The organism is Duganella lactea (assembly GCF_009857505.1).
Classification (GTDB): Bacteria; Pseudomonadota; Gammaproteobacteria; order Burkholderiales; family Burkholderiaceae_D; genus Rugamonas; species Rugamonas lactea.
The window spans coordinates 1-50,707 of sequence record NZ_WWCP01000041.1; the positions used below are offsets into that span (position 1 = coordinate 1).

At 62.4% G+C, this 50,707-nt stretch carries 44 protein-coding genes; 22 read left to right on the top strand and 22 right to left on the bottom strand.

Going from position 1 to position 50,707, the window contains the following annotated elements; genetic code table 11:
• Positions 1-130: 130 nt before the first annotated feature.
• The 4 genes from rfbD to rfbB are packed head-to-tail and all read right to left on the bottom strand — an operon-like array spanning position 131 to position 3,496.
• Positions 131-988, bottom strand: a complete 858-nt coding sequence (rfbD, locus tag GTP44_RS23175; protein ID WP_161021269.1) for a dTDP-4-dehydrorhamnose reductase — start codon at positions 986-988, stop codon at positions 131-133.
• A complete protein-coding gene (gene rfbC, locus GTP44_RS23180; protein ID WP_161021270.1) occupies positions 985-1,533 on the bottom strand; it encodes a dTDP-4-dehydrorhamnose 3,5-epimerase in 549 nt (182 codons plus the stop codon). The genes rfbD and rfbC overlap by 4 nt, the downstream gene beginning before the upstream one ends.
• A complete protein-coding gene (gene rfbA / locus GTP44_RS23185; RefSeq protein WP_202424197.1) occupies positions 1,530-2,429 on the bottom strand; it encodes a glucose-1-phosphate thymidylyltransferase RfbA in 900 nt (299 codons plus the stop codon). Before rfbA ends, rfbC begins: the two co-directional genes overlap by 4 nt.
• Positions 2,426-3,496, bottom strand: a complete 1,071-nt coding sequence (rfbB, locus tag GTP44_RS23190; protein ID WP_161021271.1) for a dTDP-glucose 4,6-dehydratase — start codon at positions 3,494-3,496, stop codon at positions 2,426-2,428. Before rfbB ends, rfbA begins: the two co-directional genes overlap by 4 nt.
• On the opposite strand from rfbB, the gene GTP44_RS23195 reads away from it, so the two are divergent.
• Positions 3,465-3,686 carry a hypothetical protein gene (locus GTP44_RS23195; protein WP_161021272.1) on the top strand — a complete coding sequence of 74 codons (222 nt, stop codon included), beginning with the start codon at positions 3,465-3,467 and terminating at the stop codon, positions 3,684-3,686. The genes rfbB and GTP44_RS23195 overlap by 32 nt on opposite strands.
• Here the strand turns inward: GTP44_RS23195 and cspE are convergent.
• Complete coding sequence (gene cspE, locus GTP44_RS23200) at positions 3,683-3,886, bottom strand: transcription antiterminator/RNA stability regulator CspE (protein ID WP_008446468.1); 204 nt, start codon at positions 3,884-3,886, stop codon at positions 3,683-3,685. The genes GTP44_RS23195 and cspE overlap by 4 nt on opposite strands.
• Positions 3,887-4,211: 325 nt before the next feature.
• Here cspE and clpS point away from each other — a divergent pair, with 325 nt between their 5' ends.
• From clpS to GTP44_RS23230, 6 genes are all read left to right on the top strand, one after another.
• Complete coding sequence (clpS, locus tag GTP44_RS23205; protein WP_008446470.1) at positions 4,212-4,514, top strand: ATP-dependent Clp protease adapter ClpS; 303 nt, start codon at positions 4,212-4,214, stop codon at positions 4,512-4,514.
• The gene (gene clpA / locus GTP44_RS23210) at positions 4,511-6,817 is read left to right on the top strand and encodes an ATP-dependent Clp protease ATP-binding subunit ClpA (protein WP_160991869.1); all 2,307 of its coding nucleotides are present in this window, start codon (positions 4,511-4,513) and stop codon (positions 6,815-6,817) included. The genes clpS and clpA overlap by 4 nt, the downstream gene beginning before the upstream one ends.
• 160 nt (positions 6,818-6,977) lie before the next feature.
• Positions 6,978-8,699, top strand: coding sequence for a hypothetical protein (locus GTP44_RS23215; RefSeq protein WP_161021273.1), 1,722 nt, complete (start codon positions 6,978-6,980; stop codon positions 8,697-8,699).
• A 9-nt stretch (positions 8,700-8,708) separates the two neighbouring features.
• Positions 8,709-9,647: a hypothetical protein gene (locus tag GTP44_RS23220; protein WP_161021274.1), complete on the top strand. Its 939-nt coding sequence runs from the start codon at positions 8,709-8,711 to the stop codon at positions 9,645-9,647.
• Positions 9,648-9,715: 68 nt separating this feature from the next.
• On the top strand, positions 9,716-13,033 hold the full coding sequence (locus tag GTP44_RS23225) for a S41 family peptidase (protein WP_202424198.1): 3,318 nt from the start codon (positions 9,716-9,718) through the stop codon (positions 13,031-13,033).
• Between the two features lie 119 nt (positions 13,034-13,152).
• Positions 13,153-15,582 (top strand): FtsX-like permease family protein, encoded by a 2,430-nt coding sequence (locus tag GTP44_RS23230; RefSeq protein ID WP_161021275.1) that lies wholly within the window; start codon positions 13,153-13,155, stop codon positions 15,580-15,582.
• Positions 15,583-15,616: 34 nt separating this feature from the next.
• On the opposite strand, the gene GTP44_RS23235 is transcribed toward GTP44_RS23230, so the two are convergent.
• The 4 genes from GTP44_RS23235 to prpR form a co-directional block, all read right to left on the bottom strand.
• Positions 15,617-16,312: a LytR/AlgR family response regulator transcription factor gene (locus GTP44_RS23235; protein WP_161021276.1), complete on the bottom strand. Its 696-nt coding sequence runs from the start codon at positions 16,310-16,312 to the stop codon at positions 15,617-15,619.
• The gene (locus GTP44_RS23240; RefSeq protein WP_161021277.1) at positions 16,312-17,346 is read right to left on the bottom strand and encodes a sensor histidine kinase; all 1,035 of its coding nucleotides are present in this window, start codon (positions 17,344-17,346) and stop codon (positions 16,312-16,314) included. The genes GTP44_RS23235 and GTP44_RS23240 overlap by 1 nt, the downstream gene beginning before the upstream one ends.
• A gap of 3 nt (positions 17,347-17,349) precedes the next feature.
• Positions 17,350-18,213 carry an alpha/beta fold hydrolase gene (locus GTP44_RS23245; protein WP_161021278.1) on the bottom strand — a complete coding sequence of 288 codons (864 nt, stop codon included), beginning with the start codon at positions 18,211-18,213 and terminating at the stop codon, positions 17,350-17,352.
• Between the two features lie 100 nt (positions 18,214-18,313).
• Complete coding sequence (prpR, locus tag GTP44_RS23250) at positions 18,314-19,918, bottom strand: propionate catabolism operon regulatory protein PrpR (RefSeq protein WP_161021279.1); 1,605 nt, start codon at positions 19,916-19,918, stop codon at positions 18,314-18,316.
• A 145-nt stretch (positions 19,919-20,063) separates the two neighbouring features.
• On the opposite strand from prpR, the gene prpB reads away from it, so the two are divergent.
• The 7 genes from prpB (at position 20,064) to GTP44_RS23285 (ending at position 29,827) form a co-directional block, all read left to right on the top strand.
• Positions 20,064-20,951 carry a methylisocitrate lyase gene (prpB, locus tag GTP44_RS23255; protein ID WP_161021280.1) on the top strand — a complete coding sequence of 296 codons (888 nt, stop codon included), beginning with the start codon at positions 20,064-20,066 and terminating at the stop codon, positions 20,949-20,951.
• Between the two features lie 21 nt (positions 20,952-20,972).
• A complete protein-coding gene (gene prpC / locus GTP44_RS23260) occupies positions 20,973-22,121 on the top strand; it encodes a bifunctional 2-methylcitrate synthase/citrate synthase (protein WP_160991878.1) in 1,149 nt (382 codons plus the stop codon).
• 2 nt (positions 22,122-22,123) lie between these two features.
• On the top strand, positions 22,124-24,721 hold the full coding sequence (gene acnD / locus GTP44_RS23265) for a Fe/S-dependent 2-methylisocitrate dehydratase AcnD (protein WP_161021281.1): 2,598 nt from the start codon (positions 22,124-22,126) through the stop codon (positions 24,719-24,721).
• Entirely contained in the window at positions 24,721-25,902 is a 1,182-nt protein-coding gene (prpF, locus tag GTP44_RS23270; RefSeq protein ID WP_161021295.1) for a 2-methylaconitate cis-trans isomerase PrpF, read from the top strand. The genes acnD and prpF overlap by 1 nt, the downstream gene beginning before the upstream one ends.
• 20 nt (positions 25,903-25,922) lie before the next feature.
• Positions 25,923-27,788: a propionate--CoA ligase gene (locus tag GTP44_RS23275; RefSeq protein WP_161021282.1), complete on the top strand. Its 1,866-nt coding sequence runs from the start codon at positions 25,923-25,925 to the stop codon at positions 27,786-27,788.
• A gap of 72 nt (positions 27,789-27,860) precedes the next feature.
• Positions 27,861-28,169, top strand: a complete 309-nt coding sequence (locus GTP44_RS23280; protein WP_160991881.1) for a DUF485 domain-containing protein — start codon at positions 27,861-27,863, stop codon at positions 28,167-28,169.
• Positions 28,166-29,827: a cation acetate symporter gene (locus GTP44_RS23285; RefSeq protein WP_161021283.1), complete on the top strand. Its 1,662-nt coding sequence runs from the start codon at positions 28,166-28,168 to the stop codon at positions 29,825-29,827. Before GTP44_RS23280 ends, GTP44_RS23285 begins: the two co-directional genes overlap by 4 nt.
• Positions 29,828-29,884: 57 nt before the next feature.
• Here the strand turns inward: GTP44_RS23285 and xth are convergent, their stop codons facing one another.
• Entirely contained in the window at positions 29,885-30,649 is a 765-nt protein-coding gene (xth, locus tag GTP44_RS23290) for an exodeoxyribonuclease III (protein WP_161021284.1), read from the bottom strand.
• 400 nt (positions 30,650-31,049) lie between these two features.
• Here xth and GTP44_RS23295 point away from each other — a divergent pair, with 400 nt between their 5' ends.
• Positions 31,050-31,457 carry a phiTE_015 family protein gene (locus GTP44_RS23295; RefSeq protein WP_160991884.1) on the top strand — a complete coding sequence of 136 codons (408 nt, stop codon included), beginning with the start codon at positions 31,050-31,052 and terminating at the stop codon, positions 31,455-31,457.
• 102 nt (positions 31,458-31,559) lie between these two features.
• Positions 31,560-32,000, top strand: a complete 441-nt coding sequence (locus GTP44_RS23300; protein ID WP_202412884.1) for a hypothetical protein — start codon at positions 31,560-31,562, stop codon at positions 31,998-32,000.
• Here the strand turns inward: GTP44_RS23300 and GTP44_RS23305 are convergent, their stop codons facing one another.
• A complete protein-coding gene (locus GTP44_RS23305) occupies positions 32,001-33,497 on the bottom strand; it encodes a leucyl aminopeptidase (RefSeq protein ID WP_161021285.1) in 1,497 nt (498 codons plus the stop codon).
• A 115-nt stretch (positions 33,498-33,612) separates the two neighbouring features.
• Here GTP44_RS23305 and lptF point away from each other — a divergent pair, with 115 nt between their 5' ends.
• From lptF to GTP44_RS23320, 3 genes are read left to right on the top strand one after another with little or no spacing between them, the layout of a single operon-like run.
• Positions 33,613-34,722 (top strand): LPS export ABC transporter permease LptF, encoded by a 1,110-nt coding sequence (gene lptF, locus GTP44_RS23310; protein ID WP_229256585.1) that lies wholly within the window; start codon positions 33,613-33,615, stop codon positions 34,720-34,722.
• The gene (gene lptG / locus GTP44_RS23315) at positions 34,719-35,888 is read left to right on the top strand and encodes an LPS export ABC transporter permease LptG (protein WP_161021286.1); all 1,170 of its coding nucleotides are present in this window, start codon (positions 34,719-34,721) and stop codon (positions 35,886-35,888) included. The genes lptF and lptG overlap by 4 nt, the downstream gene beginning before the upstream one ends.
• Before the next feature lie 28 nt (positions 35,889-35,916).
• Positions 35,917-36,288 (top strand): sirohydrochlorin chelatase, encoded by a 372-nt coding sequence (locus GTP44_RS23320; RefSeq protein WP_161021287.1) that lies wholly within the window; start codon positions 35,917-35,919, stop codon positions 36,286-36,288.
• Position 36,289: 1 nt separating this feature from the next.
• Here the strand turns inward: GTP44_RS23320 and GTP44_RS23325 are convergent, their stop codons facing one another.
• Genes GTP44_RS23325 through GTP44_RS23360 form a run of 8 tightly spaced genes read right to left on the bottom strand, consistent with a single transcriptional unit; the run spans position 36,290 to position 43,888 of the window.
• On the bottom strand, positions 36,290-37,057 hold the full coding sequence (locus GTP44_RS23325) for a glutaminyl-peptide cyclotransferase (protein WP_160991889.1): 768 nt from the start codon (positions 37,055-37,057) through the stop codon (positions 36,290-36,292).
• Positions 37,057-37,770, bottom strand: coding sequence for a hypothetical protein (locus tag GTP44_RS23330; RefSeq protein WP_160991890.1), 714 nt, complete (start codon positions 37,768-37,770; stop codon positions 37,057-37,059). The genes GTP44_RS23325 and GTP44_RS23330 overlap by 1 nt, the downstream gene beginning before the upstream one ends.
• A gap of 49 nt (positions 37,771-37,819) precedes the next feature.
• Positions 37,820-38,581, bottom strand: a complete 762-nt coding sequence (gene cobA / locus GTP44_RS23335) for a uroporphyrinogen-III C-methyltransferase (protein ID WP_160991891.1) — start codon at positions 38,579-38,581, stop codon at positions 37,820-37,822.
• A gap of 56 nt (positions 38,582-38,637) precedes the next feature.
• Positions 38,638-39,930 carry a sulfate adenylyltransferase subunit 1 gene (locus GTP44_RS23340; protein WP_160991892.1) on the bottom strand — a complete coding sequence of 431 codons (1,293 nt, stop codon included), beginning with the start codon at positions 39,928-39,930 and terminating at the stop codon, positions 38,638-38,640.
• Positions 39,930-40,859, bottom strand: a complete 930-nt coding sequence (cysD, locus tag GTP44_RS23345) for a sulfate adenylyltransferase subunit CysD (RefSeq protein WP_161021288.1) — start codon at positions 40,857-40,859, stop codon at positions 39,930-39,932. Before cysD ends, GTP44_RS23340 begins: the two co-directional genes overlap by 1 nt.
• A 10-nt stretch (positions 40,860-40,869) precedes the next feature.
• Positions 40,870-41,586, bottom strand: coding sequence for a phosphoadenylyl-sulfate reductase (locus GTP44_RS23350; protein WP_161021289.1), 717 nt, complete (start codon positions 41,584-41,586; stop codon positions 40,870-40,872).
• A 24-nt stretch (positions 41,587-41,610) separates the two neighbouring features.
• Entirely contained in the window at positions 41,611-42,195 is a 585-nt protein-coding gene (locus GTP44_RS23355) for a DUF934 domain-containing protein (RefSeq protein WP_202412885.1), read from the bottom strand.
• Positions 42,182-43,888 carry a nitrite/sulfite reductase gene (locus GTP44_RS23360; protein ID WP_161021290.1) on the bottom strand — a complete coding sequence of 569 codons (1,707 nt, stop codon included), beginning with the start codon at positions 43,886-43,888 and terminating at the stop codon, positions 42,182-42,184. Before GTP44_RS23360 ends, GTP44_RS23355 begins: the two co-directional genes overlap by 14 nt.
• Before the next feature lie 153 nt (positions 43,889-44,041).
• Here GTP44_RS23360 and GTP44_RS23365 point away from each other — a divergent pair, with 153 nt between their 5' ends.
• The 3 genes from GTP44_RS23365 to GTP44_RS23375 all read left to right on the top strand — a co-directional run bounded on the left by GTP44_RS23365 (position 44,042) and on the right by GTP44_RS23375 (position 46,884).
• The gene (locus tag GTP44_RS23365) at positions 44,042-44,983 is read left to right on the top strand and encodes a CysB family HTH-type transcriptional regulator (RefSeq protein ID WP_160991897.1); all 942 of its coding nucleotides are present in this window, start codon (positions 44,042-44,044) and stop codon (positions 44,981-44,983) included.
• Between the two features lie 14 nt (positions 44,984-44,997).
• On the top strand, positions 44,998-45,651 hold the full coding sequence (locus GTP44_RS23370) for a class I SAM-dependent methyltransferase (RefSeq protein WP_160991898.1): 654 nt from the start codon (positions 44,998-45,000) through the stop codon (positions 45,649-45,651).
• A 147-nt stretch (positions 45,652-45,798) separates the two neighbouring features.
• Positions 45,799-46,884 (top strand): porin, encoded by a 1,086-nt coding sequence (locus GTP44_RS23375; RefSeq protein ID WP_371867306.1) that lies wholly within the window; start codon positions 45,799-45,801, stop codon positions 46,882-46,884.
• Here GTP44_RS23375 and GTP44_RS23380 read toward each other — a convergent pair.
• The 3 genes from GTP44_RS23380 to GTP44_RS23390 form a co-directional block, all read right to left on the bottom strand.
• A complete protein-coding gene (locus GTP44_RS23380; RefSeq protein WP_161021291.1) occupies positions 46,881-48,035 on the bottom strand; it encodes a PAS domain-containing sensor histidine kinase in 1,155 nt (384 codons plus the stop codon). The genes GTP44_RS23375 and GTP44_RS23380 overlap by 4 nt on opposite strands.
• A 69-nt stretch (positions 48,036-48,104) precedes the next feature.
• Positions 48,105-48,875 (bottom strand): LytR/AlgR family response regulator transcription factor, encoded by a 771-nt coding sequence (locus GTP44_RS23385; RefSeq protein ID WP_160991900.1) that lies wholly within the window; start codon positions 48,873-48,875, stop codon positions 48,105-48,107.
• Between the two features lie 78 nt (positions 48,876-48,953).
• On the bottom strand, positions 48,954-50,264 hold the full coding sequence (locus tag GTP44_RS23390; RefSeq protein WP_161021292.1) for a sensor histidine kinase: 1,311 nt from the start codon (positions 50,262-50,264) through the stop codon (positions 48,954-48,956).
• Positions 50,265-50,707 lie beyond the last annotated feature (443 nt).

Genomic DNA, 50,707 nt, shown 5'->3' on the forward strand with positions numbered 1-50,707 from the left:
AAGCGGTGATCAGTGCTGTCGTTCACAAACTGACGCATCTGATTTACGGTGTCATCCGTACTGGCAAGCCTTTCGACCCCAAATACTTATCGAAAAAGCTTGCCATTCAAGACGGTATCTGACACCGTTTTTAGCGCATGCAGAGCTGCAGTGCTTCCTTCCAGTGGGGCAGGTGGCAGAAGCGCGTCATCAGGCGTTCCGATGACATCACCGAGTAGGTCGGACGTTTGGCCGGCGTCGGGTACTCGGCGCTGGTGATCGGCAGCACGTTGCAGCTCAGGCCGGCCTCTTCGACGATGGCCTGGGTGAACTCATGCCAGGTGGTCTGGCCCTGCGCGCTCAGGTGGTAGATGCCGCTGTTCTGCACCCACCACTCGCGCCCGCCGGCGTGCGCCTGCGACAGCACTTGCGCCGTGACGTCGGCGATGGTGCGGCTCCACGTCGGCGCGCCGTGCTGGTCGGCCACCACCTTCAGCTCGTCACGCTCTTTGGCCAGCCGCAGCATGGTCAGCAGGAAGTTCTTGCCGCGCGTGCCGTACACCCAGCTGGTGCGGAAGATCAGGTGCGGAATGCCGGCCGCGGCGATCGCCTGTTCGCCAGCCAGCTTGCTGGCGCCGTAGACGTTGACCGGGCCGAGCGGGTCGTCCTCCACGCGCGCCGATGGCTGCGTGCCGTCGAATACATAGTCGGTGGAGTAGTGCACCAGCGCCGCCCCCAGCGCCCGCGCTTCCTCGGCCATGACGCCCGGCGCCTCGGCGTTGATGCGGTGCGCCAGCGCCGGCTCGCTCTCGGCCTTGTCGACCGCCGTGTAGGCGGCCGGATTGACGATCAGCCGCGGCTTGACGCGGCGGATGACGTCGCGCACCTGGTCCAGGTCGGACAGGTCCATGACCTGGCGGTCGACCGCCACCACCTCGCCCACGCCCTGCAGGCTGCGCGCCAGCTCGTAGCCAACCTGGCCGGTGCTACCGGTCAGCAGCACCTTCATGCGAAGACCTCGGCGTCGGCCAGCAGCTGCGCGGTTTGATCTTTGCCCGACAGCAGCGGCGCCGCGTCCAGCGCCGGCCAGGTGATGCCGATGGCCGGGTCGTTCCACAGGATCGCGCGCTCGTGTTCCGGCGCCCAGTAGTCGGTGGTCTTGTACAGGAACTCGGCGGACTCGGAGGTGACCACGAAGCCGTGCGCGAAGCCGGGCGGTATCCACATCTGGCGCTTGTTCTCGGCCGACAGTTCAATGCCGTACCACTGGCCGAAGGTCGGCGAACTCTTGCGGATGTCGACGGCGACGTCGAACACGCTGCCGGCGGTGGCGCGCACCAGCTTGCCTTGCGCTTGCTGAATCTGATAGTGCAGGCCGCGCAGCACGCCTTTCAGCGAGCGCGAGTGGTTGTCTTGTACGAACTCGGCGTTCACGCCGGTCAGTTCGGCAAAGCGGCGGGCGTTGAAACTTTCGAAGAAAAAACCGCGGTCGTCGCCGAACACGCGCGGCTCCAGAACCATCAAGCCTTGCAGCGGGGTGTGAATCACGTTCATCGTTGGACTACCTTATCTTCCAGAATTTGCAGCAAATATTGCCCATAATTGTTTTTCTTCAGCGGCTCGGCCAGCGTGCGCAGCTGCGCGGCGTCGATGTAGCCCTTGCGGTAGGCGATCTCTTCCGGGCACGCCACTTTCAGACCCTGGCGCTTCTCGATGGTGGCGATGAACTGGCCCGCTTCCAGCAGCGACTCGTGGGTACCGGTGTCCAGCCAGGCCATGCCGCGGCCCATCACTTCCACGTTCAGCTCGCCCTTGTCCAGATAGACCTTGTTGACGTCGGTGATTTCCAGCTCGCCGCGCGCCGATGGCTTGATGTTGGCGGCGATGTCGCATACCTGGTTGTCGTAGAAGTACAGGCCGGTGACGGCATAGTTGGACTTCGGCTGTTTCGGCTTTTCTTCGATCGACACGGCGGTGCGCTGGTCGTTGAACTCGACCACGCCGTAGCGTTCCGGGTCCTGCACGTGGTAAGCGAACACGGTGGCGCCGTCGGTGCGCTCGGTGGCGCTGCGCAGCAGCGCGTCGAGGTCGTTGCCGTAGTAGATGTTGTCGCCCAGGATCAGCGCCGACGGCGCGTCACCGACGAATTCGCGGCCGATGATGAACGCCTGCGCCAGGCCGTCCGGCGACGGCTGCACCGCGTAGCTGATGCTGATGCCCCACTGGCTGCCGTCACCCAGCAGATCCTTGAAGCGCGGCGTGTCCTGCGGCGTGGAGATGATCAGCACTTCGCGGATGCCGGCCAGCATCAGCACGGTCAGCGGGTGGTAGATCATCGGTTTGTCGTAGATCGGCAGCAGTTGCTTGGAGACGCTCATTGTCACCGGATACAGCCGGGTGCCGGAGCCGCCGGCCAGGATAATGCCTTTGCGTTGGATGGTGCTGCTCATTGCTGGCCTTCACGGTTAAAGTAATTGGTTTCCACCCATTTAGCATAGCTCCCCGACTGCACATCGGCCACCCATTCCTGATGGTCCAGATACCACTGCACGGTCTTGGCGATGCCTGACTGGAAGGTCTCGGCCGGTTTCCAGCCCAGCTCACGTTCCAGCTTGCGCGCGTCGATGGCATAGCGGCGGTCGTGGCCCGGACGGTCTTTGACGAAGGTGATCTGGTCGCGGTAGCTGCCCTCGGCCTTGGGTTTCAGTTTGTCCAGCATGTCGCACAGCGTATGCACGACATCCAGATTGGCCATCTCGTTCCAGCCGCCGACGTTGTAGGTCTCGCCCAGGCGGCCCGCTTCCAGCACGCGGCGGATGGCGGCCGCGTGGTCGGTGACGTACAGCCAGTCGCGCACCTGCTGGCCGTCGCCGTAGATCGGCAGCGGCTTGCCGGCCTGCGCGTTGGCGATGATCAGCGGGATCAGCTTCTCGGGGAAGTGGTACGGACCGTAGTTGTTCGAGCAGTTGGTGGTCAGCACCGGCAGGCCGTAGGTGTGGAAATACGAGCGCACCAGGTGGTCCGAGGCGGCTTTCGATGCCGAATACGGGCTGTTCGGCGCGAACGCGGTGGTTTCGCTGAACGGTGGATCGTTCGGTCCGAGCGTGCCGTACACCTCGTCGGTCGAGACGTGCAGGAAGCGGAACGCGGCCTTTTCGTCTTCCGGCAGCGCCGACCAGTAGGCGCGCGCCGCTTCCAACAGGCTGAAAGTGCCGTTGATGTTGGTGTTGATGAATTCGCCCGGCCCGAGGATCGAACGGTCGACGTGGCTTTCGGCCGCGAAGTGCACCACGGCGCGTGGTTTGTGTTGCTGGAACAACGCCAGCACTTGCGCCTGATCACAAATATCGCCGCGCACAAAAGTGTGGCGCGCGTCCTGTTTCAGCGACGCCAGGTTGTTCAGATTGCCGGCATAGGTCAGCTTGTCATAGTTCAGCACAGGCTCGTCCGACTGCGCCAGCCAGTCCAGAACAAAATTAGAGCCTATGAAGCCCGCACCACCGGTCACAAAAATCATTTGTCATTCCCGCATCAAAGTTGAATTAGTTGTAAGTGTGATTTTACGTCAAAACAATCTTGTGCTGCGCAAAAAAAATCAGCCGTGTATCAGCGCCGGCGGCGCTGCGGATTTGCAACAGCCTGCCCGCGACAGGCGAAAAAAAACCTCGCGGCGCGAGGTTTTTTACATCGGACAGCCTGGCGATTAAGCCGACTGGATGTTGGAAGCTTGCTTGCCTTTAGGGCCTTGCGTGACTTCGAACTGAACTTTTTGACCTTCTTTCAGGGTCTTAAAACCGTTCATGTTGATTGCGGAGAAGTGAGCGAACAAATCTTCGCCGCCGTCATCTGGAGTGATGAAGCCAAAACCTTTGGAATCATTGAACCACTTAACAGTACCAGTTGCCATAAAAAGAACTTTCTAAATTAAAACAGATCACACGAGCCATAAAAGCAAGAAGCTTCTTGCCCCTCTCCTCACGCCCACTTCTTATCAACATGTACATCGCTGCACGAAGCCGATAAACGCATTGTTAGCGGACCAAATTTGAAAGTCAAGCAGATTTGTATGCATTTTGCTACTTTTGCGCCAATTGGTGAAAATGCAACTCTTGATTTTGCGGAATGGGGCGCCATCTGTGACAAGTTCAGAAAACGCGTAAGATGGAAAACAATTGGATATGTGCAGCGAAATGCACATTGCATCAACCCCGAAAGCATTAGAATATAAGCGTATGGCAACCAAGCATGACACCGAAACCCTCTTGGAGCGGCAAACGCTGAAGCCGCCACCGTTATACCAGGTGGCGTTGCTTAATGACGACTACACGCCGATGGAATTTGTGGTCGCGATTATTCAGGAGTATTTCAATAAAGACCGTGAAACCGCCACGCAGATAATGCTCAGTGTTCACCGCTACGGCAAAGGAGTGTGTGGAGTGTTTTCGAAAGATATCGCCTGTACCAAAGTGGAGTTTGTTTTAACGCATGCGCGCAAGGCGGGCCATCCCCTGCAGTGCGTGATGGAGGAAGTATGATTGCGCAGGAATTGGAAGTAAGTTTGCACATGGCGTTTGTCGAAGCCCGACAGGCGCGCCACGAGTTCATCACGGTGGAGCACTTGCTGCTGGCCTTGCTGGACAACCCTTCGGCCGCCGAAGTGTTGCGCGCATGCGCCGTCAACATTGAAGATCTGCGCAAAACGCTCACCAATTTTATTGGTGACAACACCCCGACCGTGCCCGGCACGGGCGAGGTCGATACCCAGCCGACGCTCGGTTTCCAGCGCGTGATCCAGCGTGCCATCATGCACGTGCAGTCGGCCTCCAACGGCAAGAAGGAAGTCACCGGCGCCAACGTGCTGGTGGCCATCTTTGGTGAAAAAGACTCGCACGCGGTGTACTACCTGCACCAGCAGGGCGTGACCCGCCTCGACGTGGTCAACTTCATCTCGCACGGCGTGCGCAAGGACCAGCAGTCCGACACCGCGAAAGCGTCGGAAGGCGTGGAGGAGGGCGCGCCGGCCGGCGAGGGCCAGAGCAAGGAAAGCCCGCTCGACCAGTTCACCCAGAACCTCAACAAGTCGGCCGCCGACGGCAAGATCGATCCGCTGATCGGCCGCGAAGAGGAAGTGGATCGCGTGATCCAGATCCTGTGCCGCCGTCGCAAGAACAATCCGCTGCTGGTGGGCGAGGCCGGGGTCGGCAAGACCGCCATCGCCGAAGGCCTGGCCTACCGCATCACCCAGGGCGACGTGCCGGAAATCCTGCAGAACGCCGTCGTGTATTCGCTCGACATGGGCGCGCTGCTGGCCGGCACCAAGTACCGCGGCGACTTCGAGCAACGTCTGAAATCGGTGCTCAAGCAGCTCAAGGACAACCCGAACGGCATCCTGTTCATCGACGAGATTCACACCATCATCGGCGCCGGCTCGGCCTCGGGCGGCACGCTGGACGCGTCCAACCTGCTGAAACCGGCCCTGGCCAACGGCCAGCTGAAGTGCGTCGGCGCGACCACCTACACCGAATTCCGTGGCGTGTTCGAGAAGGACCACGCGCTGAGCCGCCGCTTCCAGAAAGTGGACGTCAACGAGCCGACCGTCGAGCAGACGGTGCAGATTCTGCGCGGCCTGAAGTCGCGCTTCGAAGAGCACCACGGCGTCAAGTACTCGTCGTCGGCGCTGTCGACCGCGGCCGAACTGGCGGCGCGCTTCATCAACGACCGTCATTTGCCGGACAAGGCGATCGACGTCATCGACGAGGCGGGCGCGGCGCAACGCATCCTGCCGAAATCGAAGCAGAAGAAAACCATCGGCAAGACCGAGATCGAGGACATCATCTCGAAGATCGCGCGCATCCCGCCGCAGACCGTCAACCAGGACGACCGCAGCAAGCTGCAGACCATCGACCGCGACCTGCGCAACGTGGTGTTCGGCCAGGACCCGGCGATCGAAGCGCTGGCCTCGGCGATCAAGATGGCCCGTGCCGGCCTGGGCAAGACCGACAAGCCGATCGGCTCCTTCCTGTTCTCCGGTCCGACCGGGGTCGGCAAGACCGAGGTGGCGAAACAGCTGGCCTTCATCCTCGGCATCGAGCTGGTGCGCTTCGACATGTCGGAGTACATGGAGCGTCACGCCGTGTCGCGCCTGATCGGCGCGCCGCCGGGTTACGTCGGTTTCGACCAGGGCGGTTTGCTGACCGAGGCCATCACCAAGAAGCCGCACACGGTGCTGCTGCTCGATGAGATCGAAAAAGCCCATCCGGACATCTTCAACATCCTGTTGCAGGTGATGGACCACGGCACGCTGACCGACAACAACGGACGCAAGGCCGACTTCCGCAACGTGATCATCATCATGACCACCAACGCGGGCGCCGAGTCGCTGCAGAAGTCGTCGATCGGCTTCACCAACACCAAGCAGGCCGGCGACGAGATGGGCGACATCAAGCGCATGTTCACGCCGGAGTTCCGCAACCGTCTGGACGCGATCATCAGCTTCCGTCCGCTGGATGAGGAAATTATTCTGCGCGTGGTCGACAAGTTCCTGATGCAGCTGGAAGAGCAGCTGCACGAGAAGAAAGTCGAAGCGATCTTCACCGACAAGCTGCGCCAGTTCCTCGGCAAGAAAGGCTTCGACCCGTTGATGGGCGCGCGGCCGATGTCGCGCCTGATCCAGGACATGATCCGCAAGGCGCTGGCCGACGAGCTGCTGTTTGGCCGCCTGGTCAGCGGCGGCAAGGTCACCGTGGACATGGACGAGGCGGACGCCGTCAAGCTGGAGTTCCCGGAACCGCCGGACGCGGCGCCGGCGCCACCGCCGGAAACCGTCGAAGTCGACTAAGCCGCATCGTTCCGAAAAGCCCGCGCCAGCGGGCTTTTTTTCGCCCGCGTTGCCGGCCCGCCCGTCACTCGCCCTCTGATCTACATCAACACCGCCGCATCGCGCGCGGCGCAAGATGGCTGGCATTGGAGCGCCATCAATACCGGCGGCGGAGGATGCGATGATCGATTATTTCGGCCACATGGCCGTGCTGGACGCGCTGCACGCGCAGCTCAAGATGACCAGCTACAGCAATCCGGACGAGCAGAAAGCGCAGGCGCGCACGCTGGACGCGCTGGCGCAGGACGGCGATCTGGCCTGCCTCGGCGCGCTCACCGACCACCTGCTGGCTCACGCCACCAGCGACACCACCGAACTGGACATGCTGGAAACCGCCGCCGATCTGTGGCGCCAGGGCCGCGAGGTGTATGGCGACGTCAGCACCGCGCGCGCCGCGCTGGAGTCAGCGCTGACCAATCCCGGCGCGTCGGACGCGGTGACCAAATTCAACCAGGTCAATGTCCTGCTGGCCGGGTTGGAGCACCGCGCCACGCAGATCATCACCGCCGCCATGGCCTTGCCGGCGCAGATGTCGCCGCCACGCTACCTGAGCCGCCACCCGCGCCAGGAAGACCGTAAAACCCCCGACTGGAACTGGGGCGACCTGTTCATCGCGCGCCGCACCGACGCCTTCGCGCGCTGCATCGCCGCCGCCGGCAAGGACAGCGGCCAGCGCGCCTTCGCCTTCGGCGCGCTGGCCGGTTACGCCGGCAATGTCGCCGGCAGCGCCTGGCAGTCGCGCACGGTCGGCGGGCCGCGCCGCGCCCATCCGTACCGCGATCGCTTGGCCAAATATGCCGGCGGTGCCTGGCTGCGCGAAGATCGTGCGGGGCTGCCGCCGCTCAAGCAGTTGGCGCAGCAACTGCGCTGGGGCGCGCCCGGCCTGCCGCCGCAACTGCCGCTTGACATCGCAGAGTTGCTCAGCAACAGCCTCTCGGGCACTTATGATCCGGGCGTCACGCCGCCATTGCCGGACCTGCAGGCCGGCTACGGCAAGCTACTGCGCCATCTGGAACTGCTGGGCGCCTTCGACCTGCCGGACGTGCCAGCGCCGCTGAGCTTGGTGCTGGAAACCCGCAAGGCCGCCCATCCGGACGCTTTCCCGCCGCTCGATACGGGCGTCAAACCGTCTGGCGCCGCGCCGCCGGGCGGCGGCGCCTCGTCTGCAGCCGACAGCGAGGAAACCAAGAGCAAAACCTGCTGGCAAGGCTTGCTGATCGCGCTGATCGCCATCGGCATCGTACTGCTGTGCATTTTCACGCTGGGGGCTGTGTGCGGCAAGAGCGACCCGCCCAAGGACCCCAGCTTCCCCGAATCGCAACCCGGCACCAGCGGCCAGGCGCTGACGGCGTTCGCCGCCACCGACGAAGCGGTCCACATCTGCGACGTGCTGGAGCAATTGCAAAGCTATATGTGGCAAAGCTTCTCGGACGCGGCCGACTATCTGGCCGTGTTCGGCATCATTTACCCGAGCGCCTTGCAGCTGGCGCAGCCGGTGCACGCGCAATTCACCATCATGCCGCCGGCGTCGTCCTTCCCGCACCGCGCGCCGGCCCAGCCTGACGCCGGTTATGCAGTGCCGCCCGCCACGCTGATCGAGCAGAGCGCCGGCGGGCCGCCGCCGCACCCGGCCAAGAGCACGCCGGAGGCCTACGTCAGCGGCGCCGCGCGCCTCGCGCTCAATCTGTGGGGGCAGATCGCGCGCGGCGATGTCGACAGCGCCAATCTCGACATGGACGCCGACCGCGACGAAGGCGATCGCTGCTGGGACCTCGCCGCCGGCTCGATCAACGACGACCCGGTGCCCGAGGTGGCGCTGGCGTATCCGCAAACCGCCTTGTAAGGAGGCCGCATGGACCCCGACCATTCGAATGGCGACGAGCTCGACACCAGTCACCCGTGGCTGGTGATTCCATACTTCCACGGCGACGAAGGGCGCGCCGCGCAGCGGCCGCTGACCAAGCTGACGCCGCCCGTCACCAGCTGGTTGTGCCCGTCGATTCGCGTGCAGGGCGTCAACTACACCACGCCGGCCGGCACCTACCTGCCGGATGAGCCGCTGGCCATCACGGTCGAGGTCGACAATCGCGGCGTGCCCAATGTGCGGGCCAAAGTGCAGGTGTACTGGTCCGACCCGGCCACCGGCTTCGCCAGTCGCCAGATGATCTTCACGGCCAGCAAGCCGGTGCCGGGGCGTGCCGCCGCGCCGACGCGCTTGCCGCCGATGATCTGGACCCCCGAGCAGGCCAGCATCCCGGAGCATTTCTGCCTGCTGGTGCATGTCAGCTGCACGCCGCCGGAGCCCGATCCCGGTCCGCTGACGCCGGCGCCGCTGACCGATCGCCACTGGGCGCAGTACAACCTGACCTCGGCGATGCTGACGGCGGCCGGCAGCGGCAATTTCGTGTTCTGGGCCGGCAATCCGGCGCCGGAACAGGCGGCCTACCTGGTGGAGGTGCGCCCGCTCGGCGAGGATGCTTTGCGCAAGCTCGCGCGCGTGGTGCGCGCCGAACCGGTGCCGACCCGGCCGCGTCAGCTCAGCCTGTATCGCGCGGTCGACGCCGCGCGGCGCGAATCGCATGAGGCCAGCGTGGTGGTGGCACTGGAGCGTGGCCAGCGGCAGGCCCTGGTGCTCAGCGCGCACGACCTGCAACTGGCGCCGCAACAGTTCACCGCGGTCGAGGTGATGCAGACCCGTGTCGGCCAGGAGCGCGCTGGCGACGCCACCGGCAGCCTGGGCGTGGTGCTGTTTGGACACACGGCTGAAACCAGACGAAGACGCGGCCGATAATTTCTCCCGCCAGGCGCAAGCTGTGCCAGAATTGTCGATCCATTCGACAACTTTTCTGGCCCTGTCTCATGAACCTGTCTCGTCCGCTTGCCCTGATGCTGCTGTCCGCCGGCCTGCTGTCCTCCGCAGCCGCCGCCGATGCTTATTATCGCTACCCAGCCATCCGTGGCGACGCCGTCGTCTTCACCGCCGAGGGCGACTTGTGGAGGACCGCCGCCCACGGCGGCCAGGCCCAGCGCCTGACCACCCACCCGGCGGCCGAAACCAACGCCGCCATCTCGCGCGATGGCCAGTGGGTGGCCTTCTCCGCCTCCTACGAGGGCGCGCAGGAAGCCTATGTGATGCCACTGGCGGGCGGCCTGCCAAGGCGCGTCACGTTTGAGAACGGCGCCGTCTCGGTGCTGGGCTGGAGCGCGCAGGGCGAAGTGTTGATGAGCATGGCCGGTGGTACCGGACCGGGCCGCAGCTTTGTCATCGCCGCCGTCCAGCCGGACAGCCTGCAGCGCCGCATCTTCCCGCTGGCCGACGCCAATGACGCCGTGTTGGACGACGCCGGCAAGACGCTGTACTTCACCCGCAACGGCCTGGCGCTGACCAACGACAACGTCAAGCTGTATCGCGGCGGCGCCTACGCGCAGCTATGGCGCTATGACCTCGACGGCCAGGCCGAGGCGGTGCAACTGCTGGCCGCCGACACCGGCAACAACAAGCGCCCGATGTGGTGGCAGGGGCGGGTCTACTTCGTCAGCGATCGCGGTGGCTCGGACAATCTGTGGAGCATGGCGCCGGATGGCAGTGATCCGCGCCAGCTGACCAGTCACACCGCCTGGGACGTGCGCAACGCCAGCATGGGTGACGGCCGCATCGCCTACCAGCTGGGCGCCGACCTGCGCGTGCTGGACCTGGCCACCAGCAAGGACGACAAGCTGGCCATCAACCTGGTGTCCGACTTCGACCAGCAGCGCTCGCGCCAGATCCGCTCGCCGCTGGAGAGCCTGACCAGTGTGCAGATCGCCGGCAAAACCGAGCGCATCGTGCTGACCGCGCGTGGCCGCGTCAGCGTGGCCGGCACCGGCGCCCAGCGCCGTGTCGAGATCGCGATACCGGAAGGCGCGCGCGCCCGCGACGCCGTGTTCAGCCACGACGACAAAACCATCTACGCCATCGTCGACACCACCGGCGAAAACGAAATCTGGGCCTTCGCCGCCGACGGCTCCGGCAAGGGCGAGCAGTTGACCCGGGACGGCAGCAGCCACCGCTGGAAGCTGTACCCATCGCCGGACGGCCGCTGGCTCGGCCACACCGACAAGAAAGGCCGCTTCTGGCTGCTGGACCTGGCCAGCAAGACCAACCTCATCATCGACGACGCCGGCAAATCGGGGCTGGGCGAGTACGAGGAAATCCTGTGGTCGCCGGACGGCAAGAACCTGGCGCTGGTGCGCGCCGGCAGCACCGCGCAGCGCGACCAGATCGGCCTGTACAACATCGACAGCAAGCAGCTGAGTTTCGTCACCAGCGACCGCTACACGTCGCGCGCGCCGGTGTTCTCGCCGGACGGTAAATGGCTGTACTTCCTGTCCGCGCGCAACTTCAACCTGGCCAACGGCTCGCCGTGGGGCGACCGCAACATGGGCCCGGTGTTCGACAAGCGCACCGGCATCTACGCGCTGGCGCTGCAACCGTACAACCGCTTCCCGTTCAAGCCGGACGATGAACTGAGCAAGCCCGGCGACAAGCCGGCCGAAGGCGCGACCGAGCAGGCGGCCGAGAAGGCCGCCGAAAAAGCCGTCGCCAAGGCCGCCCCTAAATCCAAGGACAAAACGCTGCCGGCGATTATCTATCCGGGCCTGGCCGACCGCCTGTACGAAGTGCCGCTGGCGCCGGGCAATTACCGCGGTCTGCAGATCGACGACAAGCGCCTGTACTTCATCGACGCCGATGGTGCCGATGGCAAGGCCGCGCTGAAAACGCTGGCCATCGCCAGCAACGAGCCGAAGCCGGAGGTGTTCGCGGCCGGCGTGCGCGAGTTCGATCTGTCGGCCGACAAGAAGCGCGTCTACTACCGCACCCTGAGTGGCCCGGTGGGGGAGATGCTGGTGGTGGAAGCCGGCGCCAAGGCGCCGTCGGATGTCGGTAAGTCCAGGGTCAAGGTGGACGACTGGGCCTTCACCTCCAATCCGCGCCTGGAGTGGAAGCAGATGTTCAACGACGCCTGGCGCATGCACCGCGACTTCCTTTACGACGTGAAGATGCGCGGCGCCGACTGGCCGGCGGTGCGCGCCAAATACGCGCCGCTGGTGGACCGCGTGACCGACCGCGTGGAGCTGGACGACGTGCTGGGCATGATGATCAGCGAAGTCGGCGCGCTGCACTCGCAGATTCGTCCGGGCGACATCCGCCGCTCGGCGCCGGAAGGCACGCCGGCCGGCCTGGGTGCGCTGCTGTCGCGCACCGCCGAGGGCTATCGCGTCGATCATATCTATGCCAGCGAACCGGAACTGCCAGCGCAACGCGGCCCGCTGGCGCAAGCCGGTGTGGATGTCAAAGAGGGCGACATCATCACCGCCGTCAACGGCAAGCCGGTGCTGGAAGCGCGCGACATCGCCGACCTGCTGCTGAATCAAGCCGACAAACAGGTACTGCTACAGGTGAAGCGCAAGAACGACACGCGCTCGGTGATTGTGCTGCCGGTGAACATGGTCAGACAGTACGCGCTGCGCTACAGCGACTGGGAACAATCGCGCGCGCGCCAGGTGGAAGCGGTGTCCAAGGGGCGCATCGGCTACCTGCACCTGCGCGCCATGGGCGCCAGCGACATCGCCTCCTTCGCGCGCGACTTCTACGCCAACGTCAACCGCGAGGGCCTGATCATCGACGTCCGCCGCAACAACGGCGGCAATATCGACAGCTGGATCATCGAGAAGCTGCTGCGCAAGGCGTGGGCCTTCTGGGCGCCGCCGGGCGTGGCGCCGTCGCCGAACATGCAGAACACCTTCCGCGGCCATCTGGTGGTGCTGGTCGATGAATACACCTACTCCGATGGCGAAACCTTCGCCGCCGGCGTCAAGTCGCTGGGCCTTGGCCCGCTGGTCGGCAAGCGCACCGCCGGCGCCGGCGTCTGGCTGAGCGACAGCAACCGCCTGATCGACAACGGCATGGCGCGCGTGGCCGAGATGGGTCAGTTCAACACCGAGGACGGCCAGTGGCTGATCGAAGGCGTGGGCGTGACGCCGGACGTGGTGGTGGACAATCCGCCGCACGCCACCTATCAGGGCCAGGACCGTCAGCTGGAGGTGGCGCTGCAACTGCTCGATAAAAAGCTGAAGGCGCAGCCGGTCAAACCTTACAACCCGCAGGTGATCCCCGGCCTGAATGTCCGGAATTGAACAGTGCGATTGCTGCGCCAGCGTTCATTTCCGTACACCGCGCCCGCCGCCTATGCGTAAATCCGTGTGGCATGGAGTTTGCAGATTGAGATCATCATCTCAACCAGGACTGTAAACATATGGACTTACGCATCGGCTGGCGCACCCTGATCCAGCAACCGGCGTACACGCTGACGGTCGTCCTGATCCTCAGCATCGGCATGGCGGCAAGCTTGCTGCTGCTGGGCTTTGTGCGGTTTTCGACCAGCTATAACGCCCAGATCCCGAATGTGGACGAGCTGTACGTCGTCAACCAGTACTATAACGTTGCCGATACGCGCCCGAAGTACGAGGCCGCGCCACTGTTCCTGCGCGCAGTGGCGATCGACACGCCCGGCGTCAAGGACGCCACCAGCTACCTGCCGATGCGTCCCGTGGAGCGTCCGCTAACGGTGCGCGCGCAGCGCGGCCTGCAAACAGTAAGCGCTCTGGTGGTGTTGCCCGGCTTCGACAGCACGCTGGGCCTGCAGTCACGGCAAGGTGATCTGCGCCTGGCGCTGGCGCAACCTGACAGCTTTGTGTTGTCCGAGGCTGCCGCCGTGCGCTTGTTTGGCACCGCTGAAGCGCTGGGGCGCACACTGCAAGCTGAAGGGAAAATGGTCCGTGTTGGCGCCGTGGTGCGTGTGCCCGCGAATACGACGATTCCGTTCGAGGCATTGTTCGGCGTGAACTCGGTGCTGACCGATCCGTCGATCCGCAGCGAGATGTTGACCGGCGAGCAGGCGTGGATGGGCAAGCTGCTGATCCGTGTGCAACCCGGAGCCTCTCTGAGTGCCATTCGCGATGCCTTGCAGCGCGTGGTGGACCGCACGCCCAGTTTGCAAAATTATCCCCCCGAGACCAAAGCGCGCCTGGCTGGACGCAGCGCGTTTGATCTGGAACTGGCGCCGCTGCGCGACGCCTATCTGGATCATCGCGTGGAGGCCAGCCGCCTGGCGCCTGGTCAGCGAGCCAATCCTGCCGTGCTGGCGGGGCTGGTGCTGATCGCTGTGGCGATACTGGCGTTGGCCGGCATCAACTACGTCAATCTGGCAACTGTACGCGTACTGCGGCGGCAACGTGAGGTGGCGTTGCGCAAGGTGCTCGGCGCATCCGCTGGTCGCGTCGCCGGCTTGTTCATCGCCGAATCGATATTGGCGGCACTGGTGGCGACGGCGTTTGGTCTGCTGTTGGTGTGGCTGGCGCTGCCGGCCTTTTCACAGATGGTCAATCGCGAGCTGGAAGGAATGATCACGTTGTCCAATATCGCCGCCGCGCTGGCGTTAGGCTGTACCTTGGGCGTACTGACGTCGCTCTATCCGACCTGGATTGCGCTGCATGTGCTGCCGACGCAGATGCTGGCCGGACGTCCCGATACCGAGTCGCTCGGCAGCACGCGCTTCCGGCGCGTGCTCACGGTGCTGCAAACGGCAACCGCCATGTGCCTTACTGGCGTCACTATCGCGATCGCCTGGCAGACGGACTACATGATGCGCGCCGAGCCGGGTTTCGATCCAACGCCGCTGGTGGTGGTCGGGTTACCGGAGCCGGTGCGCCACAGTGACAAGGCGCGCGGCTTTATGGCGGCGTTGGCGGCGCAGCCGGGCGTGGAGGGCATCGCGGTATCCGAAGATCCGATCGGCAAGCTCGATATGGCATGGTCGCGCGAGTTGACGCGGCCTGGCGGCACTGCGGCGTTGATGGAGATGAAAGGGGTGAGCGCGAACTTCTTCCAACAATATCGCATCGAGCCATTGCTGGGGCGCCTGTTCGACGCCCGCCGCGATAAGGAAGACGATCTGGTTCCTGTTGTTCTCAATGCGATTGCGGCCCGTGAATTGGGATTCGCGTCGCCGCAGGCCGCGCTGGGCGAGACGGTCCTGTTTACCGGCTTTGACGGCAAGGTGGTGCGCAAGCGCGTCATCGGCATTGCGCCGGAGTTGCGCTTCCACTCGCTGCGCAGCGCACCGCGCGCGACCGCCTTCGAACTTTGGACCGCCGGCGTAACTCTCAGCGTGCGCGCTTCGGGTGACAAAGCGGTGGTGGAAGATGCGATACGACGCCTGTGGCCACGCTACTTCCCCGAGCAGGTATTGAATATGCAGCGGGCCGGCGTCATCCTTGCCGCTAACTATGAAGAGGACGCGCGCATGGTTCGGCTGCTGGTGGCCGCCAGCGTGGTGGCCCTGCTGATTGCCGCTTTCGGCACTTACACGCTGTCCGCCAACACAGTGCAGCGTCGTGCGCGCGAAATCCTCCTGCGCAAACTGCACGGCGCACGCCGTGCCGACATCGGGTTGGTGATCATTCGCGAAACCGGCACGTTGACCGTGTTTGCCACCGCACTGGCGCTACCGATCGCGCTGTTGCTGATCCGGCGCTACCTCAGCAACTTCATTGAACACGCACCAATCGGCTACTGGACGCTAAGCTTCGCACTGCTGATAACCTTGGCCGTCACTGCTTTCGCCACTATCCGGCATACTTGGTTGGCCATGCATATGTCGCCGGCCGACGCGCTGCGTGCTTAGGCTGCCGATTCAACACCACCCTCTCGCCAGCGCGTCACAGATTGGTGAGTGCTTTGAATTGAGATGCGCGGCGGCGTGAGACTTCGACTTGGAGGCTGTCGCGCAGCGTCAGGTCGAGACCACCGGATTCGTTGGCGCGCGCTTGTTCGATGAAGCTGAGGTTGACGATGTGACGGCGGCTGGCGCGGAAGAAGTGCTGGGGATCGAGTTTTTCTTCTAGCTGATTTAAGGATCGCAGCATCAGGGGCTGGTACTGGCCGAAGTGGACGCGTGCGTAATTGCCTTCGGACTCGAACAGGCGTATGTCCTGCAATGCGACGAACCAGCAGCGTTCCCCATCTTTGATGAACAGTTTTTTCGGCGCCACCAATGCTGCGGCATGCTGGCGCATGGCGCAACGCTGTAGCGCCGCCGCCATGCGCGCCGCCTGGATCGGCTTTTGCAGGTAGTCCAGCGCATTCACCTCGAACGCCTGCAAGGCATACTGGTCGAAGGCGGTGGTGAAGATCACCTCCGGTGCTTCGTCCAGCGCCGCCAGCATGTCGAAGCCCGAACCGCCCGGCATTTGCACATCGAGGAAAATCAAGTCTGGCTTGAGCGCGAGGATTTGTTGCACGCCGTCGGCCGCGTTGACCGCTTCGCCGATGATTTCCACCTCCGGATGCGCGGCCAGCAGACGACGCAACTCGGCGCGCGCGAGGCGCTCGTCATCGATCAATAATGCGCGCATTATGCTGCCTCCGGCAAGGTAAGCGTGGCGCGTACCCAGCCACTGTTTTCCGATAAATCCAATCGCGCATTCGCGCCCAGCGCCAACGCCAAGCGCTTGCGGGTGTTGACCAGACCGACCCTGGTGGAATTCGCAAACGGCACAATCGCACCGAGGTTGGCGATTTCAATATACACCGAGCCGTCGTCCAGGCGCTGCGCGCGGATGCGGATCTCGCTGCCGGTAGGACTGGTCTCGACGCCGTACTTGACCGCGTTCTCCACCAGCGTTTGCAGCGACATCGGCGGAATGCGCACCTGATCCAACCCCGGCCCGATCTCCACACAGACCTGCATGCGTTCTTCGAAGCGTATCTTCTCGATGGCGAGGTAGGCCCGCACCGCCTCGATCTCCGCCGACAGCGGCACCGTGTCGTGATGGCCCGATTGCAGCGCGTAGCGCATCACGCTGGCCAGTTGGTCGATCATCTGCGCGGCTGCATTCGGTTCCTCGTAAATCAGCGCACGCACGCTGTTCATGCTGTTGAAGAAGAAGTGCGGATTGACCTGTGCCTGCAAGGCGCGCAGCTCCGCGTCCTTGGCGGCGACTTCCAACCGTAGCGATTCCGCCTCCGCGTGATTGGCGCGGCGCAGCGACTGAACCGCCATGTAGATGATATTCCACACGAGGTAAATCGACCACCATGACATCAGCGCCGAAGGTATCCAGCTGTAACCTTGCACCATCTGCGATGGGGTGAAGATCAGGAAGCCGAGGAACTGCAAGCCGGTGTGGATCGCACCCAGTACCAGCACTCCGCACAGGATCATCTTCCAGCGAACGCGCCGGCCGTTATTCCTGTGGCGCTTGAGCAGCCGTCGCCACAGACTGGAAATGACGATGCCGCTGCCTGCGCCCCAGCACATCACCCAGAGCAGGCCGGGCATTCGCGTCACGCCCATGGCTACGGCGAACAGGGGGAGGAAACCCCAACCGGCCAGTTGGAAAATCCAGTACCAATTCAAGCGGGCGAGCAGCGGGCGGTCGTGAGTCATGGCTTAGTTCAGGAAGTGATCGATACGATCATACATCCAGGCCGGATCGTCGTACATGATGAAGTGGCGCGCGTTGTCGGCGATCTCGATCTTGACGCCTTTCAGTTGCGCATACTGGGAGGTGAACGTGGCGGTGATGGCGGACTTCGGCGCGTAGTCCTTGTAGGCGATCCAGGTGCCGAGGACCAGTGTTGGTGCCTTGATGCGGCTGATCTCCTGGCGCAGGTCGGTGGCGGTCATGTCGGCCATGGCGTCGATGACGGTGGCGCGGTCCGAGTGGCCGCCACGTACCAGTGCCTTATCGATGTCTTCCTGCCGCGTGATCATGGTGCGCATCATTTTCATTTGGGCGGACTTGAAGGTGGCCGGATCTTGCGCCTGCATGTTGCTGCGCATGCCGGCCGCCATGTCCTTCAACTGCGCCGGCGTCACGTTCGGCACTTGCGCCGCGCCGAGCGCCGGCAGCGTATCGACGATGACCAGTTTTCCAACTTGCTCGGGATGGTTAATCGCCAGTTTCATGCCGAGGAAGCCACCGAGGCTATGGCCGATGACGACCGGGCGAGCGAATTGATTGGCGACGATGTAGTCGCTCAGTTGCTGCTCGACGGCGGGCAGCAGCGGTTCAGCAATCGCAGGCTGGCCGGCGAAACCGGCCAGGGTCAGCACGTGGCATTGGTACTTGCCGTCGGTGCAGTAGTGGGCGACCGTACCATCCCAGACATCGCCGGCCGAGCCGAGGCCTGGAATCAGGATGATGGGTGCGCCCGTGCCGGTGACATCAACCTTGAAGGCCGGATGTCCGGCAGCGGCGGCGTGGCCCAGTGCGAGAGTAGTGGCGAGGGTGGCGATGATCTTGTTCAGCATGGCGTTCTCCTTGGTGAGTAAGTAAAGCCATGCTATCGGCGCGCCGCGCGGGCGGCGATGGTTTTGGGATGAGCGGTTTTGCCGCCGTGATGAACGGTAGTTAGCCCTCGGCCTTGAGTTTGCGCCACAGCGTGGTGCGGCTGATGCCAAGGTAGTCGGCGGCGGCGTCGCGGCGGCCGCCAAAGCGGGCCAGCACATCGCTGACACGCTCGGGGGCGGTGACGGGCTTCGGTTCGCTGCCGCCGGTCGCCAGTTCTGGCGCGACGCTGAGAACAAAAGCCGGCGTCAACGCTTGCAGCGGCTCGGCGGCGAGGAACAGCGCCAGGCGCTCGGTCAGGTTGCGCAGCTCGCGCACATTACCCGGCCAACCGTAGCGCTGCAACAGAGGCGCGCAGGCGGCCATTTCCGCGTGCAGATTGGGATGTGATCGCGCGCCCAGCGACGCCAGCGCGTTTTTCAGCGACCACTCGGCCAGTGACAGCACGTCCTCCGGCCGCGCGCGTAATGGCGGCAATGTCAGACGCAGCACCGCCAGGCGATAGAACAGATCGGCGCGGAAGCGGCCTTCGCGCACGCGCTGCTCCAGATCGCAATGGGTGGCGCTGATGATGCGGACATGGACCGGTATCGGCCGCGTACCGCCCACGCGTACTACCTCGCGTTCCTCCAGCACCCGCAGCAGGCGTGTTTGCAGCGTCAACGGCATCTCGCCGATTTCGTCGAGGAACAGCGTGCCGCGATTGGCCGCTTCAAACAGGCCGGCATGGCCGCCGCGCCGCGCGCCGGTGAACGCGCCTTCCTCGTGGCCGAACAGCTCCGATTCCAGCAGCGATTCCGCAATTGCACCGCAATTCACCGCGACGAACGGGCGGTTCTGTCCCAGCGTGCGTGGCGCCTCGCGGTGAATCGCTTGCGCCACCAGCTCCTTGCCGCAGCCGGTTTCACCTTGTATCAGCACGGTGGCGGCAGATTTCGCATACAGCACCACCGCTTGCCGCACCGCCTCCATTGCCGCCGAATCGCCGCGCAGGTCGTTGATGCCATGCTTGGCGAGCAGTGTATCGGTCACCACGGCGTTGCGTGCGCGATGGCGGTTCGATTCCAGTTGCGTGAGGCGCGCCATTTCCAGCGCATCGTCAAAGGCGTGGCGGATCGAGGTGGCGGAGTAGACGAAGACGCCGGTCAGTCCCGCTTCCTCGGCCAGGTCGGTAATCAGGCCGGCGCCCACAATCGCCTTGATGCCGGCCGCTTTCAAATCATTGATCTGCGCGCGCGCGTCTTCTTCGGTAACGTAGGTGCGTTGTTCGACATGGAAGCCGAAGGTGGCCGAGAACTCGGCCAGCTCCGCCAACGGCGCCTGATAGGTGACGATGCCGATGCGGTCCGACACGCGCCGCGCGCGCGCCAGCGCCTGCATCACATCCAGTCCGCTGAATTTGGCGATCACCACCGGCACCGACAGCCGGCCTTTCAGGTACGCGGCGTTGGAGCCGGCGGAGATGACCGCGTCGCAGCGCTCCGTCGCCAGCCGCTCGCGGATATGTTTCGCCGCCTCGTCGAAGCCGAGGTTAATCGGCTCGATGGTCGCCAGATCGTCGTATTCCAGCGTGATGTCGCGGAACAGGTCGGACAGGCGCGACACGGAAACCGTCCAGATAACCGGCTTGTCGGTGGCGTCGAAGGGCAGGGGCGTAGAGTGTCGCATGTTTCAATTATAGTTCAAATGCGTTTCCATGTTTCATTATGAAACATCGGCTTAATCGTAACTTGTTGATTTATATAGTTTGCTTGGGTGGCACGCCCTTTGCACTATAGGGCGCAACGTCAACGCAACATCGAAAGGTCATAACATGAGTCAATACTCCGCAGGCGCCGCGTTCCGCAAAGCCGTTCAGGAAGAATCCCCGTTGCAGGTGGTCGGCGCGATCAACGCGAACCACGCGCTGCTGGCCAAGCGCGCCGGCTTCAAGGCGATTTATCTGTCGGGCGGTGGCGTGGCCGCCGGTTCGCTCGGCCTGCCGGACCTGGGCATCTCCAGTCTGGATGATGTGCTGACCGACGTGCGCCGCATCACCGACGTGTGCGACCTGCCGCTGCTGGTCGATATCGACACCGGCTTCGGCGCCTCGGCCTTCAATGTCGCGCGCACGGTGAAGTCGATGATCAAGTTCGGCGCCGCCGCCGTGCACATTGAGGATCAGGTGGGCGCGAAGCGCTGCGGCCATCGTCCCGGCAAGGAGGTGGTCAGCCAGCAGGAAATGGCGGACCGCGTCCGCGCCGCGGTCGATGCGCGCACCGATGACCAGTTTGTCATCATGGCGCGTACCGACGCGCTGGCGGTGGAAGGGCTGGACCGCGCGATCGAGCGCGCGGTCGCTTGCGTGGAAGCGGGGGCGGACATGATTTTCGCCGAGGCGCTGACCGAGATCGACATGTACAAGCGCTTCGTCAACGCCGTCAAGGTGCCGGTGCTGGCGAATATCACCGAATTTGGTTCGACGCCGCTGTTCACCAAGGACGAGCTGCGCGACGCTGGCGTGGATATCGTGCTGTATCCGCTGTCCGCCTTCCGCGCCATGAACAAGGCGGCCGAGAATGTCTACGGCGCCATTCGCCGCGACGGTACGCAGAAGAACGTGCTCGATTTGATGCAGACCCGCGAAGAGCTCTATCAGAGCATCAACTATCACGATTTTGAACAGAAGCTGGACGCGCTGTTCGCCGCACAGAAGAAATAACGCAACACTGGAGATAACGAAATGACCGAAGCCACCACCTTCAAACCTAAAAAATCCGTCGCCCTGTCGGGTGTCGCCGCCGGTAACACCGCGCTATGCTCCGTCGGCAAAACCGGCAATGACCTGCACTACCGCGGCTACGACATCCTGGACGTAGCCACCACCTGCGAGTTCGAAGAAATCGCCTACCTGCTGGTGCACGGCAAACTGCCGGCCGAAGCGGAACTGCGCGGCTACAAAGCCAAACTGAAATCGCTGCGCGGCCTGCCGCAAGCGGTGAAGGCGGCACTGGAAGCGCTGCCTGCGTCGGCCCACCCGATGGATGTGATGCGCACTGGCGTCTCCGTGCTGGGTTGCGTGCTGCCGGAGAAAGACGATCACAACACGCCCGGCGCGCGCGACATCGCCGACCGCCTGATGGCATCCTTCGGCTCGATGCTGCTGTATTGGTATCACTACAGCCATAACGGCAAGCGTATCGAAGTTGAAACCGACGACGACTCGATCGGCGGCCACTTCCTGCACCTGCTGCACGGCGAGAAGCCGCGTGATTCCTGGGTACGCGCGATGCACACTTCGCTGATCCTGTACGCCGAGCACGAATTCAACGCCTCCACCTTCACCAGCCGCGTGATCTCCGGCACCGGTTCCGACATCCACTCCGCCATCACCGGCGCGATCGGCGCGCTGCGCGGCCCGAAACATGGCGGCGCCAACGAAGTCGCGTTCGAAATCCAGAAACGCTACGAGAACCCGGACGAAGCGGAAGCCGATATCCGCAACCGCGTCGCCAACAAGGAAGTGGTGATCGGCTTCGGTCACCCGGTGTACACCGTCTCCGATCCGCGCAACGTGGTCATTAAAGAAGTGGCGCGTCAACTGTCCGAGGAAGCCGGTTCGACCAAGATGTTCGACATCGCCGAGCGCCTGGAATCGGTGATGTGGGAGATTAAAAAAATGTTCCCCAACCTCGACTGGTTCTCGGCTGTGTCATACCACATGATGGGCGTGCCGACCGCGATGTTCACGCCGCTGTTCGTCATCTCGCGCACCTCCGGCTGGTCCGCGCACATCATCGAGCAGCGTATCGACAACAAGATCATTCGTCCAAGCGCCAATTACGTCGGCCCTGAGGACCTCAAATTCGTTCCGCTCAAGGACCGCAAATAATCATGAACACCGCATTCCGCAAAAACTTGCCTGGTACCCAGCTAGACTACTTCGACGCGCGTGAAGCGGTCGACGCGATCCAGCCAGGCGCCTGGGCCAAACTGCCTTACACTTCGCGCGTGCTGGCGGAGAACCTTGTGCGCCGCTGCGATCCGGCCACGCTCAATGCCTCGCTGTCGCAGCTGATCGAGCGTAAAAGCGATCTGGATTTCCCGTGGTTCCCTGCGCGCGTGGTGTGCCACGACATCCTCGGCCAGACCGCGCTGGTGGACCTGGCCGGCCTGCGCGACGCCATCGCGGAGCAGGGCGGCGATCCGTCGCTGGTCAACCCGGTGGTGCCGACGCAGCTGGTGGTGGACCACTCGCTGGCGGTGGAATGCGGCGGCTTCGATCCGGATGCCTTCGACAAGAACCGCGCCATTGAAGACCGCCGCAACGAAGACCGCTTCCACTTCATCGACTGGACCAAGAGGGCCTTCCTCAATGTGGACGTGATCCCGCCCGGTAACGGCATCCTGCACCAGATCAATCTGGAACGCATGTCGCCGGTGATCCAGGTGACGGACGGCGTGGCCTATCCGGACACACTGGTCGGCACCGATTCGCACACGCCGATGGTCGATGCGCTGGGCGTCATCGCCGTCGGCGTTGGCGGTCTGGAAGCGGAGACGGTGATGCTGGGCCGTGCCTCGTGGATGCGTCTTCCCGACATCGTCGGCGTGGCGCTGAGCGGCAAACCGCAGCCCGGCATCACCGCCACCGACATCGTGCTGGCGCTGACTGAATTCCTGCGCAAGGAAAAAGTGGTGTCGGCCTATCTGGAATTCTACGGCGAAGGCGCCACCGCGCTGACGCTGGGCGACCGCGCCACCATCTCCAACATGGCGCCGGAATTCGGCGCCACCGCCGCGATGTTCTCCATCGACGAGCAGACCATCAAGTACCTCAAGCTCACCGGCCGCGATGACGCGCTGGTGGCGCTGGTCGAACAATACGCCAGACATACCGGCCTGTGGGCCGACAGTCTGAAGACGGCGGAGTATGAGCGTGTGTTGGCGTTCGACCTGTCGACCGTGGTGCGCAATATCGCTGGCCCGTCCAACCCGCACAACCGCGTGCCGACCTCCGAACTGGCGGCGCGTGGCATTTCCGGCGTAGTGGAGAACGAGCCAGGCAAGATGCCGGATGGCGCCGTTATCATCGCCGCCATCACCAGCTGCACCAACACCAATAACCCGCGCAACATGATCGCCGCCGGTCTGCTGGCGCGCAATGCCAATAAGGCCGGCCTGCTGCGCAAGCCGTGGGTCAAGTCCTCGCTGGCGCCGGGATCGAAGGCGGTGACGTTGTACCTCGAAGAGGCCGGGCTGCTGTCGGAACTTGAGAAGCTGGGCTTCGGCGTGGTGGCCTACGCCTGCACCTCCTGCAACGGCATGTCCGGCGCGCTGGACCCGGTGATTCAGAAGGAAGTAGTGGAGCGCGATCTGTACGCGACCGCCGTCCTGTCGGGCAACCGTAACTTCGACGGCCGCATTCACCCATACGCCAAGCAGGCTTTCCTGGCGTCGCCGCCGCTGGTGGTGGCGTATGCCATCGCCGGCACCATCCGCTTCGATATCGAAAAAGATGTGCTGGGCCACGATGCCGACGGCAAGCCGGTGACGCTGAAAGACCTGTGGCCTGGCGACGAGGAAATTGACGCGATCATCGCGGCCAGCGTCAAGCCGGATCACTTCCGCAAAGTCTACATCCCGATGTTCGCGCGCAGCGAGGAGGTGGGCGAGCGCGCCGCGCCGCTGTACGACTGGCGTCCGCAATCGACTTATATTCGCCGGCCACCTTACTGGGAGGGCGCGCTGGCCGGTGAGCGCACGTTGAAGGGCATGCGCCCGCTGGCGGTCCTGGGCGATAACATCACCACCGACCACCTTTCGCCATCCAACGCCATCATGATGGATTCCGCCGCCGGCGAGTATCTGCACAAAATGGGACTGCCGGAACAGGACTTCAATTCCTACGCCACGCACCGGGGCGACCACCTGACCGCGCAACGCGCCACCTTCGCCAATCCGACGCTGAAAAACGAGATGGTGCGCGATGCGGAAGGCAAGGTCAAAGCCGGCTCGCTGGCGCGCGTTGAACCCGAGGGCAAGGTGATGCGCATGTGGGAGGCGATTGAAACCTATATGGATCGCAAGCAGCCATTGATCATCGTGGCCGGCGCCGATTACGGCCAAGGCTCATCGCGCGACTGGGCTGCCAAGGGTGTGCGACTGGCCGGTGTGGAGGTGATTGTGGCCGAGGGCTTCGAGCGTATTCACCGCACCAATCTGGTCGGCATGGGTGTGCTGCCGCTGGAGTTCCAGCCGGGCGTGAATCGTCTGACCCTGGGCCTGGATGGCAGCGAGACCTATGACGTGACCGGCGAGCGCAAACCGCGCGCCGTGCTGACGCTGGTGATCCATCGCCGCAATGGCGAGCGCATGGGGGTGCCGGTGATCTGCCGTCTCGACACGGCGGAAGAATTGTCGATCTACGAAGCCGGCGGCGTGCTGCAGCGCTTCGCCCAGGACTTCCTGGAATCCGCAAAGGCGGCATGATGAAGTATCAACCGCAAATCAAAATCCCTGCCACCTATATGCGTGGCGGCACCAGCAAGGGCGTATTCTTTCGCCTGCAGGATCTGCCGGAAGCGGCGCAGCAACCGGGCGCCGCCCGCGACCAGCTGCTGCTGCGCGTGATCGGCAGCCCCGACCCCTACAGCAAGCAGATCGACGGCATGGGCGGCGCCACCTCCAGCACCAGCAAGACGGTGATTCTGTCCAGAAGCGCGCGACCCGGCCACGATGTCGACTACCTGTTCGGCCAGGTCTCCATCGACCAGGCCTTCGTCGACTGGAGCGGCAACTGCGGCAACCTGTCGGCGGCGGTGGGCGCGTTCGCCATCAGCGGCGGACTGGTTGACCCGGCCCGCGTGCCGCGCGATGGCGTGGCGGTGGTGCGTGTATGGCAGGCCAACATCGGCAAGACCATCATCGCCCACATCCCGATGACCAACGGCGAAGTGCGGGAAACCGGCGACTTCGAGCTCGATGGCGTGACCTTTCCGGCCGCCGAAGTGCAGTTGGAATTCATGGACCCTGCGGCAGAAGAGGAGGGCGCGGGCGGCGCCATGTTCCCGACCGGCCAAGTGGTGGACGAATTGGAAGTCCCCGGCATCGGCACATTGAAGGCGACCATGATCAACGCTGGCATCCCGACCATCTTCATTAACGCCAATGCCGTTGGCTACAGCGGCACCGAACTGCAAGACGCCATCAACGGCGACGCCAGGGCATTGGCGATGTTCGAGACCATCCGCGCCCATGGCGCGCTGCGTATGGGCCTTATCAAATACCTGAGCGAGGCCGCCACGCGCCAGCACACGCCGAAAGTGGCCTTTGTTGCGCCGCCAGCCGGCTATGTCGCATCGAGCGGCAAGCAGGTGGCGGCGGGCGATATCGATCTGCTGGTGCGCGCGCTCTCGATGGGCAAGCTGCATCACGCCATGATGGGCACCGCCGCCGTGGCGATCGGCACCGCCGCCGCGATTCCCGGCACGCTGGTCAACCTGGCGGCGGGCGGAGGCGAACGCAATGCGGTGCGCTTCGGCCACCCATCCGGCACCCTGCGCGTCGGCGCCGAAGCGGTACAGCAAAACGGAGAATGGAGCGTGAAAAAAGCGGTAATGAGCCGCAGCGCGCGTGTGCTGATGGAAGGCTGGGTCCGAATCCCCGCTTGATGACCCGAATGGAGGAGACAATGAAGTATGCTGATTTTTATCAGCGCTCCGTCGTCACGCCCGAAGATTTTTGGCGTGACGAAGCTGCGCTCATCGATTGGAACACGCCGTTCTCGCAGGTGCTGGATTATTCGCGCCCGCCGTTCGCCCGCTGGTTCGTGGGCGGCAAGACCAACTTGTGCCACAACGCGGTGGACCGCTGGTGCGCCACGCAGGGCGACAAGCCCGCGCTGATCGCCATCTCAACCGAAACCAACACCGAGCGCAGTTACTCCTTCAGTGAGCTGCATGTGGAAGTGCAGCGCTGGGCGGCGATGATGCAAGCACTCGGCGTGCGCAAGGGCGATCGTGTGTTGATCTACATGCCGATGATCGCCGAGGCGGCGTTCGCGATGCTGGCCTGCGCGCGCATCGGCGCGGTACATTCGGTAGTGTTTGGCGGCTTTGCCGCCAACAGCCTGGCCAGCCGCATCGACGACGCCAAGCCGGCGCTGATTGTCTCCGCCGATGCCGGTTCGCGCAACGGCAAGCCGATTCCCTACAAACCGCTGCTGGACGAGGCCATCAGCCTGGCGTCCAGCAAACCGGCGCGGGTGCTGCTGGTGGACCGTGGCCTGGCGCCGATGCGGCGTGTGGAGGGCCGCGATGTCGACTACGCCGCGTTGAACGCCGCGCATCTGGCCGCGCAGGTTCCGGTGACGTGGCTGGAATCGAACGAGCCATCCTACATCCTCTACACTTCCGGCACCACCGGCAAGCCGAAAGGCGTGCAGCGCGATGTCGGCGGCTATGCGGTGGCGCTGGCGGCGTCGATGAAGCACAACTTCTGCGGCAAGGCCGGCGAGACATTCTTCGCCACCTCCGATATCGGCTGGGTGGTGGGCCACTCGTATATCGTCTACGGCCCGCTGATCGCCGGCATGGCGACCATCATGTACGAAGGGCTGCCGATTTGCCCCGACCCAGGCATCTGGTGGAGCATCGTCGAGAAGTACCGGGTCACGCGCATGTTTTCGGCGCCGACCGCGATCCGCGTGCTGCGCAAGCAGCAGCCGGAGTACATGCGCAAGCATGACAAGTCGTCGCTGAAGGCGCTGTATCTCGCCGGCGAGCCGCTGGACGAAACCACGTCGAGCTGGATCGCCTCCGAACTCGGTGTGCCGATCATCGACAACTACTGGCAGACCGAGACCGGCTGGCCTATCCTGTCTATCGCCAAAGGGATAGAGGATGCGCCGACAAAGCTGGGCAGCCCCGGCGTCGCCATGTACGGCTACAAGGTCAAGCTGATCAACGAGACCACCGGCGACGCATGCGCGGCCAACGAAAAAGGCGTGGTGATGATCGAAGGGCCGCTGCCGCCAGGCTGCATGCAGACCGTGTATGGCGACGACGCGCGCTTCGTCGATACCTACTGGACGCGTAACGGCGACAGCGTGCTGTACTCCACCTTTGATTGGGGCGTGCGTGACGCGGACGGTTACTACTTCATCCTTGGCCGCACCGACGATGTCATCAACGTCGCCGGGCATCGCCTCGGCACGCGCGAGATCGAGGAGTCGATCACCAGCCATCCAAATGTATCGGAGGTGGCGGTGGTGGGGGTGGAAGACAAGCTCAAAGGCCAGGTGGCGGTGGCCTTCGCGATTTTGAAGGACGCCAATGCCGGCACGCTGGAGCAGGACGTGATGGCGGTGGTGGATCGCCAGCTTGGCGCGGTGGCGCGGCCGGCGCGCGTGTACTTCGTGACGCAGCTTCCTAAAACGCGTTCGGGCAAACTGCTGCGCCGCTCGATTCAGGCGATCTGCGAAGGACGCAGCCCTGGCGATGTCACCACCATCGAAGATCCCGCTTCACTGCAGCAAATTCAGCGTGCGCTTTTGTAAGGCTTCGGTAAGGCTGCTCTTCTATTCTGTGTACAAGCTCGAATAGAAGAGCACTAATAACGGAGACACACAATGCATGACGATCTTGTTCAACAACTCAAGCGCGACCCCAATTATCATCGACTGGTCAAGTCCCGCTCCCGCTTTGGCTGGCTGCTTACCGCGGCAATGCTGGTCGTCTACTACGGCTACATCCTGCTGATCGCTTTCGACAAGGAATTCCTTGCTACCAAAACCGGTGATGGCGTCATGACCTGGGGCATGCCGATTGGCCTGTTCGTCATTGTGTTCACGGTGTTGATCACCGGCGTTTACGTCCGCCGCGCCAACAGCCAGTATGATGAACTGACCCAAGCCATCCACGACAAGGTGAAGCCATGAGCATCTTGAAGAAACTGATGGCACCAGCGCTGCTGGCCGTATGCGGCGTTGCGCTGGCCGCCGGTGGAGACCTGGGCCAGGCCGCCAAGCAGCCCACCAACTGGACCGCGATCACCATGTTCGGCGTGTTCGTGTTGTTCACGCTGTACATCACCAAATGGGCGGCCGCGAAAACGCGTTCCGCTGCCGATTTCTACACCGCCGGCGGCGGCATCACCGGCTTCCAGAACGGCCTGGCGATCGCCGGCGACTTCATGTCGGCGGCGTCGTTCCTCGGCATCTCCGCGTCGGTTTTCCTGAACGGCTATGATGGCCTGATCTACGCCATCGGCTTCCTGGTCGGCTGGCCGATCATCACCTTCCTGATGGCGGAGCGCCTGCGTAACCTGGGTCGCTTCACCTTCGCCGACGTCGCCGCATACCGCTTCAAGCAGGCGCCGATCCGCATCTTCTCCGCTTCCGGCACGCTGGTGGTGGTGGCTTTCTATTTGATCGCGCAGATGGTCGGCGCTGGGCAGTTAATCAAGCTGCTGTTTGGCCTTGAATACTGGATCGCCGTGGTGCTGGTCGGTACGCTGATGATGATCTACGTGCTGTTCGGCGGCATGACCGCCACCACCTGGGTGCAGATCATCAAAGCCGTGATGCTGCTGGGCGGCGCAAGCTTCATGGCGATCGCCGTGCTGGCGCAGTTCCATTTCAGCCCGGAAGCGCTGTTCGCCAAATCGGTCGAACTGCACGCCAACAAAGACGCCATCATGGGCCCCGGCACCTTCATCAAGGACCCGGTCTCCGCGATCTCCTTCGGCATGGCGCTGATGTTCGGCACCGCCGGCCTGCCGCACATCCTGATGCGCTTCTTCACCGTGCCAAGCGCGAAAGAGGCGCGCAAGTCGGTGTTCTGGGCCACCACCTGGATCGCCTACTTCTACGTGCTGACCTTCATCATCGGCTTCGGCGCCATCGTTTTGGTGGGCACCAATCCCGAGTTCAAGGACGCGGCGGGCAAGCTCCTGGGCGGTAACAACATGGCGGCGGTGCACCTGGCCAAAGCGGTTGGCGGCAATGTCTTCCTGGGCTTCATCTCGGCCGTGGCTTTCGCCACTATCCTGGCCGTGGTCGCTGGCCTGACGCTGTCCGGCGCATCGGCGGTATCGCACGATCTGTACGCCACCGTGATCGCCAAGGGCCAGGCCAGCAGCAAGAGCGAGCTGAAAGTGTCGAAGATCACCACCATCGCGCTGGGCATCATCGCCGTGGTGCTGGGTATCGCGTTCGAGAAGCAGAACATCGCCTTCATGGTGTCGCTGGCGTTTGCGATTGCCGCATCGGCCAACTTCCCGGTGCTGTTTATGTCCGTGCTGTGGAAGGACTGCACCACCCGCGGCGCCACCATCGGCGGCTTTATCGGCCTGACCATGGCGCTGGTGATGACGGTGCTGTCGAAGTCCGTATGGGTGGATGTGCTGGGCCACGCCGAAGCGCTGTTCCCTTACGCGTCGCCCGCGATCTTCTCGATGCCGGCCGGCTTCCTCGGCATCTGGATCTTCTCGCTGCTCGACCGCAGTCCACGTGCGCGCATCGACCGCGCCGGCTATGAGGCGCAGCAGATGCGTTCGGAAACCGGTATCGGCGCGGCTGGCGCATCGGCGCACTGATATCACGCCACTGGTTGTAGAGACGATGCCCGGTTCGCCGGGCATCGTCGTTTGGTATCAGGCGAAAGTGGCCACCACCGGCGTGTGATCGGACGGCTGTTCCCATTTGCGCGGCACGCGGTCGATGATGCAGCCGGTGCAGCGCTGTTTGAGCGCGTCCGACAGCAGCAAGTGGTCGATGCGCAGGCCCTTGTTCAGGCGGAAGCCAAGGCCGCGATAGTCCCACCAGCTGAACGATTTATCCGCCTGCTCGAACATGCGGAAGGCGTCGGTCAGGCCGAGGTCCAGCAGGCGTTTGAGCTGCGCGCGCTCCTCCGGCGACACATGCACCATGCCTTCCCATGCCGCCGGGTCGTGCACGTCGCGGTCTTCCGGCGCGATGTTGTAGTCGCCCACCACCGCCAATTGGGGATATTTCGCCACCTCTTCCTGAATCCAGTCGTGGAAGGCGTTCAGCCACGCCATCTTGTACAGGAATTTCTCCGCGCCGACCGCCTGGCCGTTCGGCACATAGGCGCACACCACGCGCACGCCGTCGATGGTGCCGGCGATGATGCGTTGCTGCGGGTCTTCAAATTTTGGGTTGTTCTTGACGACGTCGTGGATCGGCAGCCTGGAAATGATCGCCACGCCGTTATAGGTCTTCTGGCCCGTGTAGGTGACGTGATAGCCGGCCGCTTCCAGCTCGGCCAGCGGGAATTTGTCGTCTGTTAATTTTGTTTCCTGTATGGCTAGCACATCCGTAGGGTTTTCTTCCAACCACTTCATAACGTGCGGCAGTCTTACGTTCAAAGAGTTAACATTCCAAGTGGCTATTTTCATATCGGCGTTTCCTGCATGGGGTTCGAGTGGCTTGCATCTTACAACATTTGGATTTAACACATTATTTGCTATTTTATAAAGCCGGCTGAAAAAACATGAAAAACTCTTCCTTCGGAAGGGGCGTAGCGCCTAAAATGTTGCCGAATGTGTGAAATAAAAAAATAATTGCCAATTCTGTCTCCTTGTTGTCAAAATAGAACTGAGAGTCGAGACAAAGTAAGTAAATTGGAAATATACTGGTAATAAAATGAGTAGAAAACTTGTGTTTTCGTTTCGCAACATAAACAGTAAAATTCGCGTGTCTATTTGCGTTGTGGTGGCGCAATAAATGATACTATATGGAAATAATCTGTGGTTTTTATAGTGAATTGCGCGTAGCGCATTTACAAAGGAATAGAAAATGCGATCTGCATTTGAAGCATGGGCACAGCGCGACGGTCATATCGTCCGCCGCCGTGAAGACAAGCCAGACGAGTATCTGGTCTTTGAAACGCAACGCCGCTGGGTAATCTGGCAAGCGGCGCTGGAGCATGGCAAACCGCCGGGCGGCCGCAAGACCGCCGCGCAAAAGGAGGCCGCCGCCGCTGAGAAGCGCGCGGCGGAAGCCGTGCAACGTCCACCGGCGATCAACGCCGACGAGGCGGCCGTGCGCAATCAGGTGCTGAACGAAGTGCTGGATGCTTTCTCGTCGCTGGGCGGTGAGCGCGGCATGGACGACATCCTGAAAGTGGTGCAGGGCCTGAAACGCAAGCAGGACCAGGCTATCGAGCCGGTGGCGGCGAAAGCGCCGGCCCGTCAGAACGCCTGAGGTACAAGGCGTAAAGTGCAAGGCTTTACGCCGCTTGATTAAGCATATAAAACCGGCAGCGGGCTGGTACACTCGTCTGTATCTTTATTCCAGAGACAGACCATGTATCTCCGCCCCGCTGCAGCGGTTGCGCTGCTTGCCTCGCTGGCAGGCTGCGCGTCCCTGACTGAATCCACCGATCAAAACGTGTTGGTGCAGACCGTGCTCGATCACCGCGAGATCGCGGGTGTGGGCTGCGTGCTGTATAACGACATGGGCAAATGGTTTGTCACCACGCCGGCACGCATCACGCTGCGCAAAAGCGCGGGCCCGCTGCGCATCGATTGCGAGAAGTCCGGCAAGGCCTGGGCTTACGAAAAGGTGGAGTCCAGGGCGGACGCCAATATTTGGGGAAATCTGGTGTTGACCGCCGGTGTCGGCGTCTATGTGGACCGCAATACCGGCGCCGGCTATGACTATCCGGACGTGCTGACGGTGGTCATGCGTCCGGCCCAGCCAAAGGAAGATGGGCCACCGCCGGCTGCCGGGGTGACCCTGTTCTGATTAGTTGGCGCGGTTAATCAGGAAGTTCGACAGCAGCGGCACCGGACGGCCGGTGGCGCCTTTGGCACCGCCCGATTTCCACGCGGTGCCGGCGATGTCCAGATGCGCCCAGGTGTACTTGCGGGTGAAGTTTTCCAGGAACGCGGCGGCGGTGCACGAGGCGCCGCCCGGGGTGCCGATATTGGCCAGGTCGGCGAAGTTGGACTTCAGTTGCTCGTTGTACTCCTCGCCGATCGGCAGGCGCCATGCGGTGTCGCTGGCGGCTTTGCCGGCGGCCATGATCTCGTCGGCCAGTTTGTTGTGGGCGTCGTCGTCGCGGGTGAACAGGCCGCTCTTGTGGTGGCCCAGGGCGACGATGCAGGCGCCGGTCAGCGTGGCGATGTCGATCACTGCGGCCGGGTTGAAACGCTCGGCGTAGGTCAGCGCGTCGCACAGCACCAGGCGGCCTTCGGCGTCGGTGTTGAGGATTTCGATGGTCAGGCCGTTCATCGAGGTGACGATGTCGCCCGGCTTGGTGGCGCGGCCGGAAGGCATGTTCTCGCACGAGGCGATCACGCCGATCACGTTCAGCTTCAGATTCATTTCACCGATGGCGCGGAAGGTGCCCAGCACCGAGGCGGCGCCGCCCATGTCGTACTTCATCTCATCCATGCCAGGACCTGGCTTCAGCGAAATGCCGCCGGTGTCGAAGGTGATGCCTTTACCGACCAGCACCACCGGCGCGTCTTTGGCTTTGCCGCCTATGTGCTTGATGATGATGAATTTCGGCGGCTGCTCGCTGCCGTTGGTGACCGACAGGAAGCTGTTCATCTTCAGCGCTTCCAGTTGTTTGCGGTCCAGCACTTCGACGTCGAACTTGTAGTCCTTGCCCAGTTTTTTGGCCACGTTGGCCAGGTGGGTCGGGGTGCAGACGTTGGCCGAGGTGTTGCCCAGTTCCTTGGTCAGGTCCATGCCGTTGGCGATGGCCACGGCTTGCGCCAGCGCCAGTTTGGTGGCGGCGGTATTTGGCACCGCCAGCGCGACTTTCTTGACACCGGCGGGTGCCGGATCTTTCTTGCTCTTTTGGCCATCGGTGCGGAATGCCGACTCGTGGGCGCTCTGCACCACGCAGCGGATCGCCCAATTGACGTCACGCTCTTTCACTTCGGTCATCGGCAATGCGATAATAGCGTCGCTCGCGCCCAGGGTGGAGAACACTTTCAGCGCCGCAGCCACGCCGCCGGCAAAGCTTTTCTCGCTGACGGCATCGTCGCTGCCCAGGCCAACCAGCAGCACGCGCTCGGCGCCGGCGCCTTTGACGCCGCGCAGCAGCAGCGTGGTGCCGGCCTTGCCGGTGATGTCGCCGGACTTGAGCGCGGCCGTGATTTCACCGGCGCCGTCCAGCGCCTTGGCAGCCTGCGACAGCTTTTTGTTTTCGAAGACCGCGACGGCGACGACGCCGGCTTTGGCCGTTGCGATGGTGTTTTTTGTGTCGAATGCTTTTATGCTAAAGTCCATTTGATTCTCCGTGTCGTGTACGTACTTAAAACTTGTGGTCCCGTATAGTGTCTATATGAGCCAAACTAGCGAATTATAATCTTCAATGATCTTTCAACGCGCCCTACGACGTGAAATGGCCAATACGGCCGGCGCCTCTTTCACGGTGCTGTTCAGTATCTGCGTGACCTGGACCCTGATCGCGGTCCTCGGCAAAGCCGCCGGCGGCAAGGTGGCGTCCAGCGACGTTATCGCGCTCATCATCTTCGCGACGCTGAATTATCTGCCAACTATCCTGATCCTCACCAGCTTTATTTCTGTGCTGATGGTGGTCACCCGGACCTATCGCGATTCCGAGATGGTGGTGTGGTTCGCCTCCGGCCTGTCGCTGACCAGATGGATCGTGCCGGTGCTGACTTTCGGCCTGCCGTTGGTGCTCATCACCGGTTTGCTGAGTTTCGTCGCCACGCCATGGGCCAAGCAGAAAAGCGCCGAATATGTCGAACGCTTCGAAAAACGCGAGGACTTGCAGAAGGTCTCGCCGGGCCAGTTCAAGGAATCGGCATCGGCCAACCGCATCTTCTTTGTCGAGGGCGTGGCCGGCAAGACGGCGGTGGTGCAGAATGTGTTCGTCAATACCGTCGATGAACGCGGCACCGCCCTCATCGTCGCGCGCGAAGGCGTGATCAACAACGGGCCAAAGGGCGAGCGTTATCTGGTGCTGAAGAACGGTCGTCGCTACCAGGGCACGCCGGGCCAGGCGGATTTTCAGACCATGGAGTTCGAAAGCTACAGCATGCGCGTCACCAGTCAGACGCAGGATCTGGAGGGCGACAAGGACACCGATTCCATCCCCACCATGCAGCTGTTCAAGGACAGCAGCTATGGCGCCCGCGCGGAGCTGTTGTGGCGCCTGTCATCGCCGCTCACCTGCCTGGTGCTGCTGTTGCTGGCGATTCCGCTGGGCTTCGTCAATCCGCGCGCCGGCAGTTCGGCCAACTTGATCATCGCGCTGCTGATCTTCTTCAGCTATAACAACTTCGTCAAGTTGCTGGAGACCAGTGTGCGGCAAGGGGGCATGGCGTTCGGCGTGGCCTGGTGGCCGCTGCATCTGGCCGCCGCGCTGATCGTGTTTGCGCTGTTTGCCTGGCGCCTGTACCTGAACCACCCGTACCATCCGCTGGCGCTGCTGGCCGCGTATAAACGTTCGCGCCATGGCGCGGGCAAGAAAGTTGTCTCGTCATGAAAATACTGCAACGCTATTTCGCGGTCTCGATACTGCAAGCTGTCGCCTTTGTGCTGGTGGCGTTCCTGGCGCTGCAAGCCTTCATGGACCTGACCGGCGAACTGCCGAAGGTGAGCCAGAGTGGCGCCGGCGTGCAGTTCGCGTTCCTGTACGTGCTGCTGCAGTTGCCCGGCCACGTGTATGAGGTGATGCCGCTGGCGGCGCTGATCGGCACCATTTACACCATGGCGCAGTTTGCGGCGACATCGGAGTTCACCATCATGCGCGCGTCGAGCATGTCGACCGGGATGGTGGCGGGCATGCTGGCCAGGATCGGTGTGGTGCTGGTGATTATCACCTTCCTGGTCGGCGAACTGGTGGTGCCGCGCACCGCGCCGCTGGCGGAAAAATTCAAGCTGACGTCGCGCGGCACGACCATCTCCACCGAATTTCGCTCCGGCCTGTGGACCAAGGATATCGTCAAGTCCGAGGGCATGACCGGCACCGTGATCGGCTCGCGCTTCTTCAACGTGAAGGAGGTCCTGCCGGACAGCACGCTGAAGGATGTGAAGCTGTACGAATTCGATAACAGCTTCCGCCTGCGGTCCATCACGCAGGCCAAGAGCGCGACCTTCCAGGGGCAGAACAAATGGCTGCTGCGGGATGTGACGGAAAATATCTTCAGCAATCCGGAGCTGCTCAAGCCGGGTAGTCAGGCTAACCTGGCCAACAACTACGCGCTGGAGTCCAGCATGATCGAAACCCGCATCAGCGCCACCAAGGATCTGCTGTCGGAGATTACGCCGCGCATTCTGTCGGTATCGCGTTCCGACCCGGAGCGCATGTCGGCGGTGGAGTTGGCGGTGTACACGCGCCACCTGATCGAGAACAAGCAGGAGACGGAGCGCTTCAAGATCGCGTTCTGGAAAAAGCTGTTCGATCCGCTGGCGATCTTCGTGCTGATGGCGCTGGCGCTGCCGTTCGGCTATCTGCACACGCGCAGCGGTGGTGTCAGCCTGAAGATCTTCCTCGGCATTATGCTGGGTGTCAGTTTCCTGTTGGTGAATACGCTGTTCTCGCATCTGGGGCTGCTGAGCACCTGGCCGGCGATGTTGACAGCGATCGCGCCGAGTCTTTTATTTATGGTGCTGGCAATAGGCGCCTTGTGGTGGGTGGAGCGACATTAGAGATGAGTAATAGAGATGAGTAATAGAGATGACTAAGCGAGCACTGATTTTATTTGCGCACGGCGCACGATCCGCATCCTGGGCGGCGCCATTTGAGCGCTTGCGCGACCTGACGCAGGCGCGCCAGCCGGAGGTGCGCGTGCAGCTGGCCTTCCTGGAACTGATGACGCCACGCCTGCCGGAGGTGGTGTCGGCGCTGGTGGCCGACAGCATTGTCGACATCACCGTGGTGCCGGTCTTCCTGGGGCAGGGCGGTCATGTGCTGCGCGACCTGCCGCTGATGGTGGACGAACTGCGCGTCGCTTACCCGCAGGCCGCCATCAAGGTGGTGGAGGCGGCCGGCGAGAACGAGGCGGTGCTGAAGGCGCTGTCCGACTATTGCGTGGCCGCGCTGGCGTAAGCTATTTTCGCGGAACGATTTTGACTTCGTAGATTTTCGGCCAGAGTTTGCCTGTGACGAACAGGCGCTTTTTCTCGGCGTCGTAGGCGATGCCGTTCATGACGTTTTCGCCGTTCGGGCCCTTGCCGGCGTCCGGATAGAGCTTGCCGAAGTCGATCCAGCCGGTGATCTTGCCGGTGCGCTGGTCGATGCGGGCGATGGTGTTGGTGTGCCAGATATTGGCGAAGATTTCGCCTTCCACCACTTCCAGTTCATTGAGCTGGTCGACGGCGATGCCGTCGGCCGTCACCTTCACGCGGCGCACCTCAAGGAAGGTGGCTGGATCAAGGAAGCGCAGCGTGGCGCTGCCGTCGCTGAGAACCAGCTCCTTGCCGTTGCTGGCCAGGCCCCAGCCTTCGCCGGGATAGGCGAACTGGCTTTTCATTTCAAAGGTCTTCAGGTCGAACACGAAGCCGGTCTGGCTTTGCCAGGTGATGCTGACCAGCGTATCGCCTGATGCCGTCATGCCTTCGCCGAAATACTGCGGCGGGATGTTCTGGCTTTGCAGCACCTTGCCGGTGGCCAGATCCACTTTGCGGATCGATGACTTGCCGTTCAGGCCCGTGCTCTCATACAGGAACCCATCGCGATACAGCAGGCCTTGCGTGAAGGCCTGCGGATCGTGTGGATAGCTGTGCACCACCTTGAAGTCGTAGGTCGGCACGGTGGCCGATGCGACCACCGGCAGCAAGGTGGCGAGGAGCAGGGCTTGAGCGTAAATCTTGTTCACTATGCAGTTACCGAATTTTGTAGTTCAACCATGGCGTCCAGCGTGGTGCCGGGCGTATCCAGCTCCGCTTGCACACAAGCGCGGGCCTCGGGCGCTTGCACCAGGTCGATGGCCTGCTGGCGCGCACGCTCCGCCGCAGCAGTATCGCCGCAGCCGTTCAGCAAGTCCAGTACCAATGCGACTTCGGTGGTGTAGTTGAATACATCGGCCAGCAGTTCCGCCATGCCTTCGGTGGTGAGCACATTGATATGGCTCTTCAGTTCATTCAGCTGTGCCGCGGCCTGCGCCAGATGCTGTTCGGGATGCGGCAGGAAGCGCCGCGCCAGCGCGTAGTCGCCGCAGGCCATCACCGACGGCAGCGCCTCGCGCGCATGCTGGCGCGCCTGCGCGTCCGGCAGGCGCTCGAACAAATGATAAGTGTTTTGCAAGTCGCCCAGCTTGTCGTTGATGATGCGGACATCGTGGAACGCGTCGGGCGCGGAGGGTAGTTGCGCGGCCAGGCGGTCGCGCTCTTCGACCAGCGCGCGGCGCGCCGGCACATATTCTTCCGCCAGCCTGGCCCACGCGGCCAGCACGTAGGACAGCCGCAGCGAAGCGGTTTCCGGATCTTTGCCGGTGGCGTCGAACAGCGCGATATATTCCTGCAGCGCGGGCTCAAACTCGCCGGCGGAGTGGGCGTTCCAGGCGCTTTCCAGTCGTTGAACAGTGTCCATTACATCCTCTTGTGATAGGAATGGACATTCTAATACCGAAAACCGGAAGTCAGGCGCGGAGTTGGGCGGCGATTGTGTTGCTAATCGCGGTATCGACATGCTGCTGGGGGCGCGGGCGCATCGCTTCACCGATCATTACCAGCACCGGGCCTTGCGGCGTGCCGAGGCCTTGCGTCAGGTCGGCGATGGTCATGCGGTGGATCCGCTGGTCGGCGCGGCTGACGTTTTCGATGACCACCACCGGCTTGTCCGGCGCGTGGCCGTGGGCCAGCAGGCGCTCGGCGGTGGCGATGGCTTCGCGGCCGCCCATGTACTGGACCAGCGTGTCGGTTTCCGGAATGGCGTCGTGGTCCGAGTGTTCGGGCGCGGTGGAGGAGGTGAAGAAGGCCACGCTGCGGGCGATGCCGCGCTTGGTCAGCGGTTGCCTGGTGGCCGCCGCCGCCGCCAGCGCGGTGGTGATGCCGGGGACGATTTCGACGTCGATGCCGGCCGCTTCGAGCGCGCGCAGCTCTTCGTCGGCGCGGCCGAACATCATCGGGTCGCCGCCCTTCAGGCGCACCACCAGTTGCGCCTTGTGCGCGTAGTCCACCAGCATTTCGTTGATGATTTGCTGGGCCAGCGAGCGCTGGCCGCTGCGTTTCCCGGCCAGGACTTTTTCCGCCTGCGGGCATAGTTGCAGCATCTCCGGCGTGACCAGCGCGTCGTAGAGTACGACGTCGGCTTGCGCCAACAGGCGCGCGCCGCGCAGGGTGATGAGGTCCTGCGCGCCGGGGCCGGCGCCGATCAAATACACTTTTCCGGGAGATGCCATGAGATGTTAGCTTTGATGCCGTCATTCCGGCCTGCGCCGGAATGACGTTGGATGGGTTACAGGCGAATCATCCCGGCCGCGACGGTCTGGTGGGTGACTTCATCGATCAGGATGAAGGCGCCGGTGGCGCGGATGTCGCTGTAGGCGTCGGCGGCCAGCGGCTGCTGCACGGCCAGTTCGATGGTGGCGATGTCGTTCAGCTTCAGTCCTTCGGCACTGTGGCGCTGCTGGGTGTTGATGTCCAGCAGAGACTCGATCGCCTTCACCTTGGCCGAGGTCTGCCTGGTGCCGTGCTTGATCCAGTACTTGCGGCGCACGTCCAGCGGCTCGTCCGACATCCAGCAGACATCCGCCTTCAGCTGCTTCAGCTGCGTGGCTGGCTGCGCGGCGCTGGCCAGCAGATCACCGCGCGAGATGTCCAGATACTCGTCCAGCAGCAGCGTGATCGACTGCCCCACCACCGCCGACTGGTGCGAACCTTCCAGCGTAACGATGTCCTTGACCGTGGCCGCCTGGCCGGATGGCTGCACCACCAGCTTGTCGCCGACCGACACCTTGCCGGCCTCAATGCGGCCCATGTAGCCGCGGAAGTCGTTGGCTTCGTGGCCGTTGTGGCGCGCCACCAGCTGCACCGGGAAGCGGAACGGCGCGTTGTGCGATTCCTCGTACACCGACAGCGATTCCAGCAGCTCGATCAGCGTCGGGCCCTGATACCAGCCCAGTTTCTCGCTCTTTTCCACCACGTTGTCGCCGGTCAGGGCGGACAGCGGGATTGGCGTGATGTCCTTCAGGCCCAGCGTCTCGGCGAACTCGCCGTAGGCCTTGACGATGCGGTTATAGATATCCTGGTTGTAGTCCACCAGGTCCATCTTGTTGACCGCCACGATCACATGCTCGATCTGCAGCAGGTGGGCGATGGTCGAGTGGCGCTTGGTCTGGATCAGCAGATCGACGCCGCCATCCTCGCGCAGCTTCACTTTCGACACATCCACCAGAATGATGACCGCATCGGCGGTGGAGGCGCCGGTGACCATGTTGCGGGTGTACTGCTCGTGGCCCGGCGTGTCGGCGATGATGAACTTGCGCTTCGGCGTGGCGAAGTAGCGGTAAGCCACGTCGATGGTGATGCCTTGTTCACGTTCCGCTTCCAGGCCGTCGGTCAGCAGCGACAGGTCGACCGTGTCGCCCACGGTGCGTTTGTGCTTGGAGCGGGACATGGCGTCCAGCTGGTCGGCGAAGATGCCTTTGCTGTCGAACAGCAGACGGCCGATCAGGGTGGATTTGCCGTCGTCGACGGAGCCGGCGGTGATGAAGCGCAGCAGGCTTTGTTCGTTGGTGTTCTTGGTCATTAGAAGTATCCTGCTTTTTTACGTTTTTCCATCGACGCTTCGGACGTCTGGTCGTCCATGCGGGTGGCGCCGCGTTCCGTCACTTGCGTGACCGCCGTTTCGGCGATGATCTGCTCCACGGTGGCCGCGTCCGACGACACCGGGCAGGTGCAGGAGATATCGCCGACGGTACGGAAGCGCACCACTTGCTTTTGCACGGTCTCGCCTTCGCGCGGCGGCGTCAGATCGGTCAGCGGCACCAGCAGGCCATTGCGCGGAATGACTTCGCGCTCGTGGGCGAAGTAGATCGGCGGCAGTTCCAGTTTTTCGCGGGCGATGTACTGCCACACATCCAGCTCGGTCCAATTCGAGATCGGGAACACACGCATGTTCTCGCCCGGATGGACGCGGGTGTTATACAGGTCCCACAGTTCCGGGCGCTGCGATTTCGGGTCCCATTGGCCGAATTCGTCGCGGAAGGAGAAGATGCGCTCCTTGGCGCGGGCTTTCTCTTCGTCGCGGCGGGCGCCGCCGATGCAGGCGTCGAAGCCATGTTCGGCGATGGTTTCGAGCAGCGTCACCGCCTGCGCGGCGTTGCGCGAATCGGTCTGCGGATTGCGCAGACGCACGGTGCCCTTTTTGATCGAGTCTTCGACCGAGCCGATGATCAGGCGCTCGCCCAGTTCGGCCACGCGCTTGTCGCGGAAGGTGATCACTTCCGGGAAGTTGTGGCCGGTGTCGACGTGCACCAGCGGGAACGGGAATTTGCCAGGGCGGAAAGCCTTCTCGGCGATACGCAGCAGCACCACCGAGTCTTTACCGCCGGAGAACAGCAGGGCGGGGTTGCTGCATTCGGCGGCCACTTCGCGCATGATGTGGATCGCTTCGGACTCCAAAGCGTCGAGGTGGCGCGAATTCACGTGCACGTTGTTTTCTACTAGAGCGTTCATTTGTATTCTTTCAAGCTGCTACAGATTTAATGCGTATCAGTTTGCCGTCGACGACGTGGAGGCCGCACTCTTTCGATTCCGGATTCTCCCACCACCAGCGGCCGGCGCGGACATCCTCACCTGGCTCGATGGCACGGGTGCACGGTTCGCAGCCGATCGATGGATAGCCCTGGTCATGCAATGCATTGTAAGGTACGCCGTTGTCGCGGAGGTAGTTCCAGACGTCTTCCTCGGACCAATCGGCCAGCGGATTAAACTTGGTCATCAAGTGCGCCGCATCGTCTTCCTCCACCATCAGCGAACCGCGGGTGGCCGCTTGCGCGCGGCGCTGGCCGGTGACCCAGGCCTTCTTGCCCAGCAGCGCGCGTCCCAGCGGCTCCACCTTGCGGATGCGGCAGCACTCCTTGCGCATCTCGACACTGTCGTAGAAAGCATTCAAGCCATGCTGCGCGACGTAGGCGTCCACCGCCGCTTGCTGCGGCTTGAAGACGGCGATGTCGTAGCCGTAGTGGGCTTTTACCTTGTCCAGCATGGCCAGCGTCTGCTGGTGCAGACGGCCGGTTTCCAGCGAGAAGATGCCGATATCGTAACCGCCCTTCAGAATCAGGTCGGTCAGCACCATGTCTTCCGCCGCCAGCGAGGAGGCGAAGACGGCCGGGGTAAAGTCGCTGGCGATGCGGGACAGCGTGGCGCGCGTGTCCGCAATCAGCTTACTTGCGTCACTCATCAGGTCACTCATGTGCCGCTCCAATCAAATGCCGGCGCCGTCGTTGTTGACCGCGGCGGGCGCGGGGCGCGCGTGACGGCGGAACAGCGGCACCTTCTGGTCTACCGACGCCTGATAGGTTTCGGAGAAATCGGACAGGCCTTTCAGCGCGTCGTGCACATCGCGGTCGGCGCGCACCGCGTAGGCGTCAAAGCCCACGCGCCGCATCGAGAACAGCTGGTCGCGCAGCACGTCGCCGATGGCGCGCAGTTCGCCGGTCCAGCCCAGGCGCGTGCGCAGGTTGTAGGCGATCGAGTAACCGCGGCCGTCGGTGAATTTCGGGAAGTCGACGGCGATCAGCGGGAACTGCTCCAGCAGGCCTTTCAGCGCTTCCGGACGTTCGTCGGGGGCGATCCACACGGCGATTTCGCCGGCGGCGGTGCGTGCCGCCAGCACGTCGCGCTGCGCCAGCCACAGATTCAGCGGTACGATGAATTTGCCTTCGGGGACGGCCACGGTGGCGGGATCGTGCGCGGGCGCGCCTTCGACCGGTTCGGCCAGACGCAGCACCTGCCAATCGTCTTCCACCACTTCATGGCCCTTGATAATCAAATGCTTAGACATATTCATCCTCTCCAACCAGGCGGCCGCCTTTTTCAGCGATCGGCGTGGCGTACACAAATTCCTTGAACGGGGCGACACCGATGCGCGCGACGCATTCGGCAAACGATTCGCCCTCAAAACGATCGCGCAGATAGACTTGCAGCAGGCGGTCGACCACTTCCGGCATTTGCAGCGCGGAGAACGACGGGCCGATGATCTTGCCGATGGCGGCCTTGTTGCCTTGCGCGCCACCGATCGACACTTGATACCATTCGCTGCCGTCTTTATCCACCCCGAGCACGCCGATGTTGCCGACGTGGTGGTGGCCGCAGGCGTTAATGCAGCCGGAGATATTCAGTTCGATCTCGCCGATGTCGTGCTGGTAGTCCAGGTTGTCGAAGCGTTCGGTGATCGCGGCGGCGATCGGGATCGACTTGGCATTCGCCAGCGAGCAGAAGTCGCCGCCGGGGCAGCAGATGATGTCGGTCAGCAGGCCGATGTTCGGCGTCGCCAGGCCGTGCGCCTTGGCTTCCTGCCACAGCGCGAACAACTGCGACTGTTCAACGTCGGCCAGGATGATGTTCTGTTCATGCGTGACGCGCAGTTCGCCGAAGCTGTAGCGGTCCGCCAGATCGGCCATGAAGTCCATCTGTTCGGCGGTGGCGTCGCCCGGCGGCACGCCGGTCTTCTTCAGCGACAGCACCACGGCCGCGTAGCCCGGCACCTTGTGCGGCTTGACGTTGCGGTTGATCCAGTTGGCGAAGGCCTTGTTGCCCGCGGTTTGAGCCGATGCCGCTGCCACCACGTCCGAGTCTTCCAGCTGTTTGTAGGCCGGCGGCTGGAAGTAGTCGATGATGCGCTGCATCTCTTCGGTGGTCAGCGTTTCAGGACCGTCTTTCAGGTCGACCCATTCCGCTTCCACCTGGCGGGTGAATTCTTCCACGCCCAGGGCTTTCAGCAGAATCTTGATGCGTGCCTTGTACTTGTTGTCGCGGCGGCCGTGCTGGTTATACACGCGCATCACGGCTTCGGTGTAGGTCAGCAGGTGCTGCCAGGGCAGGAATTCGCGGATCACGCTGCCGATGATCGGCGTGCGGCCCATGCCGCCGCCGGCCATGAACTTGAAGCCGATTTCGCCGGCGTCGTTGCGCACCACGGTCAGGCCGATGTCATGGATGGCGATCGCCGCGCGGTCTTCGACGGCGCCGTTGATGGCCACCTTGAATTTGCGCGGCAGGGCGATGAATTCCGGGTGGAAGGTCGACCACTGGCGCAGCACCTCGGCGTAGGGACGCGGATCGATGATCTCGTCGGCGGCCACGCCGGCGAACGGATCGGAGGTGGTGTTGCGGATGCAGTTGCCCGACGTCTGGATGGCGTGCATTTCCACCGAGGCCAGGTCGGTCAGGATATCCGGGGTCTGTTCCAGCTCAACCCAGTTAAACTGGATGTTTTGACGGGTGGTGAAGTGGCCATAGCCGCGGTCATACTTGCGGGCGATGTGCGCGAACATGCGCATTTGCTTGCTTGCCAACAGGCCGTAGGGCACGGCGATGCGCAGCATGTAGGCGTGCCGTTGCATGTACAGGCCGTTTTGCAGGCGCAACGGCAGGAATTCGGCTTCGGTCAGCTCATCGGCGAGGCGGCGGCGTACCTGGTCGCGGTACTGGGCGATGCGCTCACGGACGATGAGGTGGTCATACTGGTCGTATTGATACATGAATATTCTTCCTGGATAGTCGCTGATTCCCCAAACTAGCGCTAATAGTAATAAACTTCGTCTTTATTCCAAACTACTTAGTCTTTATTTGCTTATATAAGGATTGGGCATAAGCATGGACGCAAATAATTTTAAGATGGGCCAGGACTTGCAATGAACCTTCATCAATTGCGCTTTGTGCGCGAGGCGGTACGCCAGAATTATAATTTGACCGATGCCGCCAAGGCGCTGTTCACCTCGCAGCCGGGCGTGTCGAAAGCGATTATCGAACTGGAAGAAGAGCTGGGGGTCGACATCTTCACCCGTCACGGCAAGCGTATCCGCGGCCTGACCGAGCCGGGGCGGCTGGTGCTGCAATCGGTTGAGCTGATTATGCAGGAGATCGACAGCCTGAAGCGCATCGGCAAGGAATACGCGGCGCAGGACAGCGGCAGCTTTACCATCGCCACCACGCATACGCAGGCGCGCTACACCTTGCCCAAGGTGGTGCAGGCCTTCATGGTGAAGTTCCCAAAAGTAAGATTATCTTTGCTGCAAGGCAATCCGCAGCAGATCGCCGAGATGGTGCAGCGCGACCAGGCCGACCTGTGCATCGCCACCGAGTCGATCGCCGGCGTGACCGGGCTTGTCACTTTGCCATGCTATCAATGGGAACACGTGGTGGTGGTGCCGCCCGATCATCCGTTGCTGCGCAGCAAGCAGCCGACGCTGGAAGAGATCGCGGCTTTCCCGATCATCACGTATGATGGCGCCTTTGCCGGCCGCAGCAAGATCGACCACGCCTTCTCGCTGCGCGGCCTGAAGCTGGACGTGCTGCTGGAGGCCATCGACGCCGACGTCATCAAGACGTATGTGGAGTTGGGCATGGGGATTGGTATCATAGCGGGCATGGCCTTCGACGCCGAGCGCGACAAGAACCTGCGCGCCATCCCGGTGGGCCACCTGTTCGGCATGAACGTGTCGCGGGTGGCGGTCAAGCAGGGCGCCTATCTGCGCAGCTATATTTACACCTTTATTGAACTGCTGGCGCCCACGCTCAACCGCAAGTTGATCGAACAGGCCATGAGCGGTGAAAAAGACAACTACGAACTATAAAAGAAAGCATCAACATGATTACCAACCAGTTGACACAATATTACGCCGTCAACGCGGACAACTATGACCAGGTCTACGCTCAGGAAGAGCGCTTTGACGATCTGGACGATTTGCAAGAAATGATCGCCGAGCTGTTCCAGGACCACCAGGTGCTGGAACTGGCCTGCGGCACCGCCTACTGGACCGATCTGATCGCGGAAGTGGCGGCGTCGGTGCACGCCACCGATATTTCGCAGGAAATGCTGGACCTGGCGCAAACCCGTGGCCTGGACGAGGACGTCGTCACCTTTGAACAGATGGACGCCTTCAACCTGCCGGACGGCCTGGAAGGGCGGTACACCGCCGTGTTCGCCGCCGGCTTGTGGGCGCACCTGCCGCGCGAGCAGTACGAAAAGTTCCTGAAGATGCTGCGCGCCAAGCTGGGTAAGGATGTGCTGCTGGTGCTGCTGGACGAATCGTATGTCGATGGCAATTCGACCGTCATCGCCCGCACCGATGCGGAAGGCAACACTTACCAGATCCTGACCGCCGACGACGGCCAGCGCTATGAAATCCTGAAGAACTACCTGACCGACAGCACGCTGCGCAAACGCTTCACCAACCACGCGAAGCAGTTCCGCATCGAGCGGCTGGAGTACTACTACTTGCTCAGTTGCAAGCTGAAGTAAGACCACAAAGCCGCCTTGAGCGGCTTTTTTTATCTTGATGCGAAATTACAACAGGTTAGCGTTGTCACATTGTTGAAGTAATTGATAGGCATGATTCCCGCCGTGGATTCAACGCACCTTTCTTCAACCTAAAGTAGAGAACATCAAGTGAAAAAACTTACTCTGGCAGCACTGCTCATCGGCGGCTTCGCAGCACAAGCCCAAGCGCAATCGAACGTCACCATCTACGGCCTGGTCGATGCCGGTCTGGTGAGCGAGCGCGGCGGCGTTAATGGCTCCGTGACCAAAGTCACCAGCGGTATCGGCGGCCAGTCGCGTCTGGGCTTCCGCGGCACGGAAGATCTGGGCAACGGCCTGTCGGCCATCTTCCAGATGGAAACCGGCTTCAAAGCCGACGACGGCTCGCTGGACAGCGCCAACACGATCTTCAACCGCCAGGCGTTTGTTGGCCTGAAATCCAAGGACGCCGGCCAGCTGACCATCGGCCGCCAGTACACCATGCTGTACAACGCGCAAAGCCAGGTCGCCGACCCGTTCGGCGCCGGCTACGCTGGTTCGATCAAGAATCTGTTCCCGTCGGCTGGCGCCAACACCCGCGTCAGCAACGCCATCGTGTACACCACCCCAACCGCGGGCGGCTTCAGCGCTGAAGCCCTGTACGCGCTGGGCGAGCAAGCCGGCAGCGCCACCGCCGGCCGTCAGTTCGGCTTCGGCCTGAACTACGCCGAAGGCCCGCTGAACGCGCGCCTGGTGTACAACAACAAGAACAACGACACCGCCGCCGTCGGCACCACCCCGGCTAAAATCCAGGACACCGGCCGCAACACCATGTTCGCTGTCAACTATGACTTCAAAGTCATCAAGGCTTACTTCGCGTACAGCGCCGACAAGGGCGTGAACAGCGCCCAGATCCCGGTGGCCAACGCCTACGGCTTCGCGGTGGCGCCTAAAGCCAGCACCGACAGCAACGATATCCTGATCGGCGCGCAAATCCCGGCGGGCAACGGCTACTTCATGACCTCGTACATCCGCAAGGAGGACAAGACCGTCAACAACCAGGACGCCAACCAGTTCGCGCTGGGCTACCTGTACTCGCTGTCGAAGCGCACCGGCGCCTACGTCAGCTACGCCAAGATCAAGAACAAGAACGGCGCCGGCTACACCGTGGGTAACAACAACGAAGCTGGTAGCGGCGACAAGGCCTTCAACGTCGGCATCCGTCACGCCTTCTAAGTATCCGGCGGCGGCAGCGGCAGGCGGATCATGATCCGCGTGCCGCCGTCGCTGACGATGGCGATATCGCCATGCAATGCCCAGACGCGTTCGCGCATCCCGATCAGGCCGAAGGACGATGCCTTGTCCATGTCCTGTTCGGCGATGCCGCGACCGTCGTCGTGAATCGTGACGTGCAGCGTAGCGTCCTTGCGGTACAGCGATAGCGCCACTTTGCCGGCTTCGGCGTGGCGGGCGATGTTGGTCAGCGCTTCCTGCACGATGCGGAAGATGGCTGTGCTGTAGGCATCGTCGAGTATCAAATCCTCTTCATTGGCGTCCAGCGTGCAACCGATGTTGTTGCGCTGAACGAACTCCTGGCGCAGGCTCTCCAGCGCGAAATACAAGCCGCCCTCATCCAGCGCGCGCGGCCGCAGATTGCCGGCGATGCGCCGCAGCGACGTGATCGCCGACATCAGTAGTTCATCCATGCCGGCTTGCAGCTTGCGCGCGGCGGCGCTGTTGCCGCCTTGTCGTTGCAGCAAGGCCAGGTCGCCGCGCAGCGTGGCCAGCAGTTGACCGAGATCGTCATGCAGTTCGCGGGCGATGTGCTTGCGCTCTTCCTCGCGGATGGTCTGTAGCGCGGCCGACAGTTCGCGCAGCTGCGAATAGGACTGTTCCAGCTGCTCCTGTACCTGCTTGCGCTCGGTGATGTCGCGCAGGATGATGGTGTAGATCCGGCTGTCGCCTTCGCTCAGCGAGGAAATCGTCCCTTCCAGTGGGAAATGCAGGCCGCTGGCCTTCAGGCCGGTCACCGCGTAGTCGCTGGTGCGCCGGCCCTTCATGCGCATGCGGATGCCGGTGTTGCCGAAATATTGGGTGGCGCCGTTGCCGGGGTGCCGGCGCTGGTCGCGCGGGATATAGCGGTGCAGCGGCGCGCCGCGCATCGCCTGCACCGTGGTGGCGAACATGGCGGCGGCGGATGGATTGACCTGCAGAATGCGCTGGTGCTCGTCGGTGGAAATGATGGCGTCGGTGGCGTGCTGAATGATGCCGCGGCTGTGTTTGGCGGCGTCGGCGCTGCGCGCGCATGACCAGCCCAGGCGCCAGGACAGGCGGCTGGTCAGTGCCAGCGCCGACAGAACCAGCAGGGAGGTGCTGAGGCGGCCCATATGTGACTCCATGCGGCCGAAGGGCCGTGAGGAGTCACGCTAAACCGGAAACCGATGAGATGCGTTGATTTACATCTGCTTGAACAGATGCAGGAAGCTGCGGCTGACCTCCAGCTTGTCGGAACGGCCCTTGATCATCACCAGGTGGCGGCCGCGGATGTCGCGCGTCACGCCTTCGATGGCGTTGACGTTGACCAGCGTGGCGCGGTGGATCTGCCAGAACAGTGCCGGGTCCAGTTCCTCGGCCAGGTCGCGCACCGGCTTGCGGATCAGCGCCTCGTATTTCTCGGTCTGCACGCAGGTGTACTTTTCGTCGGAACGGAAGAACAGAATTTCCTCCACCGGAATCATGCGCAGGTCCTGGCCAATGCTGGCCTGTATCCACTGCAGGTGGGCCGGCTTGGGCGTGGCGATCTTCTCGGTCAACTGGGCCAGCATGGCGGTCACGGTCGAGCTGATGTCCGGGGCGGCGCTGGCCGGCTTGTCCAGCCGGCCTTTGAGACGGTCGACGGTGATCTGCAGACGCTCCAGCTCCGGCGGTTTCAGCACATAGTCGACGGCGCCGCGCTCGAAGGCTTCGACCGCGTAGGCATCGTAGGCGGTGACGAACACGATATTGCTCTTGTTGCCGATCACGCTGGCCGCCTCCATGCCGGTCTTGCCCGGCATGCGGATATCCAGGAAGGTAAAGTCCGGCTTGAGCTGGTCGACCAGTTCGATGGCCTCGTCGCCGTTCTTGGCTTCGCCGATAATCTCCAGCTCGGGCCAGACCTGGCCCAGGCGCATGCGCAATTGGTCGCGCATTAAACGTTCGTCATCTGCAATGATTGCTGTAGGCATGGTGCGGTGTGTAAGGTTGTTTAAATTATTATTCAACGAATTGCCTGAATAAGCAATCAGTAAGCAATCGATAAGCAATCAACTGGTTTTTTTTGCCAGCTGGTAGGGGACCTCGATGGTGCAGATCACGCCGCTCGGGCTGTTGGCGGTGATCAGCAATTGCCCCTGTTCGCCATGCAGCAGTTTCAACCGCTCGCGGATGTTGGACAGGCCCAGGCCGGTGCCGTTGCTCGGCTTGGCGCCAAAGCCGAGGCCGGTGTCGGAGACGATCACGCGCAGTTTGTTGTGGGCGACGTCGGCGCGCACTTTCAGCGTGCCGCCCTCGGGCTTGGCTTCGAGGCCGTGCTTGATGGCGTTTTCCACCATCGATTGCAGCATCATTGGGGGGAAGGCGGCGGTGCGCAGCCCTTCCGGCACATCAAACTCGATGTTCAGGCGCTCTTCCATGCGCATTTTCAGCAGGTTGAGATAGGCTTCGACCATATCGGCCTCGCGGCCGAGGTTGGTGAACAGCGAACTGTCGCGCATCTGCGGCAAGACCGCGCGCAGGTATTTGATCAGGCTGTGCTGCATGGCCGAGGCGCGCGGCGGGTCGGTTTCGATCAGGTGCTCGACCGAGGCGAGCGTGTTGAACAGGAAGTGCGGCTCGACTTGCGCCTGCATCATCTGCATCTTTGCTTCGCTGAGCTGGCGCTGCATGGATTCGCGTTCGGCGGCGGCGTTGGCGGACTGGGTCTCGGCTTCGGCGCGTTTTTTACTGCCCATCAGGAACTTGGTGCCGAACAGTGCCAGCACCAGCAGCATGACGAAGCTCTTGAACCAGGTCGAGGCCTGGCCGTGGTAGCGGGCCACTTTCTGTTCAGCGGCGTCGTCGACGGCTTCCTCAATGGCGTTGGACAATTCCTCGCCGATCTGCGGCGGCAGTTCGATGTGGACTTCTTCGCCCGGCAATGAGGGCAGGGCTGGCACGGAGGCGGCGCTGGATTTTCCCGGCTTGGCGGGCGCGGCAGGAGTTGCCGGCGCGGCCGGCGCCTCAGGTGCTTCCGGCGCTTCCGGTTCGGTCGCTGGCGCTGCCTGGCCGTTCTCCTCGGTATTCTTATTGCGGATCTTGCCGCGCTGGCTGAAGTGAATGCCGCTGTCGTCGATGCGGATATTGGTATCGTTGCCTTTGCGCTTGTTCGTGCGGTCGTGCTCGACCTGCTCCTGGATCGGATTACCAGAGAAAAGTTCATCTTGCAGAATCGAGCCGGCGGCCAGCATCAGGAGGGCAAACACCAGGAACTTCCACCACGACAGCTGGGTAACCCAGGTGACGATGGCATCAAAGCCGTTGTGCAGCAGGCTGCCGACGGTCTTCAGGGTGTCTTGCACTTTAGGCGTAGGAAACATGAACGGCTTTCACTCTTAACATGATGCAAGTGTAACCAGCGCCGCCCAGGTACGCCATGCGATTGCGACAGTCTGCAAAATTTGGCGACCAGACTGCGATGTAAAAGGAATCGCTTGCCAAAGCCGGTTTGGCTTGCTATAGTTCGGTCCCTCGCAAGACACAGCATGTAAATGCAGAGTGAAGCGAGAAAAAAAGAAGGTTGACGAAATGCTGCAAACGCTTCATACTCTTCCTTCTTCGCTGACGAACAAAACGCTTCGCAGCAAGCAGTAACAGATCTTTAAAAATTTACAGTCGATAAATGTGGGCGTTTGGTGCTGCAACAAAAAGCATTAAATGCTCAACAAAGAAATATTCAGTAGAAATACTGTCAGTATTTTTGAGAAGAGCGAACCAGTGACCAGCAGTGGTCACAAACAGAGATTAAACTAAAGAGTTTGAT

Bases quoted from the DNA above. Each gene is read 5' to 3' on its own strand.
- rfbD (WP_161021269.1), bottom strand. From the start codon at position 988: ATGAAGGTGCTGCTGACCGGTAGCACCGGCCAGGTTGGCTACGAGCTG.
- rfbC (WP_161021270.1), bottom strand. From the start codon at position 1,533: ATGAACGTGATTCACACCCCGCTGCAAGGCTTGATGGTTCTGGAGCCG.
- rfbA (WP_202424197.1), bottom strand. From the start codon at position 2,429: ATGAGCAGCACCATCCAACGCAAAGGCATTATCCTGGCCGGCGGCTCC.
- GTP44_RS23195 (WP_161021272.1), top strand. From the start codon at position 3,465: ATGAAGCCCGCACCACCGGTCACAAAAATCATTTGTCATTCCCGCATC.
- rfbB (WP_161021271.1), bottom strand. From the start codon at position 3,496: ATGATTTTTGTGACCGGTGGTGCGGGCTTCATAGGCTCTAATTTTGTT.
- cspE (WP_008446468.1), bottom strand. From the start codon at position 3,886: ATGGCAACTGGTACTGTTAAGTGGTTCAATGATTCCAAAGGTTTTGGC.
- clpS (WP_008446470.1), top strand. From the start codon at position 4,212: ATGGCAACCAAGCATGACACCGAAACCCTCTTGGAGCGGCAAACGCTG.
- clpA (WP_160991869.1), top strand. From the start codon at position 4,511: ATGATTGCGCAGGAATTGGAAGTAAGTTTGCACATGGCGTTTGTCGAA.
- GTP44_RS23215 (WP_161021273.1), top strand. From the start codon at position 6,978: ATGATCGATTATTTCGGCCACATGGCCGTGCTGGACGCGCTGCACGCG.
- GTP44_RS23220 (WP_161021274.1), top strand. From the start codon at position 8,709: ATGGACCCCGACCATTCGAATGGCGACGAGCTCGACACCAGTCACCCG.
- GTP44_RS23225 (WP_202424198.1), top strand. From the start codon at position 9,716: ATGAACCTGTCTCGTCCGCTTGCCCTGATGCTGCTGTCCGCCGGCCTG.
- GTP44_RS23230 (WP_161021275.1), top strand. From the start codon at position 13,153: ATGGACTTACGCATCGGCTGGCGCACCCTGATCCAGCAACCGGCGTAC.
- GTP44_RS23235 (WP_161021276.1), bottom strand. From the start codon at position 16,312: ATGCGCGCATTATTGATCGATGACGAGCGCCTCGCGCGCGCCGAGTTG.
- GTP44_RS23240 (WP_161021277.1), bottom strand. From the start codon at position 17,346: ATGACTCACGACCGCCCGCTGCTCGCCCGCTTGAATTGGTACTGGATT.
- GTP44_RS23245 (WP_161021278.1), bottom strand. From the start codon at position 18,213: ATGCTGAACAAGATCATCGCCACCCTCGCCACTACTCTCGCACTGGGC.
- prpR (WP_161021279.1), bottom strand. From the start codon at position 19,918: ATGCGACACTCTACGCCCCTGCCCTTCGACGCCACCGACAAGCCGGTT.
- prpB (WP_161021280.1), top strand. From the start codon at position 20,064: ATGAGTCAATACTCCGCAGGCGCCGCGTTCCGCAAAGCCGTTCAGGAA.
- prpC (WP_160991878.1), top strand. From the start codon at position 20,973: ATGACCGAAGCCACCACCTTCAAACCTAAAAAATCCGTCGCCCTGTCG.
- acnD (WP_161021281.1), top strand. From the start codon at position 22,124: ATGAACACCGCATTCCGCAAAAACTTGCCTGGTACCCAGCTAGACTAC.
- prpF (WP_161021295.1), top strand. From the start codon at position 24,721: ATGAAGTATCAACCGCAAATCAAAATCCCTGCCACCTATATGCGTGGC.
- GTP44_RS23275 (WP_161021282.1), top strand. From the start codon at position 25,923: ATGAAGTATGCTGATTTTTATCAGCGCTCCGTCGTCACGCCCGAAGAT.
- GTP44_RS23280 (WP_160991881.1), top strand. From the start codon at position 27,861: ATGCATGACGATCTTGTTCAACAACTCAAGCGCGACCCCAATTATCAT.
- GTP44_RS23285 (WP_161021283.1), top strand. From the start codon at position 28,166: ATGAGCATCTTGAAGAAACTGATGGCACCAGCGCTGCTGGCCGTATGC.
- xth (WP_161021284.1), bottom strand. From the start codon at position 30,649: ATGAAAATAGCCACTTGGAATGTTAACTCTTTGAACGTAAGACTGCCG.
- GTP44_RS23295 (WP_160991884.1), top strand. From the start codon at position 31,050: ATGCGATCTGCATTTGAAGCATGGGCACAGCGCGACGGTCATATCGTC.
- GTP44_RS23300 (WP_202412884.1), top strand. From the start codon at position 31,560: ATGTATCTCCGCCCCGCTGCAGCGGTTGCGCTGCTTGCCTCGCTGGCA.
- GTP44_RS23305 (WP_161021285.1), bottom strand. From the start codon at position 33,497: ATGGACTTTAGCATAAAAGCATTCGACACAAAAAACACCATCGCAACG.
- lptF (WP_229256585.1), top strand. From the start codon at position 33,613: ATGGCCAATACGGCCGGCGCCTCTTTCACGGTGCTGTTCAGTATCTGC.
- lptG (WP_161021286.1), top strand. From the start codon at position 34,719: ATGAAAATACTGCAACGCTATTTCGCGGTCTCGATACTGCAAGCTGTC.
- GTP44_RS23320 (WP_161021287.1), top strand. From the start codon at position 35,917: ATGACTAAGCGAGCACTGATTTTATTTGCGCACGGCGCACGATCCGCA.
- GTP44_RS23330 (WP_160991890.1), bottom strand. From the start codon at position 37,770: ATGGACACTGTTCAACGACTGGAAAGCGCCTGGAACGCCCACTCCGCC.
- cobA (WP_160991891.1), bottom strand. From the start codon at position 38,581: ATGGCATCTCCCGGAAAAGTGTATTTGATCGGCGCCGGCCCCGGCGCG.
- GTP44_RS23340 (WP_160991892.1), bottom strand. From the start codon at position 39,930: ATGACCAAGAACACCAACGAACAAAGCCTGCTGCGCTTCATCACCGCC.
- cysD (WP_161021288.1), bottom strand. From the start codon at position 40,859: ATGAACGCTCTAGTAGAAAACAACGTGCACGTGAATTCGCGCCACCTC.
- GTP44_RS23350 (WP_161021289.1), bottom strand. From the start codon at position 41,586: ATGAGTGACGCAAGTAAGCTGATTGCGGACACGCGCGCCACGCTGTCC.
- GTP44_RS23355 (WP_202412885.1), bottom strand. From the start codon at position 42,195: ATGAATATGTCTAAGCATTTGATTATCAAGGGCCATGAAGTGGTGGAA.
- GTP44_RS23360 (WP_161021290.1), bottom strand. From the start codon at position 43,888: ATGTATCAATACGACCAGTATGACCACCTCATCGTCCGTGAGCGCATC.
- GTP44_RS23365 (WP_160991897.1), top strand. From the start codon at position 44,042: ATGAACCTTCATCAATTGCGCTTTGTGCGCGAGGCGGTACGCCAGAAT.
- GTP44_RS23370 (WP_160991898.1), top strand. From the start codon at position 44,998: ATGATTACCAACCAGTTGACACAATATTACGCCGTCAACGCGGACAAC.
- GTP44_RS23380 (WP_161021291.1), bottom strand. From the start codon at position 48,035: ATGGGCCGCCTCAGCACCTCCCTGCTGGTTCTGTCGGCGCTGGCACTG.
- GTP44_RS23385 (WP_160991900.1), bottom strand. From the start codon at position 48,875: ATGCCTACAGCAATCATTGCAGATGACGAACGTTTAATGCGCGACCAA.
- GTP44_RS23390 (WP_161021292.1), bottom strand. From the start codon at position 50,264: ATGTTTCCTACGCCTAAAGTGCAAGACACCCTGAAGACCGTCGGCAGC.